Below are 57,671 nucleotides of genomic sequence, written 5' to 3'. Positions count from 1 at the left end.
ACAAAGCGTCACTGGCTTGTTATAAAGCATTGAAATGCAGCGTTTATGCAAGGGTGGATATGATGGTAAAGGACGGAATTCCATATGTAATGGAGGTTAATACATTACCAGGGATGACACAAGCAAGTTTACTACCAAAAAGTGCAGATGCAGCTGGTATTCATTATAGTAAACTATTAGATATGATTATTGAAACTTCATTAAGAGTAAGGGAAGAAGAAGGGTTTTAAGTAGCAGTATCATGAATACTTTTGACAGTAACATGAAGTGTGTTATGATGAATACAATACGAAAATTAAATATTTATCCACTAGGGGGGCCTATTATAGGCTGAGATCAAATGGGAATTTGAGACTCTTAGTACCTGATCTGGTTAATGCCAGCGTAGGGAAGTGGAAAAGACATTGCTATTTCATGTATAAATATTGTCAATTTCACTTTCTTTACGTCTGTAAAGAAAGTTTTTTTATTTTAAAGCGTTAATAGCTGTGGATAAATACTTATATTAAATTAATTATTGGAGGAATTTAAATGACTTTTTCACAATCTTTGCGTAAAGAAGTAGATTCAATTTGGGAAGCAAGTTTTCATCATCCTTTTGTAAAAAAACTTGGTGAAGGAACGTTAGATTTAGCTAGTTTTCGCTATTACGTGCTTCAAGATTCCTATTATTTAAGTCACTTTGCTAGAGTACAAACTTTAGGAGCTGCAAAAGCACTGGAATTAGAAACGACAGCTCGTATGGCACATCATGCTCAAAATACATATGAGGCGGAATTATCTTTACATGAAAATTTCGCGAAGAAACTAGGGATCACACAAGAAGAAAAAGATAATTTTATCCCCGCTCCAACTTCATACGCATATACTTCACATATGTATCGTGCTGCGTATGAAGGACATTTAGGCGATATCATTGCAGCAATTTTACCTTGCTATTGGTTGTATTATGAAATTGGTGAGCGTTTAAAAGAGTGTCAGCCAGAAGAGCCAATTTATAACGAATGGATTTCTGCTTATGGATCTGATTGGTTCCGTACGCTAGTTGAAGAGCAAATTACAAGATTAGATACTATCGCTGAAAACGTAACAGAGTCTGACCGTAAGCGAATGAAACAGCATTTCATTATTAGCAGTCAATATGAATATTCATTTTGGGAAATGGCTTATACTTTAGAAAAGTGGCCAGTGAATACAGAAGTAGAAGATGTAATGGGTTAATGGGTAGGGGTATTGCTATACACAGGTATGGATAATACCTGTGTATATGATTTCACAAAAGAAGTATCGCAAAAAGACGCATTAATCTAAGTGCGTCTTTTTTCAATTTATAAAAATGAGCCCATGGGAAAAATAACCTAAAAATAGGTGTATGAACAAGGTGCATCATCTAGTGATAGGTCATATTTTGTAGGGGTACGTATTGAACTTAGTTTATAGCGCTATTTCTACTTAGATGTAACGAACAGAAATATAGGAAAGCATTGAAAAGATTGAAGTTTATAAATGGAGGTTATGAAAATGAATCAGTTTCAACAAGAACTACAAACGTTAAGTCTTAATGATTACCGGTCTGGAGATATTGTGTATTGGGACCCGCAAAACCAATATCCATATTATTATATTGAAGATGCTGCTCGTCGCTGTGGCGGTTGTGGTCGTTGTGGCGGTTGTGGTGGAGGTCGTTGTGGAGGATTTCGTTGTGGTGGATTCCGTTGTATTGGTTGCTTCGGTTGTTTTAGTTGTGGCGGTTGTGGCGGCTGTGGTAGTTGTGGTAGTTGTTCTAATTGTTTTAGTGGTTTTAATGGTACTACTGATACAACTGGTACTATTGTAACATATGAATATTGATAAGAGAAAAAAGGAATCCATTAGTGAAGCATTATATAATTTTTATTAAAGAATTTAATAAAAACACATGTAGCATTCAAGTGAAAGAATGATATTTAGATTTTTAGTTGTAAATCAAGATAAGATATATAAAGCAATGACTAGACTTAAAACCTAATCATTGCTTTTTTATATTTTTACCATCAAATAAGGAATCTGTTGCTTATAGTTAGTGGGTAGCGAAAGAAATTATTACAACTATGTAAGGTTAATGTAATGTTAATCGATAGTAAATGAAGATACTTGAGTGTATTTTAAATAAGATTTAAAAGTACTGTTTATTGTTAAAATATTGGGGTAAGTAAAATTCTATTTAGGAAGTGTATTAAAATGATTGAAATAAAATCTATTATCCATTCGTACAAACTAAAGAGAAAAATAGCAAGTGATTTATACGGAAACAGAGATGAATTGACACTGTTATTAAATGAATTTAATAAAATGAAACACACAGTAACATGTGAAAAAAAGAAAAATAATATATTATCTCGTTTACAATTAATTTATCAAAATATGAAATTAGATAAACGGTATCCTCTTCCAATTACTTTTAATAGTAAATTATTGGATCGATTAGAAAAAGAATCTCTTCATTCTATTGAGGAAGGTATAGCATGTCTACAAGTAATGTTAGATATGAATTATGAGAAAATAAAACAATATGGATTAAGTACAAGTAGGTCATTTGTTCCATTATCGCAGTCTTCCATTTGTCTTGCTGATTGTATTTGCATAACTGGATTTGTATTTGGATTACTAGGTGCAATTACATTAGGGGGATTAGTTTTATCTGTATGTTCAATTACATAAAGGTTGTTATTTGCAAGAAGGGCACTGATTTAAGGTGTTCTTTTTTAGTTTTATTGTAAAAGTTAAATACATTACATCATTCTTATCGAAACAAAGGAGTTCAGTCCCTAACGGTGCGCGTCAAGGGGCTGAAATTTGAGAATCCTTCTTTAATAGATAAATATGATTATCAATCTCTCGCATTATAACACTAGGTTAATTAAATTTGAAACTTTTTATCTATCTTCAACGCTATTCTATTTCATTTGAATTAAAGTAGCAGCAGGTATACCAATTCCTTCTAAATGATGATTTTTAGATACAAGCCAATTGTTTTCATCCAATAGGATTGGATTTACATCGTCTGAAGGTGGATTGTTTTATAATTTAGATTTTTGTTATTCCCCACATACTGAATTCATAATGATATTCCGTTCTTTCGATACATACGCCGTATTCTAAATCATCACCAACTAATATAAAATCAGCATACCCAGTTAGAAATCTTGATATGGTTGATAATTCTTCTAAATTATCAAATACTTCAGCAATGTTTAGCTTAACTGCTTCAAATTTACCACCCTTAGAGAAAAAGAGTCTCCCTTGATTAACTGGAAATTGAATAGTTTTAGCTGTTTCTTTTAACAGCGCTATTGATAGTCTTCTGTTTTCTTCATAATCAGTGCTACCAAAATTTTTTATGTTTGAATTTTGTTCTAGCGTATTAAATAATTCTTTACAAAATAAATCATTAGATTCTGCATCCATAAATGAGTCCATAGAAATCGTAACAATATTAGTAAGTTCGTCTATCAGTTCTTTTCTACTAGCGTTTCTTTTTGCTTTCATTTTTAGAATTTCGATTCGGCTTTTATTCATATTACTCAAAATTTTTCACACCTTTAGTTTCTTAATGTTTTCCTTTTTTCCAGTGGTCTTCCTTTTTCATCATCTGCAGTATGGAAATGGGAACCCCTTACCATTTTATCTTCTCTATACTCAATTATATATACTTTTTCATTCTTAATATTAGAGTCCACCTATGTTCACTAGTTCCATCAAAGATTTGTGTAGATTTGTGGTATGAAGTGGAGTTTGGGATTCCAACGTTTCGTCTAGCTTTACGATAGCCATTACTAGTTAATAATTTTTCCTGTCTCTCAAGATGAGCTTTATAATTTTCAGTAGCTCTAGCTGTGCAGTGAAAAATAAAGCCATTCTATGGATGGATTTTCTAATGTATACTTACTAATTTGATGAATGTTTAAAAAAGTGTCAGCCAGAAGAGCCAATTTAAAATGATTGGCTTTCTATTGACGGATCTGATTGATTCCGTACATTAGTTGAAGAGCAAATTACATGGTTAGATATTATCGCTGAAAAAGTGACAGAGTCTGACCGAAAACGAATGAAACAGCATTTTATTATTAGTAGTCAATATGAATATTCATTTTGGGAGATGGTTTATGCCTTAGAAAAATGGCCAGTGGATACAGAAGTAAAAGATGTAATAGGTTAAAGAAAAGAGGTATTGCTATACTTATGTATGGTCAATACCTCTTTTTATACTCTTTTGTAAAATTATTGTAAATCATAAATACAATACGTAATATATATTGTATAATTCTAATGTAATAAATTCGTGATTTAAAAGGGGGCTATGTATGATAATTTCTTTTAACTTTTATAAGAGTCATTTCATTAATACGTTAATCGAATAAGTAGTATTTGTTGTTCTTTTAAATAAATAGATTATGTGATAATACTTTAGTTTTTTGTGATTAAGAAAAACGAAGAAAGGAAGTAATCATTTTATGGAAAAATTAAAGTTGTTAACATTTAAAAATATAGTAGAACCTCTTTTAAACGAAAGCGTATCATTTATATATTTTCCTATTGAATGGCTCGATATTGTAGAGATACATTATAAGACATTTTTATTAACGAGTAAGTTGAAACGATTGAATGAAAGATTATATGATATGTTTTCTGATATATTGTTTATTCAGCATAATCCATATGTATTAAATGAAAATACACCATGGATTGTATCCAAAGAACCTATTAGAAAAGAACAACTTGATTATATTTTCCAAAGTTGGTATGAGGTTATACATGATTGGAAACCTAATAAATTAATAGAATCGCCAAAATATGAATGGCATTACGATTTAATTTCTAATGTAACAGTACTACATGATAATGAAATATATTCTAAGTGGTTGCCCGCTTTAATTTCACATATTTTTTGTGAACAATCTGTACGATTAGAGAATATCAACGAAGAAGATATAGATTTTTCTCCTCTTAGATCACAAAATATTTGTGAGGCAATGTCAGAGCCTATTAAAGATGAAAAAACACAAGATTATTTCGCCTACGTATATCGGTTCGAATGTATAACGCGCGGTGGCGAGAATATTCCATTATTAAATGTTTCAATAGGAATTCGGAGGTTTTATCAAGAATATAATCATCCAGATATTCCTTTGCTATTAAGACGTAAACGGAGCATGATATTGGTTTCTACTCCAGAATTTGCATCGAATAATAAAAAATCACGGTTTGTAAAACTAAAAGTACAACAAGCTACAAACGGCATAAAATGGATTAAGATTTTTAGAAATTTAAAAGATGATTTTCATATAGGTGGAGAAGTTGAATTAGAGCACATTCTTCAATATCCGAAAGATTATATGTTAGGAGCAAATCTTAGGGTGTTGCTTCCATACAATGAGAGAATATATAAAGTTCAAGGTACTAAAATAAAACCTGGTATAAAAGTAAAGGAAAGAGAGTATTTATTTAAAGGGTTTCAGCAAAAATTCTCTTATTTCACATTACTACCAGAATGTAAAAAGCTAGCAACAAATAATGAAAATGAATTATTCCCTTTAATTGCTCCAAAAGGATTAGAGACTATAACGTTAGAAATATGGTCTGAAAAAATTTCAATGGAAGTAGAACAAGCGTTATTTGAAAGTGAAATTGTGTTAGCTCAAATTGGTGAGTCTTCATATGTATTAAATGCAGATTCTCCAGTATTATTAAAAATAGTAAGATATAATATCGAAAAAGTATTGCAAAACCCATATAAAATGCAATATTGCCAGAAATATAAAACAAATTTAGTAGAGGATGTTATGAAAGCGGTCTATGCTACTGCAGGTGAGCGTAATGATGCGACATTGGCGTTAATCGCAATGAAAAATTGTGATGGGCGCGAAAAAATTGATCCAAAGCAAATCGTTAGAGAAGGGTTCGCACGAACAAACCGTATTTCGGCATTTATTAATTTATTTATAGGTCAAAGTGTATCTCGTAAAACAATTATTAATTGTATTTTTAGTTTATTAGAACAAAAAGGATTTTTGAAACGTAGTTGGAATAAGATAAATTTACCTTGTACATATGTTAATTTATCAATTGAACGAATCTCAAAATTTGATTTCTTACCTATTATTTCACAAATAAAAGGTAAAGAAATTTCATATAAATTATATGGGAATACAGAATGGCAAACGATTGATCGTTTATTATTAAATATAAATAAACATAATAGTTTTTTACCACAGCCTTCAAAAAGAAATGATATGGGGGTTCAATTTAAACAATTTGTCTCTGAAACACTAACGGGAATTTTACAAAACGCAAAAGAGCAAAATGAACAAGTGTATTTCATTATAGATGCGCATTTAAGAAAATATTGGATAAAAGAGTTGCAAAATAAAAAAATTGATATAGATATTTTACCAGAGATTGTCCCTGATGTGCTAAAGGTACCAAACTTAAACATTATAAGAATAAATACATCTTTTGATGTACCAAAATACGGTGCGATAGAATGTGATGATGTACTGGATGGCACAAGTTTATACACAGATCAAAAAGGAATGTATTATAGCACTGGTGAATATTCGATTAATGGTAGTGAAACATTGCAACGATACATACTCGAAATTTTACCGCTAGGTGTAAAAGCGGTTGAAAGGAACTATATTGCCAAAATGGTACATTATATGTGCTGTAATTCAAGTATGCTTTTGGAAAAGAATATACACATGCCATATTCTATGCATATGGCGAAAATAATAAAGAGCTATATGACGGATATAGATGCAAGAGAGTTTAAAGAGTTTGATGATGAATTGGATGTAGATATTATAAAAATAGAAAAGAAAGATTCAATTATTCTACTTTAAATAATAATAGACAAATCCTGCTCATTATATCGATCAGGATTTGTCATTTTTTCATGTAAATAAGTATATCTTTTGTCATGTATCTTCTCTTTTACGTATTTACTTTATTTACATACAGGATTAAGATGTTTTTTAGAAATAAAAACTTCATCATTTGGAAAAGCAATATGAATTGATTCGAAAGAAATTTGAAAGGAATGAGGAATTGTGAAGAAATTAGATGTGTTATTGATGCTATTGAGCGGCCTCTTTCCAGTTGCAGGAATAATAAAGCAAATCCCACTTGAACAATCTTTATATATTGGAGGCCTATTATTTTTTACTAGTTTCGGTAGCTATTTTGCGAAAAAAATATATTCACGTATATGTAGTTGGATAGCGTATGCGCCATTTATAACACTACTGTTAGTCATTTGGCATCAAGATATTTCAACAAGTTCAATAATAGGGAATGCGAAAATCGCCGCTTGTATCGCTTTAATTCCATGTTTATTCCGTTTTCGTACATATGGACTTACTTTCGGTTTATTGTCATTATGGACCGCTTTACTTTGGGATATTAAAGAAGTACAGTCATTAGTCATACTTGAACGTATGTCGAGTTTAATGACAAGTCATTACTTATATCTTCTACTGTTAGTTGGAGGACTTATATTAGGTGGATTACTTGCGATGTTATTACACCGTAAAGAAAAGGATGTTAATAAAGAAAATATAAATCTATTTCAACAAAAAAAGAAGCGCAAAAAATTATCATTTAAGATTCCACTTCCAAGATTACCGAAATTTAAGATGAAATTATTTAAGTTTCGTGGAAAAGTATCAAAACGAAAAACACCAGAAAAAATACGTGAGCATAATTACGAAGAACCAGCTTCAGCTGCAACTTATGAAATGACAGAGCAAATACATCAATTTAAAGAAGGTACTGCTCAAGGACAAACAAGGATGGAACGTCGTAGAAATAGGAATAATGCATAATAAATTTCAGTAAACCCTTTAATGATTTATCATTGAATTGATAAATCATTAAAGGGTTTTTTATGTAATTACATATAGATTGCTAATGAGGAATTCATAGCATACTCTAAAGTTGAGGACTTAAATAAAATAATAGGAGGGTAAAATGCTGATTATTACATATATTTCTGTCTGTATATTATTCTTAGTTAGTTTTTTACATGTTTACTGGGCTTTCGGAGGTAAGTGGGCGACAAATAGTGTCATTCCAACAAAATCAGGAGAAAAGGCGTTTACACCAGGTGTAGGAATGACATTGTTCATTGCGTTGTTATTAAGTATGGCAGCAATGATTTTATTACAACAAGCAGATGTTGTTTATTTTGCAGTTCCTAATGTATTTGTTCAATGGGGTTCCTGGATTTGTATGATTGTTTTTTTTATAAGAGTAATTGGTGAATTTCATTATTTTGGTATCTTTAAGCGAAAAAAAGATACGCATTTTGCTAGAATGGACACTGTTTTATATATACCGCTTTGTGCATTTCTATCTTTATCATTCTTATTGGCAATTATAATGTAAGTATATAAAGAAATGGATATCAAATAAAAGGTTTCTGTGCAATCAAAAACCGTTTGTTTTGTGTGATTACATTTTATTACAAAAATATAACCAACAATATTTTAATACTTAATTACGAAGTAAAGAGAACGGTTAATAAAATAAATTGAAGTTATTTTTATTAATAATTGCGCTTTCTATAGAGATGTATATCAGTCGATGGGAAGATGTGGTATATGGCAGTTTAAAAACAAATTAAGCAATGGATGTCTTGACAGGAATATATCATAGTATGGGAGGGAAATAATTATGAAAGAAGAAAAAATACAAGGTAATATAAAGTGGATTGCGTACAATAATTTAAGATTTAGAATAGAGAAGGTTAATGATGAATCATCCGTAATTTGGGTTTCTGATAATTTTGTGAATTTATATTTTACCTTAGTAATGAATGACTTTTTAAGTAAATGTGAGGATGAGTTGAATATAAATATCGAAATTGATTTTACTTGGAATAATCATAGAGGTTTGATTATAAAGAATCATGATATAAATCTAATTTTAGGAGAAATAATTAATTTTATTAGCGAATGGGAGTTAGAAGGAAATCCAAATGCTGATAATTTTTCTACGGAAGAGTGGTATTTAGCATAAGCTTACAGGGTATGCTAGCTTTCCATCATTCTTAGGAATTTAAAAAATATGGAGGGTAATTTAAATTTAATGTATGTTTAGGGTATATTGAATGCGAATTGAACCTAAAGAGTTAGACAAATATTTTAAGCAACTAGTGAGGAATGAATTCTGTATTGTAAAGAATTCATTCCTTTTAAGTCTATTTTAATTTACTTGTAATTATAGTTGTTAATATTTGAAGAGGCAATCACCCTAAGTCATAAAGAGACGAAAGCCTATAATCAAAGTAAGATTTCAAAGCTTGAGGAAGAAATTGGTTGAGTTAAAGGGGCTAAGGATGGTACTCAGGGTACGGAAAAATATAAAACTGATACAATGAAACACATTTATCATGAGGAAATTAATAAACGTGGGAAAGCAGTTGGGTATCATCATGAGAATGTGATGGGTGGAAAGATTATTCCAGGGACTGAGAGTGTACCTGATAAAAATGGGGTTTATAGGGCCAAAATTGAAATTGATGGGGTATTAAAAGGTCCAAAATCCACATTCTTTCCAAGGGAGTGGACACCTCAACAAGTAATAGATGCAGTGAATGAGGCTTTTCATAACAAAGTAAATAAAAAAACAATAGATTTCTTGGAAAAACAAGTGATGGAATGACAATAGAGATGATTTTGAGGAATGATAAGGTAATCTCAGCTTATCCAGTATATTGAGTTGGAGGAAGTGTTCTTAATGATTAAGTATAATTATGAATTTAAATATATAGAAGAATTCAATGTGGTTGTTATGGATTTTGATGAAGAAAAATCGTTGAAATTTGCCAATATGATAAATGATCCTTTAGGCTCTGATATACCTTGGAGGTTAAGAGATTTTAAAAATGATATTAACAATTTTATTGATTTGTTGAGGGGAAACATATCCGAATATAGACATGGAGGAAATGCTTCTAGCATAATATCCTTTAGAGATTTTACCATAATTGAGGATCCATTTTATGATGAAGAAGATGAATTTGAGCCGATATGTAAATTAGAAACAGTTGAATTTGTTAAAATCATATTAGTGTGGGCTTATGAAACACATAAGTATAAGAGCGAAAGAGGAGAAATTGCTCAAGAAGATGCAAAAATGGCTATGAATTGGATTGAACAAAAGATGGAAGAAATTAATAGTATAGAGGATAGTAATCAAATATAAGAAACACAGATTAGTAATAAGTGAAGCATTTAAAATTAATTATAAAAGTGAAAATTATGGGTAGATAAAAGAAGCATCTGTGACTTATGGAATGAAATAGAGGGTTCTGGTGTGAAAATCTATAAAATTTGGACATACTGATACTATTACTCTAAAAAGGATGGAATTGGTATGGAAAAGCAATGTTTATTCAAGTGGAAACAATATCAACTAGATATTATTCTATTAACCGTGAGATGGTAACTACGGTATAACCCTCATTTCCATGGTTGGTGGAAATGAGGGGGGGACGAGGCTTATCCATTTCGTATACAACGATTACGTGTTGAGTTCATCAATATGGTCCTTCATCATATTAAAAAAGAGCCACATATGAAGTGACCCCGGTATTGCACCGGGCTCATTTTTAATTTTGCCTTTATCTGTTTCTTATTATAATAATCTATATATTTTTCTAATTCTATTTTAAAATACTCTACACTTTCAAACTCTTTTAAGTAGAGGAATTCTGACTTCATGATCCCGAAGAAATTCTCCATGACTGCGTTGTCATAACAGTTTCCTTTTCGGGACATACTCTGCACAATACCTCTTGATTCAAATGTCCGGACATATTGTTTCAATTGATTTCTATAGGTAATAATCTCACCATTATACAAGTCTAATACAGGTGATAAATAAAGTTTCTCTCCAAATAATTTAAACTCTGTGATGTCTGTTATCCATTTTTGATTTGGTGCATCTGCATGAAAACTGCGCGCTAAAATATTCGGTGCAGTTTAACTTAATGTGTTCTTTTTTAGTTACTTAGGAGACCTTTTGAGATAAGAAGAACGATACGTTGGTCATGACTATTGTGTTGTGTAACCCAAAAAGGAAAGTACCAAAAAATGCTTATTTTGTATGAGTATAAATATCGGCTATTTAGGAGTCCTAATAGAATGTTTAGAATTAGACGAAAATGACGTGTGAAATGTAAATAAAAAAGGACAAGTAGTCGAATTTACTGTCCTTTAAAGGAGAAAAGTCTTTTGATTAAGAACTACGAATAAACAGAAAAACTGCTTGTACTTAGTTTTACCTTAAATATACATATCTATACAAAAAAGGGATAAGTAAAAAATACTTATCCCAGGAAGGGAAATCCAAAACACCAAAATGGTTTGCATTGGTATGCAGGTTCAAAAGTAGTATATGTAAAATGAAAAATCTCATACAAAAAAGACAAGACAGAGTGTTGTTTTCTAGAGAATCTTTAAAAAAAGAATAAGAGGTGTATATTGGCTGTTTTTCTCAAAATCATTTTAAACGTATTGAGGAAAGTGATAAACCATACCTTAATAAAAAAGGATGTAAGCGCATTCTTATCGAATTATAGATAATTAAGAGAGGCGGTGACACTATGAAGTATGTAAAAGTCAGTATGAATGGTGGAAGTGAGCACAAATTCTCAATGACTTTAGAACGATTTGAAGAACTTATTACTACAGAGAAAGGGTTATTAGAGAATAAATTAGTTTGTATTGAAAATGTAATGATTAATCCCACTAATATATCTTCTGTAGTTGAAAAAATTGGTGTACCGGCTAAGTTTATGGAAGCTTAAAAGTGTGTACATAAAAAACATCCATGGGGATGTTTTTTTATTTATAATTGTACAATGAAAATTTGAGTAGGATTTTTAGTGATACTTCATATGTGCACAATAAAATAAGTACAAGCATATATTAAATAGTAGGACAAGATCTTCGTGTCCGAATCAATACTCAGAAAAAACCTCTAATCACAATAGGGCATCCAATAGCAGGGTGCTCTTATTTTTTATGAAAAATGTAGCTCTACAACGGTTTCGTTTCAATTATAGTTTTCTTTAACCTTTGATTTTAAATTTATCTTTTACGTTAATAAATATTAAGAATAAAATGACAGCAATAATTAAATTAGACAAATAGAAATTTTGGTGAAACAGTAGTTCAAAGGTAACATCAAGTGTATATAATAAAGCCGCAGCAGGTAATATACAAATAAATATAAACCTCCAATTTTTTAAATGATGTTTATAATTAGTAAGTACTTTCTCCATTAATATTGCTCCTGTATTTTTTATTTTCTATATAATTATACATTTAAATAAAAAGATTTACAAAGTATTTTAAATTTATTTAGCAACTATTGTGATTTCGTGTGATTGATAACGGGGAAGCAAAAAATATTTTAGGTCTATAGCTTGAGGAAGAGATAGAGAAAGATTTTATTAAAAACTTAGATAGCTGCATTAATCTGTGTAAGAAATGATTTGACTAAAAAAACTTTTAAAGAGTGATACTAAAATGATACACTATAATCTACGTTATTTTTGAAATGAATAGAGGGATTTGTGTGATAGATAAAATCAAAAATGTGGTAGAGGATATGTACGAAGATGAAGCAAAACATTTACTTCAAAGTATTCTGATTCAATTAAATTTATTAGAAGAAGGTTATAGTGAAGATTCAATTAAAAATTTGATAGATATTCCTAGGCAACTAACGATTAATACATCTTATAAAAGAAATGTAAAAGAAAGTACGCACATACATATAGCTTTTGATGATTCAACTGCTGGGTGTTTAAAATATATGCTAAGTCAAGAAGAACGATTGGAAGAGAGAGTTGTCGCTTTTTCTGAATTCTTTTCAATCGGACCGATAAATAAGTTACATACGAATGAGGGGCAACTAGCAAGACAGAAATGGTTAGTAAACAACTTAACTGCATATGATAGTTATTTTGAAGAGGAGTATTTACCAAGGTTTATAGAAACTTTGGAAGAACTACACACTATTCCTATTGAAACACCTATTACAATTTGGAAAGCTAATAACGCACATGAACATGTAGGCCTATGTTTTGTAATGGCGCAATTAAAAGATAAGAAAAATATTCGCATTATTAATACATCTGAAGCAAGTAAAGAAATATTAAAACAAGAATATGATATTCGTGGAACAGGGGAATTATCACCTGAAAGTTTAGCTCTATTCCAAAAAAGTTTTGCAGAATTTCCGTATGTAACGGAAGAAAAGCGGATGAAGCTTGAACATGAGTGGGATAGATTATCGAATAGCATAGAATGTTTAAGAGTATGGAAAGAAAATGAAGTGCATTCTGTACAAGAAGATTATTTTGATCAATTTATTATTGAATGTGCGAAAAGTGTAGGTGCTGATCGAGAATTCTTAAAATCTCCTAGAGTGATTGGTGAAGCACTTGGTCTTGTAGAGCAGTTAGTTGGCGATACATTTTTAGAATATCGCTTAAAGGAATTAATTAAACAAGAAGTTTTTGAATTTGTAGGTTCACTAGACGAAATGCGCTTTTATAGTGTGAAGTTGAAATAGCAATTAAACAAAAAATCCCTTCTAATTCTCTTAAAGAGTTAGAAGGGATTTTTTGGTGAAATAAAACAGAAGTTTTTCCTTTATGGAAGTTTCATATAAAAACAAAGTTCATATAATATATAGAGTTTACTAATAAATAGGAGGAATAGTTCATTGAACAATCAGTTCTGTTCATGTCAATCAGACGATGCTCCAAAGTTACTACCTCCATCTAACCCTCCCAGTATACCTTCTACATTTGCTACGCCTATACCAACAGCCCAAATGAGATCACGGATGTGTAATTGTCTAGGAAGATGGGGATATTTAAGGGTATATATACCTGGTACCTTTGGAAGAGATTTATGGTTTTTTCCAATAGAAGTTCGAAGATTTGATGTATCAGGATATACTTGGCAAGATGGTCATCGTTTTAAAGTAACTTATCAATATAAACAAATTAGTAATTACATGTGCTTTGCTTAGTGCAAATAGGAGAGATTTATTATGGATCTCTTCTATTTGTAATTCGCAAAATTTTTTATGAATTTAGGCTATACATAAGCTTCCTATAGGGGGCATATCACATATGAATGTTAAAGGTACTGAATGAAAAGAAGGTGATTTGTTAATATGTATAACCAACAAAATTATCCATATGATCAAGGAATGTATTATAATCCACAAAACTACGGGTATGAATCTACAAATGAAGTGAGAGATATGGAACAAGAAGATTATAGACCAGATGATGCGGAAGATGCTCCAACGTCACCACCACCGTCGCAAGCGCCGTCGTTACCGTCTACATTTGCTTCTCCAGCACAAGCAGGGAATATGAAATCATGGATGTGTAACTGTCTAGGAAGATGGGGATATTTACGTTTACATCGTCCTGGTCCTTTCGGAAGGGACTTATGGTTCTTCCCGACTGAAGTGAGGAGAAATGGGGTTTCAGGTTACACTTGGCAAGGTGGTCGCCGTCGTAAAGTAAGTTATCGCTATCAGCAAATTAGTAATTTTATGTGCTTTGCGTAAATAAGAGTGAGAGAGTAGAAGGATTTTACTCTCTCACTTTTTATTTTTCAATATACGAAGTGAGATTTTGAATGAAAATTTACAATTTTCGCGTTTTTATTAGAGTATAATGCATATGTTGGTTGGTTTTCAAAAACAAATGAGAGTGAGGGAATACGATGTCAATGAAAAACAAAGTTGGGCTAAGAATAGAGGATGGAATTAATTTAGCATCAGCTCAGTTTAAAGAAGATGCATATGAAATTTATAAAGAATCTCGAAAAATGCAACCGATCTTATTTGTAAATAAAACTGAATTAGGTGCAGAGTGGCTTATTACAAGATATGAAGATGCTTTGCCACTATTAAAAGATAATCGCTTAAAAAAAGATCCGGCCAATGTATTTTCTCAAGATACATTGAATGTCTTTCTTACTGTTGATAATAGTGATTATTTAACGACGCACATGCTAAATTCAGATCCACCTAACCACAATCGTTTACGATCACTCGTACAAAAAGCTTTTACACCGAAGATAATCACGCAATTGGAAGGAAGAATACAGGATATTGCAGATGATTTGTTAAATGAAGTCGAGCGAAAAAGTTCATTAAATCTTGTTGATGATTACTCGTTTCCTTTACCGATTATTGTAATAAGTGAAATGCTCGGCATTCCAAAAGAAGATCAAGCGAAATTTAGAATTTGGTCTCATGCTGTCATTGCTTACCCAGAAACACCAGAAGAAATAAGAGAAACTGAAAAGCAACTATCTGAGTTTATTACATATCTTCAATATTTAGTTGATAATAAACGAAAAGAGCCAAAAGAAGACTTGGTGAGTGCATTAATACTTGCGGAAAATGAAGGGCATAAACTTAGCGCCCGAGAACTATATTCAATGATTATGTTACTAATTGTGGCGGGACATGAGACAACGGTAAATTTAATAACAAATACGGTATTAGCACTTCTCGAAAATCCGGATCAATTACAGTTATTAAAAGAAGATCCAAAATTAATTGATGCAGCTATTGAAGAAGGATTACGATATTATTCTCCAGTTGAAGTTACAACTTCAAGATGGGCAGATGAACCTTTTCAAATTCACGACCGAACAATTGAAAGAGGAGATATGGTTGTCATTGCATTAGCTTCTGCAAACCGTGATGAAACGGTATTTGAAAATCCGGAAGTATTCGATATTACTCGGGAGAATAATCGTCATATTGCCTTTGGCCATGGTAGCCATTTCTGCTTAGGTGCTCCACTTGCTAAGTTAGAAGCAAAGATTGCCATTACTACTTTATTTAATCGAATGCCTGAACTACAAATAAAAGGGAACCGTGAAGACATTAAATGGGAAGGTAATTATTTAATGCGTTCTTTAGAGGAATTACCATTAACATTCTAGAATATTTATTGTAGACATGCATACATAGAAAATGATTTACATAGAGTATGTATGTGTTATTTAAATTCGAAACGGAAGGGTGAAAACATCCCAATGATCAACTAATTCTATTTGTAAGAGATCTTCGTTAAAAAACGAAATATTCTTCTGAATAGGATTAGTCTGTGCATTTATAGAAAAGGGATGTATTTCGCTCTGCGAATATATAGTCTTTTTATATGATTTGTGCTGCCTCCTGTTCAGAACATGAAATAGGGGGCTTTTTTATGTCGACAAATGTAGTAACGAAACAAAACAATGGGGTATCACAAGTATTAAAAAATCGGTTTGTGCAAGGAATTCTTGCATCAGCACTATTTTTACAAATTGGAATATGGGTTCGGAACTTTGCGGTATTACTATATGTAATGGAAATGACGAAAGGTGATGCTTTTGCTATTTCAATGATTTCGGTTGCTGAGTTTGCTCCAATTTTCATCTTTTCCTTTATAGGTGGAACCTTTGCTGATAGGTGGAAGCCAAAGAAGACAATGATATGGTGTGAAACGTTAAGTTCCATTTCAGTATTCGCTGTATTAATTACACTTATGTTTGGAACATGGAAAATCGTGTTTTTTGTCACGCTTATTTCTGCAATCCTTTCGCAGTTTTCTCAACCATCAGGTATGAAATTGTTTAAACAGCATTTATCAACGGAACAAATCCAATTAGCGATGTCTATATATCAAACAATATTTGCGATTTTTATGGTGTTAGGACCGATTCTTGGAACATTTATCTTTCATAGTTTTGGAATTTATATTTCAATCATCATAACAGGTATCGCTTTTTTACTGGCAGCAGCTGTGTTGTTATTTCTTCCGAAAGATCTTGAGAATAAAAATGAGAAAAAAGAAATCACGTTGTTACAGGAAATGCTAGACGGTATTAAATACGTAAAAAAGAAAAAAGCATTAACTTTGCTAGGGCTTTGTTTTATGGCAGCAGGACTAGGTATCGGTTTAATTCAGCCATTAGGTATATTTATTGTGACTGAGCAGTTAGGGTTATCAAAAGAGAGTTTGCAATGGTTACTAACAGTAAATGGCGCGGGTATGATTGTGGGCGGTGCTTTAGCGATGGTATTTGCGAAAAATGTTGCTCCGCAAAAGATGTTAATTGTAGGGATGCTCGGTCAGGCGATCGGCATTGGTATTATTGGTTATTCGACGAGCTTATGGGTGACACTTACAGCACAACTTTTTAGTGGGTTAGCTCTTCCGTGTATCCAAATAGGTATTAATACGCTCATTATTCAAAACAGCGATACTGATTTTATCGGTCGTGTAAATGGCATTTTAAGTCCACTATTCACCGGTTCAATGGTAGTAACAATGAGTATTGCTGGTTCATTAAAAGAGGTGTTCTCATTAAGTACGATGTATGAGGGCACAGCTTTACTATTTATAATTGGATTATTATTTATTTTACCTATATACAATTTAAAGCCAGTAATAGCGTTAGAAAGTGAAATAAATGGTAAAGGAAGTGCTGTGCAACATGAATCCTAATCCAAATGTAAAATACCCAATTGAAGGAAATCAAAACGTTCATTTTATAAAAAATACAATAACGAAAGCTAATATACTCGTTGGTGACTATTCTTATTATGATGCGAAAGATGGAGAAACATTTGAAGATCGAGTATTACATCATTATGAATTTCTTGGAGATCATCTTACTATTGGAAAGTTTTGTTGTATTGCAAATGGAGTTACCTTTATTATGAACGGAGCGAATCATCGGATGGATGGATTTTCGGCATATCCATTTAATATATTTGGGAATGGGTGGGAGAAGTATACACCTAATTTGTCTGATTTACCTTACAAAGGGGATACAGTTATAGGAAATGACGTATGGGTTGGTATGGATACAACGATTATGCCTGGAATAAAAATAGGGGATGGTGCAATCATTGCAGCTAAATCTGTTGTGACTAGAGACGTCGCACCATATACAATTGTTGGCGGAAACCCTGCAAATAAAATAAAGGAACGATTTACAAATACAATAGTAGAAGAGTTATTGCAAATTCAATGGTGGCATTTTGACATTGAAAAAATAACAGAAAATATAGATGCTATTGTACAAGGAAATATTGAACCATTAAGAAAGCTAAAAAGGTAATAAAAAATGCATGACAAAGAGTATCATACCTCCGAATTTTGTTAATGATAATAGAACAAGGAGGTGTGATACTATGGCACAAGACGTTTTATGTGAAGTAAACAACTGTAAATTTTGGGCTAACGGCAATAAATGTAGTGCAGATGCAATTTATGTAGTAAGTCATAAAGGGAAACATGCATCAACTACGGAAGAAACAGATTGCAAAACTTTCGATCCAGAAGTATAAATTTTTGAAGGGTAGCCAAATCGTGGTTGCCCTTTTATTAATTATATTATTGATAATAAATCTCATTTTCATTCATTGTTTTTAACTTTTCTTGTTAATTTTTATATTTTCTTCATAAGTGATGTAATCCAGAGCAATTCATGTTCAATACGTGATTTACTAAATTCAATGACTTCTGTAATAAAAGATGAGCTAACACGTAAAGATTGAATAGCAGTAAGCTGTTTATGTAGTACGTCTTGGCGTATTGTTAAAATTTCTTTTCTACCTTCGTAATCAAGTTTTTCAAATAGAGCGATACGTACAAGGAACTCAGCGTTATTTGTCGCAATTTTTTCAGGAAACGCTCTTAACATTTCTGAAAAAATTTCTTCACCTGTTTCAGTTATGTCGTACATATTTCGGTTTGGCTTTCCGACTTGTGTATGTACTTTTTTCGTTATAGCCCCCATATTCTCAAAACGTCGAAGAGAAGGATAAAGCATATTATGATTTAATTCAAAATTCTCTCCTAACTGATTTTGGATATTTTTCTTTATTTCATAACCGTGCTTTGGCCCTGACGTTAATTCTGCGAGTAATAAAATATCAACATACATAAAAAATCCCCCTTATATATTTCTCAAGTTCTCCAATAAAAAATCTCCTTTATTATATGTTAAAATAACATATGTTAGATTATACAACTTTGAACTACCGACCTATCACTTTTATTGTAAAAGAAAAGGGAGGAAAGAACTATGGCTTCGCCGGAAAATGTGATTTTAGTTCATGAAATTTCAAAGCTGAAAACAAAAGAAGAATTGTGGAATCCGTATGAGTGGTATCAATTTATGAGGGATAATCGCCCAGTACATTACGATGAAGAGCAAGATGTATGGAATGTTTTTTTATACGATGATGTAAATCGAGTTTTATCGGATTATCGCTTATTTTCAAGTAGAAGGGAGCGAAGACAATTCGCAATCCCTCCTTTAGAAACTAGGATAAATATAAACTCTACTGATCCACCAGAACATCGCAATGTACGTTCTATCGTTTCTAAAGCATTTACTCCAAGAGGTTTAGAACAATGGAAACCCCGAATACAGGCAATCGCAAATGAACTTATAGAACATATCGAAAAATATAGTGAGGTTAATATTGTTGAAGAGTTTGCTGCACCTTTACCTGTTACCGTCATATCTGATTTATTAGGAGTGCCAACAACGGACCGTAAAAAAATTAAAGCATGGTCTGATATTTTATTTATGCCGTATAGTAAAGAAAAGTTTAATGATCTGGATGCGGAAAAGGGTATAGCACTAAATGAATTTAAAGCATATCTTCTACCGATTGTTCAGGGAAAGAGATACCATTTAACCGATGATATTATTTCGGATTTAATACGCGCTGAATATGAAGGCGAGAGACTAACAGATGAAGAAATTGTTACTTTTTCTTTAGGTTTATTAGCGGCAGGCAATGAAACAACTACTAATTTAATTATTAATAGCTTTTATTGCTTTTTAGTGGATTCACCTGGAACATATAAAGAATTAAGAGAAGAACCTAAATTAATTTCAAAGGCAATTGAGGAAGTATTGCGCTATCGCTTTCCCGTTACATTAGCTAGGAGGATTACAGAGGATACAAATATATTTGGGCCTTTTATGAAAAAGGATCAAATGATTGTTGCGTGGGTAAGTGCAGCAAATTTAGATGAGAAAAAGTTTTCGCAAGCCTCTAAATTTAATATACATCGAATAGGAAATGAAAAGCATTTAACATTTGGTAAAGGTGCTCACTTTTGCTTAGGAGCACCACTTGCACGTTTAGAAGCTGAGATTGCATTAAGAACTTTCATAAATGCTTTTGAAAAAATAGAGTTATCTCCATTGTTCAATTTAGAAAAATGTCTATTGGAAAATGAACAAACGTTAAATTACTTACCTATTCTTTTGAATAATAGGTAAATCGATCAGCAAGGTACAAATTTACTGTACCTTGTTTTTTTATCCCGCGTTAACGGACAGTAAAACTCCCACCTCAAAATTCAGTTGGAGCAAAGAAGTTAGGTGGGAGATCAACTGTCCGTAAACGTCCGATTGGTTCAACTAATAATCAGTGGGAGATGAACAAAACCCCCACTGATTAAAGTTTCACTTTATTTCTCAATTGTAAAATTTTAGTTAGTTATTTAGTATGGAGGTGTGTGAAAAAGAATGGAGGAGAACGCTTATGTTAACGTGTAATGGAAGTAAAACGTTTCAAACATTTATTAAAGCTGTAACGGATTTAATCGATAGTAATTTATTAGAAGATCAAATTGTTTGTGCGATTGAAAAATTACTAGAAGAACTTTTAGAAAAGAAAACATGGCTTCCGTTAGAAAAACAGAAGGCGAATTCGGCTCAATACGCACGACATTTGTTATATGAAGACCCTTTTAATCGTTTTGAAGTATTAGCTCTTGTATGGAAAGATGGACAATCTACACCTTTACATGATCATGATGGTACATGGGGAGTAGAAGGCGTTTTTACAGGGAGGATAATGGTGCAAAACTTTATACAAACGAAGCAGTTTGAAAATTCACTTGTTTATTTAACACATACAGGAAATCTTTATTTGGGAGAAGGAGAAACAGATAAAGTCATTCCACCAGCTGATTGTCATATTCTTGAAATAGCTAAAAATGAAAGCGTTGTCACTATTCATATTTACGGAAAATGTTTAGAAAAGTTTAAAATATATGTCCCAACTGAAGACAAGAATGTGTACATGTGTGAGACGAAATATATTAGTTATAGTTCATAGTATAAAATCAAAAACTTTTCTTTAAAAAGAAAAGTTTTTGATTTTATTATTAATTATTTCTTGACCTGAAACGCTTTTCATAAATTATAAATAAGGAGTACTTCACGAGATCAGTATGAAAACGATACCTTTTGTTTATAATGAACTCGTGTATTTATAGAAAGTGGTGAAGAAATAATGAAATTAATCGCAATTGATTTAGATGGAACTCTTCTTTCAGGGAATAAAATGATTAGTAAAGAGAATGCAGAAGCAATTCGAAAATGTCAGGAAGCGGGTCATGTTGTAGCAATTTGTACAGGACGTTCTATCGTCGACATTGAAAGATTGTTGTTAGAAGTTAATTTAGAGTGTCCAATTATTGCGGAAAATGGTGCGCTTATATATAAAGATAAAAAAATGATGAAGAAATATCCAATTCAAAATATGCAAGCACTTGAGATTGTAGAATATCTTGAAGAGAATGGCTTATATTATCAGCTCTATACTGATAAAGGTGTGTATGTACCGGATTATGGAGTAGAGAGTGTACGTAATGAAATCGAGTATGTGAAGAATTCAAAAGAAAATTTTGACTTGAAAGAATTAGAAACGATTGCAGCTTTATACCTTGAGCATACAGCATTTCATAGTGCAGAAAGTTGTAAATCAATTGTAGAAACTGATATACATGTGCATAAGCTTTTACCATTTTCTTATGACATAGAAAAATTAAAAAAGTTAAAAGCAGCGTTTCTGCATAATACTGATTTAGCAATTACATCTTCATATTGGCATAACTTAGAAATTAATCATCGAGATGCTCAAAAAGGAAATGGCTTATATACTTTAGCAGAACATCTGAATATTCCGGTTGAAAATACTGTAGCGATAGGTGATGGGCTAAACGATGTATCCATGATGGAAAAAGCAAACATATCAATTGCAATGGGGAACGCAGTCGAAGAAATAAAAGCAATGTGTAAATACGAAACTTTATCAAATGAAGAACACGGTGTTGCACATGCTTTATATAAATATGTAATGTAATATAAAAAGAAAAAAAGAATCCAAATGGATTCTTTTTTTCTTTTTATTAGGGGTAAGGTATTCTATGAGATTCATAGAAGCCTTATTACTTTTTATTATATAGAATATATTGGAATAAATGTTTATATTTTTCATATTAATTGTGAAAATTTTATGAACTTTATATTTTTTGTGTTTTTATACTACTACAAGCGATATGAATAATGCTATTGTCATAGTTAAATCTATGCATGAGGGCGCGTTTTCGGTTGCTTGTCAAATTAAAATTGGTGTTTGATGGAATACATAGTGATTAAAGTTTCATTTTATACGTAAATTCTTCTCTTTTTAATTGAAAAATAAAATTTGTTCGAATAATTATTCTGCAGCTATATACCTAAAGGCACATTCTTCGTATAATGGAGAAGTATAAATTTTGAATTTGTATTAATTTTACATATTGGGGTGAAAAAGGAATGAATGCGCGGCTAATGGAACTTATTGATGTGAGTACAATAGAAACCATGGCAGAACAGTTTTATAAATTAACCAACATATCACATCAACTTCTTGATGCTGAAAAAGAATGTATATTTTCTTTTGGAATAAATGAGATGAAAATATGTAAACTTCCCAAAATTGAAATCCCCATTTTTTTATACAATCAACATTTAGGATCTTTTGTAGTATGGTCAAACAAAAGTGACATTTTCAATTGTCAAAAATACTTTGAAATGCTTTCAAATCTAATTATAGATGGGGCAACGAAGGTATTTCAAAGTGAAAATACAACGTTGCTTTCTCGAAAAGAGGAGGAACTGCACACGATTTTACAAAACATGCCTGTTATGGTTGATGCGCTTGATTATAATGGAGATTTTGTTTTGTGGAATCGGGAGTGTGAAATTGTAACAGGTTATACAGCTGAAGAAATAATAGAGAATCCAAATGCCCTACAATTATTGTACCCAGATCATAATTATCGTCACCAAATACAAACGAAATTTTTAACTTGTGGAAAAAATTTCAGAGATTGGGAAATGCACTTAACATGTAAAAATGGTGAAATAAAAACAATCATGTGGTCCAATATATCAGAACAGTTTCCTGTAACAGGATATAGCTACTGGGCTGTCGGAGTAGATATTACACATTTAAAAGCGATAGAAGACCAGTTAAAACAACAAACGTCTGAATTGGAATTAATTTTTAAGGCTTTACCAGATTTATGTTTCTTAACAGAAGATGATGGCACAATTATAGATTATAAAGCAGGATCCCCTTCGAAATTTTACGTACCGGCACAAGCTTTTATGGGAAAAAAGTTTTTCGAAGTATTACCATCTCCAGTAGCACAGCAATTTCAGGAAGCAATTCATCAAGTGAAGGAAAAAGGGACGAATGTAATTGTTGAATATCCACTTACAATTAATGGGAGTGTCGATTTCTTTGAAGCTAGATGCTTACCATTATTACATGATAAAATTATGATCATTGTACGCGATATTACAGAACGGAAAAAGACAGAGGAATTGCTAAATAAATCAGATACACTTGCAGCAATTGGTCAATTAGCAGCTGGTGTGGCTCATGAAGTGAGGAACCCATTAACTGTCATTAAAGGGTTTATACAGTTATTTCAAATTAATAAAGAAGATCAAGAAAAATATTTTGATTTAATGCTTTCTGAAATTGAAAGAATAGAAGCGATTCTTCAAGAGTTTTTATCAATTGCTAAAACAGATGAGATAAATACAGAACAAAAAAATATTTATCAAATTTATAATAATGTCGTATCGTTAATGAATACAAAAGCAATTATGACGAATATTCAAGTGGAACTATATGCAGACAACAAAGACATAAGCATTGAATGCTCAGAAAATCAATTGAAACAAGTGTTTATTAATATTTTGCAAAATTCAATCGAAGCTATGCCAGATGGCGGGAAAATTACAATTCATATTAAAGAGATAAACGATGAAGGTGTCATTATTCATGTAATTGATGAAGGAATAGGGATACCTGAAGATAGAATTAAGAGATTAGGTGAGCCTTTTTATAGTACGAAAGAAAAAGGTACCGGTATCGGATTAATGTTAAGTTATAAAATCATTGAAAGTCATCAAGGGAATATAAGTATTATGAGTGAAGTTGGAGTCGGGACAACAGTAACGATTTACTTGCCGAAAGCTCAGAGTGAAAAATCTCTATCAAATTATGATGATAGATTCGAATCAATACGCAATTATTAACTCTTAAATTACTAAATCCCCAATAACCAAAAGTTAAGCTTTCGGTTATTGGGGATTTTTATATTTAATTTAGTAAACTTTACCTTTTCTTAACCTTTGTTTTAATTTCTATTAAGTTTTTATCAGTATATTAATATTTGTGCAAAGTACTGTATAGAAAATGTGCATTACTTTTAATATATAGATTCAATTATTATTAGGAATTCTGTAAGAAGGAGATTATGACAAGGTGAAAAAGCATGAGAAAAAAAGTGGTAGAGCAATACCGACGCGGTTAAATATTTTATTTCTTTGTGTATTTTTATTATTTTCTGCAATGATTATACAGTTAGGTAAAGTGCAAATTTTCGATGGAGAGACTTATAAAAATGAAGTAGAAAAGAGAGAAAATGCAACTGTGAGCCTATCTGTCCCACGTGGAAAAATATTTGATCGAGAAGGGAATCCAGTTGTTGATAATACATCTTTACGCACGATCACGTACACAAAGATGAAAGGCGTAAAATCAGAAGATATATTAAAAACCGCAAGACAACTTGCAGACATAATTGAAATGCCGCAAGAAGATATAGCTAAGTTAACTGAGACAGATAAGAAAGATTTTTGGATGCTATTAAATCCAAAGCTGGCTGAAAATCTAGTATCGAAAAAAGAAATAAATACATTTAGAGAAAAGGATATTAGCGGCAAGAACCTTGATAAAAAAATAGAAGAGTTAAAAAGAAAACGGGTTACAGATAAAAATCTTCAGGAATTAACAGAGAAAGATATAAAAGTGTTAGCTATTAAAAGTAAGATGACTTCTGGTTATCAAATGGCTCCTCAGATTATTAAAAAAGATGTTAGTGAAAAGGAATTTACTATAATTAGTGAAGGTTTAGCGAATCTCCCAGGTGTAGACGTATCGGTGGATTGGGAGAGAGTGTATGTAAATGATGGATTATTCCGATCTGTTCTTGGAAATGTTTCTAATTCCGATGAAGGATTACCAGGGGAGCGATTAGATTACTACTTAGTACGTGATTATAGTCGAAATGATAGAGTTGGAAAAAGTTATATCGAACAGCAATATGAAGATGTACTTCATGGTTCAAAAAAAGAAATAAGAAGTGTTGCAGATAAACAAGGTAATACAATAAGAACCGAAACTGTTTCTGAGGGGAAGAGCGGTAAGAATTTAACTTTAACAATAGATATGGAGCTGCAGAAAAAAGTAGAAGAAAGTATTGAAAAAATATTAAAGGCATATAAAGGGTCAGAATCCATGTTGGACCGTGCTTTCGTTGTGATGATGAATCCGAAAAACGGACAAGTATTATCCATGGCTGGGAAAAGACTTGTAGAAAAAGACGGGAAAACAGAAGTTGAAGACTATGCATTAGGCACAATGACTAGTTCTTATGAGCTTGGATCAACAGTTAAAGGTGCGACAGTTTTAACTGGATTTGAAACGAAAGCTATAACTCCAGGTACATATTTTTATGATGCACCTATGAAGTTTAAAGGAACTAAGGAAAAAAAGTCTTGGAAAGATTTTGGTAATATTGATGATTTAAGAGCGTTACAAGTCTCTTCAAACGTTTATATGTTTAATATAGCATTAAAAATTGCAGGTGTGGATTATGTGAAAAATAGTTCATTAAATATTAAACAGGAGTACTTTGATAAAATGAGGTATTATTTCAGGCAATTTGGATTAGGTGTTCCAACGGGTATCGATTTACCAAACGAAACAGCTGGACAAATTGGTAAAAAAGACAATCAACCTGGTTTCTTATTAGACTACTCAATTGGCCAGTATGACACATATACTCCGCTTCAACTTGTACAATATATATCAACAATCGCAAACGGTGGATATCGAATGAAGCCACAAATTGTTCAAGAGGTAAGAGAGCAAACGTCGCAAAAAGATGAGATTGGTAAAGTGGTGCATGCAGTAGAACCAATCGTTTTAAATAAGATAGATATGAAAGAGGAATATATAAATCAAGTAAAAGAAGGATTTAGAAGGGGATTCCAAGAAGGTGATGGAACAGGAGTAAGGGCGTTCCAAAAAGCATCTTATAAGCCAGCAGGTAAAACAGGTACAGCACAGACAGTATACGGTGGAGAAAGTGATATTGGAAGAAATGAAAAAGGTGAGCGAAGAGAATGTTATAATTTAACGTTAGCAGGATATGCGCCATATGATAATCCTGAAGTAGCATTCTCTGTAGTTGTGCCGTGGGTTATTAATGATAAATCTGGTATTAACTCTGATATTGGAAAAGAAGTTTTAGATGCTTATTTTGAATTGAAAAATAAGAGATTGACTGGAGAAACTATAAAAATAGATAGCTCTCAAGAAGGTTAAAACATATGAAATAGTACAGAAACTAGAGTCGACTTATTTAGAAATAGGTTCAAAATGGGTGATAGAGAGGTAAAATCATTCTATCAATTATTCACATTTTATAAAATAAATCATATATTGATAGCATAGGACAAGCTGAAAAGCTTATTCTAACCTCACAGAACACTCCTTATCACGGTTTGGCATCTACTTATGTAGATGCCTTTTTTAATTTAATCACTAACAATTATTTATCAACCTAAAGTCGCAAGCACATTAGGACTATTAGGTGAAGATTGACGGTAATAATTACAGTATGATTAATAAGAGTATTGAAATGTAAGGAGTGAGAGATAAGTGCTAAATATTTTAGTGGTTAATTTTCCAGCAGAGGGACATGTAAATCCTACATTAAGTTTAGTCAAAGCCTATACTGAACGAGGTGATCACGTACATTATATTACGACAGAACAATTTAAAGGCAGAATTGAAGATTTGGGAGCTACTGTATATACACATCCAGATTTATTAAAGGAGATTTCTATTGATTCTGAAACTCCAGATGGGCTGAATTCTTTCTTTCGTGTACATGTTCAAACTTCTTTATATATATTAGAAATTACGAAACAATTATGTGAAAACATACATTTTGATTTCGTAATTTATGATATATTTGGCGCTGGAGAGTTAGTAAAGGAGTATTTACATATTCCAGGCATAGTTTCTTCTCCTATATTTTTAATTCCTCAAAATTTTTTGGAAACATTACCTTTTCATCCAAATGCAGAAATACCATTCCAACCTGATAAAATTTCTGAACAGTTACTATATCAAATGGAACATGAATTTGGAGTAACGCCTAAAAATAATCTTCAATTTATGCATAACAAGGGAGATATTACTCTTGTGTACACAAGTCGCTATTTTCAACCTAATAGCGATTTATTTGGAAGAAATAACATTTTTATTGGTCCTAGTATTTCAAATCGTAAAACAAATGTAGAGTTTCCACTTGAATTGCTTAAAGGTAAAGAAGTTATATATATTTCAATGGGGACACTGCTTGAAGAGCTTGAACCATTCTTTAATACGTGCATTGATACTTTCTCGGATTTTGATGGAATAGTTGTAATGGCAATTGGTGATAGAAATGATCGTTCTAAAATTAAGAAAGCTCCAGACAATTTTATAATTGCTTCATACGTACCCCAATCAGAAATATTAAGTGAAGCAGATGTTTTTATTACACATGGCGGCATGAACAGCGTACACGATGCTATTTATTTTAATGTCCCATTTGTCATCATTCCACATGATAAAGACCAACCAATGATAGCGCAAAGATTAACTGAACTTGAAGCAGCACATCGGTTATTGAAAGAGAATGTTAATGTGCAAACGTTAAAAGAAGCGGTAACAGATGTTCTTTCAAATAAAAAGTATAAGCAAGGTATACGAAAACTGAATGATAGTTTTTTAGAATGTGGTGGTTCAAAAGAAGCAATTGCAGTGATTACATCTCTTTTAAATAAATAGTTTAGACAATATAAAAGCATAAAGGTTAATCCTCTATGCTTTTATATTATTATCCTGCAAACTGCACAGCAGTATTTGCATGTAAAAAAGCGGTATCAAAAACAGGTACAGTAAGGTCGTTTTGGGAAATGAGCAATGGTATTTCAGTGCAGCCTAGCAATATACCTTCTGCGCCGTTTTGAATTAATGAGTTTGTGATTTGTAAAAGTTTTTCTTTTGATGTTTCTGAAATAATTCCTTTACTTAACTCATTTAAAATAACATGATGAATAAAATTTCTATCCTCTTCAGTCGGGATGATTGTCTCAATGTTATAATTCGCTAGACGTGATTTATAGAAGTCTTGTTCCATCGTTTGTTTCGTACCCAATAGTCCGATACGCTTTATATTTTGCTCTACCATTTCTTTAGCACTTACATCACCAATGTGAAGAAGTGGAATAGATATTGCATTTTCTACTTCTTCAGCAAATAAATGGACCGTATTGGAACACATTAATAAACAATCAGCTCCGGATTTTTCAACCTTTTTTGCAACTGTGACTAATTCGTTTTTCACTTCTTCGTATTGATGATTTTGTAATAAAGTAGTTACTTCACCAAAGTCCATGCTATATAAAACAAGCTTCGCATTTTGATCGTATTGAGAGAGTGTAAGTGTATTAATATGTTTATAGTATAACGATGTAGATTCCCAACTTAGTCCACCAATTAAACCGATTACTTTCATCGTACATTCCTCCCGTTACTATTTTGAATCCATTATTTCATAATTCCGATAAGAATACAATGATTTAAATGTACAGTTAAATGAAAAATAAAAATAATTAGAAAAGTATTGAAATTTATACTTATTAGTGCCATAATACGAATTACAAATTAATACTTATCCAGAGAGGTGGAGGGAACGGCCCTATGAAACCTCAGCAACCCCTATATAAATTTATAGGAAGGTGCTAATTCCGCAGAGGACACGATGTGTTTTTTGGAAGATAAGAGGATTCTTGAACGTGAAGAAAATGACCTCTTATGTAAGGGGTCATTTTTTGTTGTATAGAAAGGGAGTGTCGATGCATAATTCATTTTCAAAATAAATATAGAGTAATAAAAGTTGACTAATACGGGAGGGGAATTGTAATGAACAAATTATCAACAAAGTTAGTAGTAGCAATCGGAATTGGAGCGGCATTATACGGGATATTAGGACTTTGGGGATTTTCTATTGCACCCAATACATTTATTAAACCTGCATTAGCTATTTTAACCGTTTTTGGAGCGTTATTTGGTCCAGTGGCAGGACTTTTAATAGGACTTATTGGTCATACCGTAACAGATACAATCGCTGGATGGGGTATTTGGTGGGGTTGGGTTATTAGTTCAGGCATTATCGGCTTTGCAATGGGACTCATTCAAAAAAGAGTTAGCTTTAGTGTGAAAAACGGTATGTATAATAAGCGGGATATTTCTTATTTAGCCATTACTGGGTTAATTGGTATTGTCATTGCTATTATATTTGCTGGGGCATTCGATGTTATTGTGATGGGAGAACCATTTGACAAAATTGTTATACAAGTATTAGGAGCAACAATTGCTGATGTTATTGTATTTCTAGTTCTTGGATTGCCAATTACAATAGGTCTAGCTAAATCTAATAAGAAACATACACATTTAAAAATTGAAAAGTAGGGATGTTAACATGCAACCAATCATTTCTTTTGAACAATTCAGCTTTCAATATGAACATGCTGCGCAGCCTACTGTAAAAGACATTACATTTCATATATACCCTGGAGAAAAAGTACTAATTGCTGGACGAAGTGGTTCAGGGAAGTCAACGTTAGCTCATTGTATAAATGGGCTAATCCCCTTTTCTTATGAAGGGATTAGTACTGGTAATATTTTAATTGCCGGAAAAGACCCGAGGAAAGAGAGTGTTTTTGAACTGAGTAAACAGGTAGGAACAATTTTGCAAGATCAAGATGCTCAATTTATTGGTCTTACAGTAGAAGAGGACGTAGCTTTTTATTTAGAAAATGAATGTGTAAATCAAGATGATATGAAAAAGATTGTTTCGGACTCATTAAAAAAGGTAAAGATGCATGCTTTTCATAAACAAAGTCCACATGAATTATCAGGAGGGCAAAAACAAACTGTTTCTTTAGCAGGTTTGTTAACAACAAATGCTGATATATTATTGTTCGATGAACCGTTAGCAAATTTAGATTCAGCAAGTAGTTTACATACGATAGAACTTATTAAAGGCATACATAAACAATATAATAAAACAACTGTAATTATTGAACATCGAATAGAAGAAATGTTAAACCTGGATTTAGATAAAATCATTTTAATGAATGAAGGGGAAATTGTTGCGATAGGGACACCAGAAGAGATTTTAGCGTCAAATATATTACCATCTATCGGCTTAAGAGAGCCTATGTACGTAGAAGTATTAAAGAAATTGCAGTTTGATGATAATAATGACGTAATATACTACCCACTTGAAAATCTTCAAAGGGAAAGTGTTCGTAGCGTAATAAATGAGTGGATGGAGAAGCAAGTTTCTTTTAAAGGTACTCCTACAAAAAAAGAATTATTGAAAGTAGAGAATTTGTCATTCTCCTATCCTAATAAACAAAAAGTATTGGACAATGTAAATTTCTCCATATATGAAGGTGAAATTGTAGCACTTTTGGGCCATAATGGAGCCGGTAAATCAACATTAGCTCATAGTCTTATAGGCATAAACAAAACAAAAAATGATAGGATTGTATTTGATGAAGTAAATATCAATTCTTGGTCTATTCGTAAACGTGGTGAGGTTATATGTTATGTGATGCAAAATCCAAATCATATGATTACACAACCTACTGTTATAGAAGAGGTTTCATTTTCATTAAAATTAAAAAAGTTTTCAAAGGAAGAAATTAAGCTTAGAGCGGAAGAAACATTAAAACTTTGTGGTTTGTATCCATTTCGAAATTGGCCAATTCAGGCATTAAGTTATGGACAAAAGAAGAGAGTAACGATTGCATCTGTACTAATAGCAAATCCGAAACTTATCATATTAGATGAACCGACAGCGGGACAAGATTATTATCATTATAAACAGTTTATGTCGTTTATTAGAAAACTAGCTGTACAGGGAATATCTTTTATTTTTATCACACATGATATGAATCTCGCTTTAGAATATGCAGACAGAGCGATTGTTCTAGATGAAGGGGAAATTATTGCGAATAATTCCGCGTCCGTTGTATTAGGGGATACAGAAACGTTACAAAGGGCGAACCTAAGAGAAAGTTCTTTATTGAAACTAGTTAAATTTAGTGAGATTTCATATCCTGAAAGGTTTATGGAACATTATTTTGAGGATATTAGGAGGGAGGAAGATGTATAGTACATATTTTCATCGCATGGATGAAGCAGTGAAATTGTTGTTATTTATTTTTTGTATGACACTTACTTTTTTGTTTTTTGATTTTCGTATATTGTTATTTGTATTTATGATTGGATGTATCGGACTACTTATTGCTAAAATCCCATTTCGTAAAATTTGCCTTGTTTTTACTGTTATATTTACATTTAGTTTATTAAATTCTGTCATGATTTTATTTATTACACCAACTCATGGATCTGAATTAACCGAATCATATACTTCGTTTTTACATATCGGATATGCAACAATTACATATGAAACATTATTTTATGCAGCTACACTTTCATTAAAATATTTTACGTTATTACCATTTACACTTATTTTTATATATACGACTGATCCAAGCAAATTTGTGAGTAGCTTAAGTAAATTTCGAATTCATTATAAGATTACATATGCAATAAATATTGCATTACGTTATATACCTGATATTCAGTCCGAATATAAAGTTATTAAACATGCGCAAGAGGCGAGAGGAGTAGCTTTTGAAAAAGGAGAAGCAAGTTTATGGATTCGTATAAAAAACCGTGTCTTAATTTTCTGGCCTTTAATTATTCATTCACTAGATAGAATCGATACAGTTTCAAATGCAATGGATTTAAGAGGATTTGGAAAGAAGAATACACGAACTTGGTTTTATACAAATAAAGCGAAAAGCGGGGATTTCATTGCTTTATTTGTAGGTGTTTTTATTTTAATTGTTGCAGTGTATTTAAAGTTACATGTATTTCAAAACTTTTGGTATCCATTTTAAAGCACTCTCAAATGAGTGCTTTTACTTATTTTTATGTGGACATGCTCAAAAAAGGGATATTTACATAATGTATAATACGAACCAGTTAAAATGATCAACTACCTATTAGTTTTCAAACCAAAAGGAGGAGAAAATATGAGTTACGGTGGTTCTTGTGGTTTTGGTGGAGGTTTCGCGTTATTAGTTGTGTTATTTATTTTATTAATTATCGTTGGATGCAGCTGCTGGGGCGGAGGGTACTAATTTCTAATTAGTTTCCACAAATGTAAACTTAAAAAACATAGAAGATACTTATGTATCGAAACAAATAAAAAAGGAGCAATTATGCTCCTTTTTTATTTGTTTTCAGATGAGTTCATATTACATTTCGGCAATGTAATTGTCAAAGTTGTACCTTTATTAATAACGCTTCGGATTTTTAAACTACCTTGCATCGTTTCAATAATCTTAACAGCAACCATTGTACCTAATCCTGTACCTTTTGTTTTTGTGCTAAAATAGGGTTCGCCAAATCGATTTATTTGCTCTTGTGACATACCAATTCCGCTATCCTCAATTCGTATTATAACTTTATTATTACTAATAGATGAGGAGATATGTAAAGTACCACCATTAGGCATTGCTTCAATACTATTTTTTATTAGGTTTAAAAAACATTGTTGAAAGTGCTGTTTATTACCAACAATTGATGCCCTAGAGAAATCTTTCGTAATATGTATTGTATTCATATTACATAAAGGTAAGATCATATTAATAACTCGAGTTAACTCTTGTTCTACTGAAATATGATCTGATTTTTCTGAAGCAGGTTTGGCAAACGTTAAATAATCATCAATAATTCCTTGTGCACGATGTAACTCTTCAAGTATATGTTCAATATACTCGTCTCTTGATTCTGGAGTTAAATTAGGTGTTTTTAAAAGTTGAGTAAATCCTTTTACGACAGTTAAGGGATTTCTTACTTCGTGCGATATACTAGCAGCAAGTTGGCTAACAATCTCCATTTTTTCCATTTTAATCATCTTCGATCGCATACATACTGCATCTTTTAAAACTTCATTAAAATAAATGACAAACAACATCAAAATGGTTGGTAATATTATGAAATAAATAATGTACAAATTATTCACTTCAAAATCTGATAAAGTTAATACAATTACAGTTGTGAATATTGCTAGAAAAAATGTTAAAAACATTCCATAAGCTACTTTAATTTTTCTATTATACTTATTAAATTTTACGGATGCGAATGCTGTAACGATAAACATTGTGCCATAAACTAGTATTGTTAACATACTAAATCCATAAAATGAAAATCTTGTAATTAATAAAATAGCAAACAATATGATACCTACAGGGAAGCCACCATAAAGCGTACCTATTATAACTGGTATTTGTCTTAAATCATGAATACAATTTTCATCCATATAAATAGGATAGCGCATACATAAAATAAGAGGGATACTCGTACAAAGTATAATAAGTAGTTTTTTATATTTCTTTAAATAGCGTCCGCTATCATATATAAAATAAAAAATAAATATGCTACTTAAAATGTAAAGAAGATTATTTAATACGTTTTGATTAATATAAACAAAGTTCATAATATTTTCCTCGTTATTTTGAATTTCCATTTTATATGTATTATACATGATTATAGTAGAAACTTTATGTTTTTAATAATATGGGTTATATCTTTTCAGCATTTGCCACGTTTATCCACTCTTCATAAAATACTTTAACTGATTCATATCGTTCAGCTCGGCTTTCATTTACAGCACAATACGCTATTTCATATAAATCCCTACTTGCTTCCCATTTTGTAAAGGAACGATCTTTTCCACCTCCTAAAATTTCGAAAGCCATCGCCCCCATATTAAATACATTTGTTCTTGCATCAATCATAGCGTTTAGCTCAAATTCTTCAGGAGACATAAAACGCGAGGAACCCCATAATCTTCCCATTTTATTCACGTATGGTTTTTTAGAATATAAATCAATATCACAAATCTTCGTCTCATTTGTATGGAAATTATATAAAATACTACCGTCATAAAAATCTATTGCTACATAGTTTTCCTTTTCGACATATGTATGGAAAGAAAACATAGAATTTAAGGATTGAATTCGCTCCAAAACAGATAAATGCTTATATTTATAATAAGGAGAGTTTGGATTTTTATATTTCTCAGGAGGTGGGAAACTCCAATGTGAATGAAGACATTCGCCATCAAACCAATCAAAAATTAAGACATATCCAGATTGAACGGGAAAATGTTCAATTAATTGTATAAGTGACTCATGCTTTAATTCTTCATATAAGGAAACTGAATTTTTTAATCTATCAATTGCATCGCTGGTCTTTCCATTATATGCAATTGTATGTGCCCCTGCATATTTAATAAATTTCTTATGACCATCTTTTTCTACACCAAAAGATAGATTTCCTGAATCTTGCTGGTCAAAAACCGCAAATACGGTTCCTAATTTCATAAGCCAATCAAAATTATGATGTTCTTTTAATTGGAATGTTACTTGATTTAATTGAATTTCAACTGGAATATCTTTCATAATATACCTCACATTTATTATAATTAAGTTATATATTTCAGTATTCGACATATTTTGTAAAAATCCTATGTTAATCACATGAAATTTTATAAATATAATAATAAACACTTATAAGAGGGTGAACAATATGGAACAACAAATTGTTATTAAACCATATCAAAAAGATTGGTATGAAGAGTATGTAATAGAAAAAGAGAAATTTATTTCATTATTTGGAGGAGAATGTATTGCTATTGAACACATAGGGAGCACATCTGTACAAGGATTAGGAGCGAAACCTCTAATTGATATGATGATTGGCGTAACGGATTTACAAATTACTGAAAAGTGGATTGAAGATTTATTAAAGATTGGATATGAGTATGTTCCAAAAGAAACACCTAATCGACGTTTTTTTAGAAAGGGAAAATGGAGAGCTGGTACCCATCATTTGCATGTTTATATTTATAATAGTGACGAATGGAAAAACAATCTTTTATTTCGAGACTTTCTAATAAAACATGAATGGGCACGTAAAGAATATAGAGAATTAAAAGAGAAACTTGCAACTACATATCCTTTTGATCGTGTTTCATATACAAAGGAAAAGGCACCATTTATTCAAAGGATTTTAGAATTGGCCAAAACTCAAAAAAATTAAAATTATAGATTCTTATCTAAAAAATTTTAAAAACTCTTCCTGTTTTATTTATAGGGAGGTTTTTTTCTTTTGTTATAACGATATACATTATTTCTAATTATTGGAGGCAGATTATTTTATTTATTTCGATATTTCTAGTACATTGAAAATATTAAGGGGGAATTAAACAATGAAAGCTATTGTACATCAATATAAAAAAGGTATAAAAGGATTAGAATATAAATTTTCATCTGAAACAAATCCTAATGCCGGTGAAGTAAAAGTAAAATTAAAAGCTGCAGGATTAAATCATAGGGATTTATTTATTATAAACAATAGAAAAGAAATGGAGCTGCCGTTAGTAATAGGGTCAGATGGTGCAGGTATTGTTACAGAAATAGGAGAAGGTGTTTCAGCTGATTTATTACAAGCCGAGGTTATTATTAATCCTAGTATTGGATGGGAGAATATTGCCGAAGTACCAGAGTTACCAGAGGTGTTAGGGGGACCAAAAGATGGAACGTTTGCTGAATATGTAATAGTGCCCGCTGAAAATGTAGTGGGAAAACCGTCATATCTTACTTGGGAAGAGTCTGGCGTTTTGGCTTTATCGGCACTGACTGCATATAGAGCGCTTTTTACAAAGGGTAGATTGAAGTGTGGAGAACATGTTTTAATTCCGGGGATAGGCGGCGGTGTAGCGACATTTGCCATGTTATTTGCAAAAGCAATTGGCGCAAAAGTAAATGTTACGTCAAGGGTAGAAAACAAAAGAAAGTTTGCCGAAACATATGGCGCAGACTTTTCTTTTAATAGTTCTGGAAATTGGGAAGAGAGTTTATGCGGAGGAAAAGTAGATTTAATAATTGATAGTATAGGTCCAGCAACATTCATAAAATACTTTGATGTATTAAACCCAAATGGGAGAATTGTTAATTTTGGTGCAAGTTCAGGAGATAAAATAGAATTGCCTTTAAGAGCGTTATTTTATAACCAAATTGATATTATGGGAACATCTATGGGTAGCCGTGAGGAATTTAATGAAATGATTAGGTTTATAGAGAAATATAAGATTAAACCAATTATAGATAAAGTTTATTCGTTGGAAGAAGCAATTCAAGCGTTGAGCCGTATGGAGCAGGGAGAACAGTTCGGTAATATCGCTCTACGTATGGAATAAAAATATGATTTAATAACCTATGTTTTTATATGTATATGTTATGTAATATATACACTTTTAGTTAGTGGATTATATGATTTTAAAGGTTTTTCCATCATATATATTTTTAATGCATGTAAATAGTTACATAATTGTCAAATGAAAAATAGTAACATGAATAAAGTGAAAATCTAAATGTGTGTAAATGTTGTATACTGTGTAAATCAAGTAAACTTGTATCTTAATTTCAAGTAAAACAAGAAATTGTAAGGAGAGAGTAATGTGAATTACACAGTATTTCAATGGATAAACAATTTAGCAGGTACATCTGTACTCTTAGATAAGGTAATGATTGCTATTACAAATAGTGCTGCATATGTGGCTATTCTATTCATGCTTATCTTATGGTTTCATAACGGAGAGAAAGAGAATGCGATAAGAAAACAATATACAGTGTTGTATACGACACTTTCAGTAATAATTGTATTGCTAGTAAATGTTTTTATTCATTTAGTATACTATCATCCACGTCCTTTTGTATCATATGATGTGAATCAATTAGTACCCCATGCAGAAAACTCATCCTTTGTTAGTGATCATTCTGTACTTGTATTATCGATTGCATTCATGTTTATTCTTAGAGGAGAAAAGTTAAGATATATTGCACTTTTGTGGGCAGTATTAGTTTGTATATCACGTTTGTATGTAGGTGTTCATTTCCCTTTAGATGTAATGGGTGCGGCTGTAATAACGATTTTAACAAGCTGTTTATTATTGCAGAAAAAACGTATATTTGAACCAATAGCAAAACTTGTTTTCAAAATGTATGCATTCGTAGCGAAACGAATTCGTTTTTTAGAGAAATATAACCATGTAGCTTAAATTTCATAACTAGCCTTCTTTTATAGCTTAGGAAAAAATCCCCCTTTGGAAATTCAGAGGAGGATTTTTTGTTGTATACAAGTGAATAGATTACTTGCAATAACAATTTGAGTGTTATGCAGAAAAAATAATAGAATGAATATTCTTGAATTTCACGTACTGTATTTTAAGTATTTAAATAAAGTGACAATAACTATAACTAGTTTCACATTGTTTTAAAGGAATTCATACGAAAACTTCGAAACATATAGTATTGAAAGTAAAAATTACATATTTTAAAGCGCATCTTTGCATGTATCAATTAAAAAGAAAGGAGCGAAATATGCATAAACTTCAAACGAATAAAGGCGCGCGGTATTTTATGGTTGCTTTTATTGTTTTGTTTCTTATTATGCTTTTGCGTTTTTTCTATATTCAAGCAGTAGGGGTCGTCCATAATGTAGATGTAAAGGACCTTGCAACTGAACAACATAATAAAAAGGGTGTTTTGGAAGCAAATCGTGGCACAATATATGATCAAGCTGGAAAAGTATTAGTCCAAGATTCCACAACTTACCGTGTTGTTGTGAATTTAAAAGGAACAAATAAAGTGAAAAATAAAGATGAAACCGCAAGGCAATTAGCTGATGCGCTTGAAATTGATAAAGAGGACGTATTAAAAAATTTTCATGATGGACGTACGCAAGTTGAAATCGGAAAAGTTGGTCGGAATTTATCTAGAGAATTGAAAGAACAAATCAGGAAAATGAAAATTCCGGGTGTTTCTTTTATGCCAGAGAAAGCAAGAGTGTATCCAAATGAAGATTTTGCATCTTATATTCTTGGTTTTGCTAGACCTGACGATAAAGGAAATACAGAAGGGAAATTCGGACTTGAAAAGAGTCTGGATAAATATTTGCGCTCGACAAATGGGAAAATAGAATATGTGGGAGCACGAAAAGGCATCCCCCTTACAAATGATATAGGAAAAATAGAACCCGCTAAAAATGGAAATAACGTGTACCTTACGCTTGATAAACAAATTAATAGTTTTTTAGAAGAAGCGATGAATAAGGCACAAGATCACTATGATCCTTCTATGTTATTAGGTATCATAGCGGATTCAAAGACGGGGAAAGTGTTAGCTATGTCTAGTAAACCTAGTTTTAACCCTAATAAAGGGGATATTGAATACTTTTTAAATGATCCAATTGCCAATGCATATGAACCAGGTTCAACGATGAAAGTATTTACGTTAGCTGCAGCAATTAATGAAGGTGTATATAACGGGAAGGAATATTTCCAATCTGGAAAATATTCAGTTGGTTCATCTGATATAAAAGATCATAACGGTGGATTTGGATGGGGATCTATTACATTTGATGAAGGGTTTGAAAGATCATCCAACGTAGCTTTTTCTATTTTAGAAGATCAGTTATTGAAACCGGATAAATTTAAGCAATATATGAATAAATTTGGATTCAACCAAAAAACCGGAATAGATTTACCTGGCGAAAGTAAAAATACATTATTATTAAATACACAAATTCAACAAGTCACAACTTCTTTCGGACAAGGTTCTACAGTAACTCCCATTCAATTAATCCAAGCAGCTACTGCTATAGCAAATGACGGAAAAATGATGCAACCATATATCGTTGACAAAGTTGTAAATCCGACAAACAAACAAGTTATTATGGAAAATCAACCGAAAGAAATTGGGAATCCGATAAAAAAAGAGACAGCGAACGGGGTAAGGAATTTAATGGAGCGTGTTATTACGTCATCAAAAGGTACTGGTACAATGTATAAAGTGGATGGTTATCCAATAGGAGGTAAGACCGGAACAGCGCAAATTCCGAATCCTGAAAATGGACGATATATGGAAGGGAAAGAAAATTATATTTTTTCATTTTTAGGTATGGCTCCGATTGATGACCCAGAGTTAATTGTATACTTAGCTATTAAACAGCCAAAGTTAAAGGGAGACGAGTATGGAGCTCAGCCGCTTGCTGAAATATTTAAACCAGTTGTGAAAAATAGCCTTGAATATTTAAAGGTGAAACCATATACAGAAAAACAAATGGCAGATGCAACGAAACGATCCCAATTAAAAGTACAAAACTATGTCAATCAATCAATGGATACAGTAGAGAATAGTGTGAAAAAAGAGAAGCTTCAACCGATAATTTTAGGCGAAGGAAAAATAATAAAACAATATCCGCAATCTGGGGAAGTAATGAGTGAAGGGGATCGTATATTTTTATTAGGGAAGAACGCAATAATGCCAAATTTACAAGGTTGGTCAATGCGTGATGTTATGTATTTCTCTAAATTATTAAAATTAGATTTAAAAACTACAGGTACGGGCTATGTAACGAGTCAGAGCATTGAAAAGGGACAAGATATACAAGAAGGCGATGCATTAGAAATAGAGTTAGAACCACCGTTACAACCGTTAGCAGAGGCGAATACAAACTAATTCGGACAAAGTGAAGGGTCTATATACAATAGGCTCTTTTTTTATAGATTTAAGTAATTTCACGCACCGTAATTTTTTAAAAAAATAATAAATAAGATAATCACCAGTGACATGTCGGTAAATATCTGATTATTTTATATTTACAGTTAAATAAACTTGTGATAATATGGGGAAAATCAAATGCAGTGAAGAGAAGAGTAAATAAAATGAATTTTTCACAGAGAGCTCCATTTAGCTGAAAAGGAGTAAAAATTCTTTATTGAACCAAGCCTCTGAGCAGCACATCGGAACCTTTTATTAGGGGATAGTGTGACGGGAGCTCCCGTTATAGAGCTATGGTATAAGCATGAATTAGAATGCAGTACCTGATAAGGTTAATATGGCGACATATTAACAAACTAGGGTGGCACCGCGATGATAAATCTCGTCCCTAAGACTAAAAGTCTTGGGGGTGGGATTTTTTTATTGTTTCACAACAATTTGGAAAGCGGGGGGCCTAAAATGAAAAACTTACTTAAAGATTGGAAATATCCATTTTTACTACTGTCTGGAGTTGGTATTGCGAATTTAGGGGCATGGATTTACTTAATAGCACTAAATGTACTTGTCTATAATATGGGGGGATCAGCCTTAGCTGTTGCTACTTTATATGTAATTAAACCATTAGCCGCTTTATTTACAAACGCTTGGTCAGGAAGTATGATTGATCGTTTAAATAAACGGAAGTTAATGATTCACCTCGATATATATCGTGCGGTATTTATCGCTATTTTACCGTTACTTCCATTACTTTGGGTTGTTTATGTATTCGTATTCTTTATTAGTATGGCAAATGCGATTTATGAGCCTACTGCTATGACATATATGACGAAATTAGTTCCAGTAGAGCAAAGACAACGTTTCAACTCATTACGTAGTTTAATAGGATCTGGTGCATCTTTAATTGGTCCAGCGATAGCGGGAGTATTGTTAATAGCAAGTACACCGGAGTTTGCTATATATATAAATGCTATAGCATTTCTCTTATCAGGAGTAATTACATTGCTGTTACCTAATCTTGATAAAAAATCCGATATTACTACGTCAAATGATAAGTTATCTTTAGCTGTACTAAAAAAAGATTGGAACATCGTTTTAAATTTCAGTAAAAAATCTTTATATATCGTTTTTGTGTATTTCTTATTTCAAGGGATGATGGTTTTAGTTGCCGCAACTGATTCACTTGAATTGTCATTTGCGAAAAAAGTTTTATTGTTAACAGATAGTGAATATGGCTTTTTAGTTAGTATCGCTGGAGCCGGGTTTATTTTAGGAGCTATAACAAATACAATTTTATCCAAAAAAATAGCGCCTTCATTTTTAATTAGAATAGGATCATTATTCATAGCAATCGGTTATTTAATTTATGCTTTTTCAAATGAATTTTTAATAGCTGCTATCGGATTCTTTATTTTATCTTTCTCTATGGCGTATGCAAATACAGGATTTTATACCTTTTATCAAAATAATATACCTGTCCATATGATGGGACGGATTGGGACTATATATGGGCTTGTGATTGCGGGCATCACCATTTTAATTACGATTTTGTTCGGAGTCGCAACTCAATTTATTTCTATACAACTTGTGGTTATTTTAGGCTCACTGGTAATGCTGCTTATAACTATCATATTATGTGTGTTTATTTTATTGCCATCACAGTCTAAAGTGCATTCCTCTGAGTCAATCAATTCAAAATAGTAATCTTGGTTTTGATTTACGGTATTCAATAGGAGGGTTTACCCTCCTATATATGGAAATATAAGAAAGGTGAACAATATTGATAAACGAGGGTGGTTTTTGTAATGAAAACAAAAGATCAAATAGACAGCATTGTAAAAGAAATGCATCAGTATATAGATTTCTCTGGGGTAATTTTAGTAAAAGAAGAAAAAGGCTTAGTCTATGAAGAGGCATTTGGTTACGCAAATCGCAATGAATGTATAAATAATACGCTACAAACAAGGTTCGGAATTGCCTCCGGTTGTAAAATATTCACTGCTATCGGTATCTGTCAACTTGTTGAAAAAGGTGTAATTACTCTTCAAACAAAGTTAAAAGAGTGTTTACGTATAAACTTTCCAAACTTTAATGAAGATATTACAATACATCATCTTTTGACGCATAGTTCGGGTATTCCGGATTATTTTGATGAAAGTATTATGGATAACTTTGAGGATCTTTGGAAAGAAACTCCTATGTATCTATTAAAAAATTTAAAAGACTTCTTACCATTATTCCAAAACAGAAATATGATGTTTGCACCTGGAAGTAAGTTTCATTACAACAATGCAGGTTTTATCATACTTGGATTAATAATCGAAGAACAGACAGGACTTAAATTTACGGAGTATATAGAAAAAAACATATTCAATCCAATTGGTATGAATGATTCTGGCTATTTTTCTTTAGATAGATTACCAAGACACACAGCTCTAGGATATATAAAAGACGAAATTAACCAAAATTGGAGAACAAACGCCTACTCTATACCAATAAAAGGTGGTTCTGATGGTGGTGCTTTTATTACTGCGCCAGACATGCTGAAATTCTGGGAAGCGTTATTTAACTATGAAATCATAAGCCGAGAATATACAAACATACTTTTAACTCCGCACATTCAAGTAAATAAAAATCAGTCTTACGGCTATGGAATATGGATTGAAACAAGAGAAAACAAGATATTCAAATATCATGTAATGGGATATGATCCAGGAGTCAGTTTTCGCTCAGCCGTATATCCAGGTGTAGGAATTACATTAGTTATTCCATCAAATAAAGGAGCAGGACCCGAAAAATTAATGACAGAAATAGAAGGAGCTTTTTAATTATATGGATATAGAAATTAGAGCGTATAGAAAAGAGGATGAAGCTGGTTGGGTACGTTGTCGTGTGTTGTCTTTTTTAGATACAGCATATTACGATAATGTATTTAGAGCGAAAGAAAAATATGAAAATCCTGCTATTGAATTAGTAGCAGTATATGAAAATCAAATTGTGGGTTTAATAGATATCGAATATGAATTAGAAGAACGTGCAGTTTGTTCAAGAGGAACTGGTCTTGGCGGCATGATTTGGCATATTGCAGTTCATCCGGATTTTCGTAGAATGAAGATTGCTAATCAACTATTAAATGCGGCAGAAAAGTTAGCGAAAGAACTTAACCTAAATCGATTGGAAGCGTGGACTAGGGACAATCTATGGGTTCACGAATGGTATGAAAAGAACGGATTTGTAAACGTAGATTCATATTTACATGTATATTCCGATCATACAGACGAGATAAAAGGTGTAATGAAAAGTAACGTTGATCAGTTATATCCAGTTCAAACATTTGCTCATTATACAGGTGAAAATAAAGAAGAGATAAGAAAACAATTTAAACGAGTTCACGATTGTTTTTGTTTTGAAAAGTATTTTAACTAGAAAACATTTATTTTATAAATAAATGTTTTCTAGAATGAAATATAATTCTATACAAGTGAATTTAAGAACATTATATTTATATATGCATATTTATAAAATATTACTATGATAGGATGTGTTAACAGTTTGTATATGATCAATGGTAGTGTGTTTATCATAATAGGAGTTATCTGTTATTTGATTGTACGAAGTATTTTTATTAGAATGAAAAGTAAAAAAGGTGTGAATTGGTGGAAAGAACTAATTAGTTTTCTATTCGTAATATATATTGGTATGGTTGTTGCAATAACTTTATTCCCTATTCCAATCGGTTTTCCAACTAGTTTTGGGCATATAAGACTTTCAATCAATAGTATCCCCTTTGTTTCAATTATTAAAGATATTGATAAAATAGGAATTGCTTATGATGGTGATGTTCTATTTATGATTGGCCTCATCGTAAGAAATGTAGGTGGAAATATTTTATTATTAATGCCTTTAGGATTTTTAGCACCAATTATATGGGATAAATTCAAAAAAATTAAAAACACTATTTTATTAGGTTTAGCTATATCAATTAGTATTGAGTTATTACAACTAACAGAGTCTTTATTTAGTGGATGGGGACGTATTACTGATATTGATGATGTGATTTTTAACGTTATAGGTTCTATTGTAGGATATTTTATTTATAAAATCACTTTAATGCTAGCTAGTAAATTTAATATTCAAGTATTAAATAAGACTCATTCTAAAGGTGTAGAATCTATTGATAATTGACAGTTCATACGGGTTAATAGATATGTTTGTTTTGAATAAAGATGCTAACAGATGTACGAGTCAAAAGTACGTCTGTTTATTTTTATTAATAATGCTTACGACTATTACATTATGTACCGTAATAAATAGACGATAGTATAATTGAAAAATATATAATGAATTAACAAAAAAATTGTAAATACATTCATCCTTTGTTTATCAATGCTGTGAACGGTAATACTAAATAACATTGAACTTTTACAACAAGGGATGATAATATGATATTCATTTATACAGATTTTGGTGGAACACATTCAACTTCACTCGCTGCAGCTTATCATTTAAATAAATTACCAACTGATCGTAAGTTAACGAAAAAAGAAATTTTGAATGTAGATTACTTTAATAAATTAAAAACAGAAGATATGGGCAAAATCATTTTTCATGGAATAGATGAAAATGGTAATCCGGTTTATACAATTGGATGTGGCGCATCAAAAGTCGTTGTACCTGCGATGAAACATTTAGGAGAGATTTTGCAAAAACATTATCAAAGTCATGAAAAGATTATTTTTTCTAATACATCACCAACAGTACCTTTACCAATGACTTTCGGTGGTCTGTTTTCTAGAAGATTTCACATCGACTTCATCGGCGTACCGTTACTCGTATGGGGAGCGAAACTTTGCTGTGATAACGTACAAAGACTTGTTAGTTATACGAAGGAAGCTGGCCGATTGACGAATGATTATGTTGTAATTTTAGATAATGAAACCTTTAAATAATGTATAAAAAGAAGAAAATCGGGCAAATACTTCGGTTTTCTTCTTTTTTTCGTGAAAATGACAAAAAATATTCACATTTAATATCCATCTACTATAGCCAAAACAATAAAGTCCTGTTACTATTACAGGGATATTCTCTTTTCGTAACATAAATATATAGAAAAGTCAGAAAAGAGGAATTGAATTAAGGGAGGAACAACATGAAGCGTGTTGCTTGGATTACTGATAGTACAACTGCGAGTTTTACAACAGAAGGAGATAACTTTGTTATCCCAATTGAAGTTATTATTGATGGTGTGTCGTACAAAGATTGTGAAGATGGTGTGCGTGAGCGCGTCTATAATGCGTTAAACGAAGGTAAAACTGTCACTACATCACAACCTAACATAGGGGAAATGGTAGAGTTATTTTCGAAATGCAAAGAAGAATATGAAGAGGGATTTGCAGTTGCTATTAGCGGAAAAGTAAGTGGAACTTATCAAAACATGAAGTTAGCTGCAGACATGGCAGGTTTCCCATTAACGGTATTGGATAGTGAAACAACAAGTTATCCAATGGATGAACTAATTAGAAAAGCGAAATCGTTATACAATGATGGTATGACGTTACAAGATATACACAAAACATTAGTAGATGAAAAAAGAAGACCTTTCCACGTATTCCCGAAAAGTTTAAAAGGCCTTTACGCAAGTGGACGTGTAAAGGGAGTTCAATTTTTACTTGGAAGTTTATTAAGTGTCAACTTAATATTAGAAGTAAAAGGTGGAGAGCTTTTACTTGAAAAGAAAGTTCGCAAAATCCAAAAATGTCGAGAATACATTAAAAATGAACTCGAAAAAGAATTACCAAAAGTACTTCATATGTTCCATGCTAACGATAAAGATGGAGCTGAAGAATGGATTTCAGATATTAGACAAGCATTCCCTGAAATGGATTTCAAATTATACCCATTACCAATTTCATTTGCAGTACATGCAGGTGAAGGTACAATAGCAATTAGTTATTAATAAAAAACCCGTGAATGATTCGCGGGTTTTTTATTAAATTAAATTGAAAATGGAGGGATATTATGTCGCCATCAAGCAAAAAGGCTCATTTTATCGTTTTGAGGAGCAACCAATCTCTCAACTTGATTTGAAATTAAAAATATAAACCTTTGCCTACTGGCTGAACAGTTTCTAGAACAGTATCGACCATTTCTTCATTGATTAGGGTTCTTATAATCCAGGCTGAGAGATCTTGAGCAGCAAAACAGCCTGCAGCAGTCGAGATATTTCCTTCGTTTACGAAACTTTGTTCAATAACGTCTACATCAAATTCTTTAAGCTGTTCTACTACGGACGGATATGTAGTGGCTTTCTTACCTGTTAGTAATTTTTTAGCTCCTAGTAGTAATGAACCAGAACACATAGATCCTATTAATTGTCTTTGAGGATCTACATGAATGCTATTAAGATACTCTTGATTTTTATATAAATTTTGTACACCCTTACCACTTGCAAATATTACAGCGTCAGCAGACGGAATATCAGATATGCTTCCTGTCATGGGAATACGTAAGCCAGACATGGATATATGAGTTTTTCCCGTTCCTAATAGTTGAACGTTCCAATCAGAAATACCGCCAACTAAACGTACACGATTTAATAAATCCCATGGTAGAAAAACATCTATATCAGTAAAGTTATCAAAACAGACTATTGCAATTTTCATTTTCTAATCCACCCCTTACTGTTGTTACCAGTGCCAATTAACTTTTCTAATAAAACAATTACTTTAACATTTGATTCTAATTCCATAAGTATGGCCCGTTATTTACAAGATGAACTTCTCCTGTTTATGTTCTATATTAAGTTATAAATCCCTGTATATTCCATGCATTTGAAAGAGGTGTTAGCAATTTTTTAACTCACCCAAACATATAAATCAATTAAATCTTCTGCTTAGTTTCTACCGATTCGTTCTACAAAACCAACATTTTTAGCAATAACTTCGTAAGGTATTTGGAAATGAGAATCTTTAACTTTCTCGAGCAAGTTGGTGTAATTCATCACATACAGAAATAGAAATAAAAGTGTCATCAGAATAGTAGTCCTGCTCCACTGGTTAAATAAAGGAGAGGTGATGATATCCGTTTACATGTATTATACACTTACAAAATATGTGGCATTGAAATATCCTATACATACCTTAAATTCTGTTGTATAGAGAGATAAAAGGATTTTTAAAGATAAAAATAGAAATCTATATAAAAATATATGCAAATGGTAGGGATGTTATGAAAATTGGAAAGTTTGGAGAAGTAAATAACATAAGTATTGATACAATTAGACATTATATGGATCTCGGCCTCATTATTCCTGAAAAAAAGGGCGGTCACAATTTTTTTGACGAGTATTGTCAAACAGATTTAGAGCTTATATTACATTACAAAGAGCTAGGTTTTAGCTTGAATGAAATTAAAGAACTATTTTTTTATAAAAATTTAGCGAAATCTATGAATTACGAAAATGATACTTTTTACCAATCTTTATTTAAATTGAAATATGACAAGATAGAACAGGAAATAGAGCTTTTGGGGAAGAGGCGGGATAAATTAAAGGAAGTGTTACAAGATTTATTATTAACAAATGAAACTTCAAATTCAATTATTGGGATAGATTTAAGCGTACTTCATTTACTTACATGTTCTAATTGTAGCAAAAAACTAATTCTTCAAGATGGAATTATTACTAACAATCAAATTACTGAGGGGAAGCTAATTTGTAATTGTGGTGAAGAATATATTATTACTTCAGGAATTATAACTGCGGGTAAATCATTTAAAGCAAATGAGCAAACGTCACTTGAAGATACTATTTCGGATTATATTCATGAAACTGATAATGCGTATTTGGAAAATATGCATAGAGAAGGACAATGGGCGAAAAAGAAACTAATACATTTAAATTTAAATAATAAATTAATACTGGATATAGGATCGGGACTTGGGTTCTTTTTGAGAAACATTTATGAAGAACTACCCGAAGATTGCCTATACATTGCAGTGGATCGAGATTTAAATAAACTTTTATTTTTAAAAGATGTATTAGCGAGAAAAAATCCGAAAAGAAACATTCTCTTTATCTGTGCTGATTTTTTAAATATCCCTATTCAGAATCGGTCTGTTGATATTGTAATTGATCATTCTGGTACGACCAATTATAGTTTTGAGCATGAGGATTTTTTACTTCACGAACTAAATCCACTTTTTAAAACGGATTGTTATTTAGTAAGTTTATTTATTTTATTTAAAAATTTCAGCTCAAATATCCAAATTACAAATAACTTTCGAGAAAATTTTACACTTTCAAAAGTAACGAAAGAAATCCAAAATCTACACTTTCAATCCATCGATGAAAGCACTTCAAATTATTTGAAACGAGGAGGAAAGTACGAGGATTTCTTTGTTCAAGGAGAAGAAATTTATACATATTCATTTTTCGGAAAAAGATGGGGTTAACCCCATCTTTTATTTATTTTCCCTTAATACTTTTCAAATAGTACATATTGCTATTGGGTTGACCCAAGAACTTACAATGTACGTAATACAAAGTTAGGCAGGGGGAAAAGTGATGGGAAGTTTACGATTACATATAGAAAATAAAAAAAGAAACCAAGAACTAAGAAATATTTGTTTATACTCAATTGCAAAAACAGTATCAATATTCGGTAGCTCTATGTATAGTTTCGCACTAGGATTATATGTTTTACACATAACTGGATCTGCGTTAAATTTCGCAATTACGCTCATATTAGGAACGATTCCAATGATTGTTATGAATCCATTTGCGGGTGTAATTGCTGATAAAGTTGATAAAAAGAAACTCGTCGTTTGTATGGATCTACTAAGTGGATGCTTATTAATAGCTGTTTATATATTAAGCAGCTATTATGGATTAAACTTATTCATCATTTATACTACAATCTTTCTTATGACAGTGTTTACAACCTTTTTTGGAATAGGATTAGAAGCTGCAAAACCAAATATCGTCTCTAAAGAGAGGCTTATGAGTATTAATTCTATAAGTAAAATTATCGATTCTGTATCTTTAATACTAGGCCCTATGCTAGGGGGGATTGTTTTTGCAGTCTTTGATATTAAAACATTTATCATTATAAACGGTATTTCATTTATTCTTTCGGGTATATCCATATTATTTATTAACTTTAAATTGTTCGAGCAAAACATAAACGAGGAATGTTCTATGGGAGAAATTAATTTTATTAAAGATATAAAAGAGGGATACTCTTACTTAATTGAGAGGAAAAGCTTAAAGAATACGTTTAATATATTAATTTCCCTTAATTTTTTCTTAGGTTTTGCTGTAACTGTTCCATTACCATACATTATTAATACAGTTCTCAATCTGAGTTCTAAACAATTTGGTATCATTCAAGGGACTTTTCCAATAGGTATGATAGTGGGTGCAATATTAGTAAAAAAGATAACTGATCGTTTTTCTTATTCCTATCTATTGAAAAAAATAAGTTTTATGTTGGCGATTTTTATGATAGTTTCAGGTATCCCTGTTTTATTCAAAAGTATTGAAGTAAATAATATTGTATTTGTTACTATGTATTGCGCTATTATGTTCTTTGTAGGGCTAACGATAGCATTAATCGATATCCCTTTAATTTATTTTATGCAAAAAGAGATTCCAGATGAATATAGGGGTAGAGTGCTTAGTATTGGATTAAGTATAGGTAAAATGATGCAGCCGATAGCACTGGTATTATCAGGTCTATTATTAAATCATATTCCAGCCTACACGATTCCAATTGGAGGGGGCATCGTATTTCTTATTTTGAATAAAGTTTATTCAAATAAGTTGAATTTAGAAATTCATTCAAAAGAGTATAGTGTTGAACGTAATTAAATAATATCGAAAAAGCGCTGGATCATCATCTTGCGCTTTTCTATCGTAATTCCGTTGTTATTCCACTCATACACTTATCAATATTATCTTCTTCAATACCAATAAATAATCCTCATACTTTTAAATCGAGATTGTAGAAATATTGTTAGTTGTAGCATGTCTCTTCACTGAACACTTAGACAAAAAGGATCTTAAACGTTGAAAAATACATTAGGGAGAGTATTGAAAAAGCATACGGTGGGGGGGATTATCTACAACTATAATACATGTTATCATATGTTCATATTATTAAAAACCTAAATTTTCCATTAGAGAACAGGAAAGGAACTATTATTTACTTTATGCTAGTCAAATACAACACCTTTAAATAAGTTATAAATAAGAAAAGATGCAACTCTAATTTATATAACATCTTAAGGTGCAATAAACAATATTCATAGAGTGAATAAATTAGGAAGACTAAAGAAAGAGTTGGAAGAAACGTAGATATAGTTTAAACAAAGGGGTAAATATTAATGAAACGTAAAATATTAACAGTAGTCTTACCAATTACATTAGCATTAGGAGTAGGTTGCAGTAAGGATGTCTCCGAAACAAAGAAAACTGATAGTATAAAAGTAGCAGAAGAAAAGCAAGATGATGGTAGATTAAAAAACGCACATGATTACAAAGAAAAGGTTAATGATGTAGCAAAAGAGTGGGTAAACCAGTATCAAGTTATATCAGATGTAATAGCAAAAGACCCTTCATTTGCTACTACAGAAAATGAGTTTAAAACAGAAATAGGTAATTTTAAGGTTGTAACACAGAAAATGAAAGAGATAAAACCACCTAAGAAATATGATGATTTACAAAAAGAGTTGTCTGATGCAATGTTAATGTACGAAGACTCTTTAAAAGAAATGGTAGAAGGTTTAGATAAAGGTAACCCCGAAACAGTCACACAGTCTTCTAAACATATGGATGATGCTTTAAAGAAGATAAAGAAAACAATACAGACAATAAAAGAACTAAAAGATAAATAGTAGTAATTAGGATATAGATTTCTATGAGCTACAAAATTCTAACTATATCTACAAGGGATTCTTTTGCATAGTGATCAAGATTTCCGGGATATTCCAAGCTAATATAATGATTCCCTACAAAAAATAAGACAGTACACAATATTGATTTAAAGTAAAACTCAAATTATAAAAAGCGCAGGATCCATATCCTGCGCTTTTTATCGTAATTCAGCTGTTTTTCTAATAACAATCTTATCAATATCATCTTCTTCATCACCAATAAATAAACCGCGTTCTTTTAAATACGCCTCAAAATATAAATCTGCCTCTGCACGTTCATCATATGGTTTTACAGATAGAATGAAACCTAATTTATTTTGTTCCTCTAAATGAGAAGTGGAGATGTAGGCCGGTACATTGTGGCGTAAAAAGAGTTCTTTAACCGGAATAATCATATCTTTCATTAATTTCGTTAACATACCCATTTCAAACTCGAAATTAAAGCGATCTATGCTACATAAATCAGCAAATACTACACCAATAAAACCTGTATTAAATACTTCTTGATATTCTACTTCTTCGTTACCGTAAAAATTCTTTTCGATTAAATAATTTATAAAGTAAGAAACACCGTCACTTTGTTCAAATGGTTTCGTTGAAAGAACAAAGCCGATTTTCTTTTGTTTATGTAAATACACACATGACATGTATGCTGAAATGTTATGTTCTTTAAATAGAGAACTTGTTGCTCCAGAGAGGCCATCAAGTACGTGATGAACAATTTGAAGTTTTTTACGAGCGAAATAATAGGATTTCTTTTGTAACTCTAATGTATCAATAAAGACAGAGCCGATAAAGCCTGTATTTGAAATAATAGGTGTTTGCTTTTTTCTTCCTCTGCGCTTTGCTTGAGCCATTGTAAAAATCATCCCTTCATGTACAATTAAAATAAAAAGAACGTTTGTTCGTATATTTATATTTTACTATTAAAACGCTCTAAAGTAAAGGGTTTTAATAGTAAAAATAACAAAAAAGACACCTGTAAAAGGTGCCTTAAACGCTGTAGGGAAGAGGGTTCATCCCAACTATTTATATTATGATACAGAAACGATCTCTTCTGTATCTTCTACATCTAAATGACAGTCCATAGTACGAACATCTTGATCTTCATGACTTCCGAAATAAATAGTAATTTTCATATGTATCGCTCCTTTATTCTAGGAATACCTAAAATAATTACTAGTAATGTTACTGTTTATTATATACCACTTTTTTCATTCCGACAACGTTATATCATTTTTAATTCTTTTAGGGGAAAAAAGAGTAATGTATAGAGATATTTTTATAGAAATAGATACATTTCTTATGTGTTATATTTAATACTGAAGAATTCGAAAACGAATTTTTATGAAAGGAGCAAAATGAATGAATTATAAACAGTTACTAATAGATAACTTCACATATAAAACCTCATATATTGCGCGGCAGTTACATGGAATGAATGTAAAAGAAACGAAGGACTACATTGCTGTCGAATGTGGTTTACCGGCAGATACATTTAATATCATTACTATACTAAACAATAATTTAACGGAAGGTATTGAGAAACTATATAAAGTGGTAAATAACTATAATCAAAAGAAACTTCCAATGAGTGTTTGGTTTTGGGATGATAGGCATGAGCAGACTATAAAAAGCGAATTAATAAAACTTGGCTTAAAAGAAGCAGAACAAAATATCGCGATGGTAGCAAACTTAAAAACAATACATCCAACAATAAATATGCCAAAAGATTTTAAGATACAAAAAGCCTTTTCACCAGGACAAATTAAAAAGTTTGGGGAAACATTAGCTAGTCTATTTGGTACATCAGAGGAAGGTATACATGTTCAAGCGTTCTACAATCAAACTGCTTCTTTCGATTTATGGAATAGTGAACAAATGAAACTGTACTTAGGATTTTATAAAGAAGAAGTCGTATCGGTTGGTTCATTAGTATGTACAAAAGATAGTATTGGTATTTATGATATAGCAACTAAAGAAGAATTGAGAGGGAAAGGGTTCGGCTCTGCTATGTTTAATTACTTGCTGCAAGAAGCAAAGGAATTGAAAGTTGCTCAATGCGTATTACAAGCTTCACCTGATGGCATTAATATTTATAAAAAGACTGGTTTTCAATCTGTAGGACAAATGACTGTTTTTGAAAATCGACATTTAATGGAATAAATCATCCAAGTCAAATTGCTTTCATGTAGGAGTTAAAACATCATTATGAAGAAGATATATATCGTTACAAACATTTGCACCTTTATAGTAATAGGTACTTTTGTTTTTCATAAAGCAAATGAACTTAAGTACACAAAAGCTATTAATCAATTAAATCATATAAAAAACATTGCACATAGAGGCGCTTCTGCGTATGCGCCGGAACATACAATAGCAGCGTATAAATTAGGGCAACAATTGAGAGGAGATTATATAGAAATTGATCTCCAAATGACAAAAGACGGACATTTAGTAGCTATGCATGATGAAACAGTAAACCGCACTACAAACGGTACGGGGCTAGTTAAGGAACATACATTAGAAGAAATAAAGCAACTTAATGCAGGTTCTTTTTTTAATGAAAAGCATCCAAGTTTAGCAAAGAAAGAATTTGAAAATGCGAACGTTCCAACACTAGAAGAAATTATTAAAACGTTCGGGCATAATGCAAACTATTATATTGAAACAAAATCACCAGATGAATATCCTAGTATGGAAGAAAAGTTATTAGAAATTATAAAGCACTACGGAATAAATGATAAAGTTATTATTCAATCATTTAGTGAAGCAAGTCTGCAAAAGATTCATAGTTTAGATGTTAATATACCTCTAGTACAATTACTACCTTACAAAAAGGTAGCTCAATTAACTGAATTAGAGATGAAAAAGTATAAAACATACTGTATCGGTCTTGGGATGAACTATAAATATATTGATTCAACTTATGTAAAGAGAATAAAGAAACACGGATTAGAAGTTCATCCATTTACTGTAGATAATGAAACAGATATGAAAAAGTTAATTTTATGGGGAGTTGACGGGATGTTTACGAATTACCCAGATCGTTTACATTCATTATTACAACCTTAAACTATAATGGTGTAATTATCACTGAATCAATAATACAAGTACCCACAAGTATACAAAGATAGTTCGTCATCTACATAGAGCCGATATTGAAATGAAATCCGAAAAAGAATCCAATATTTTTATTGGATTCTTTTTATTTCGCTCTAAGTGACGAACTTAAAGCAATATGAATTTGAATTTGTTAATAAAATATTACATTGAGTATGATTTTTTGTAATTACCATCAGAAAGTAACGAAATTGTAATGAATTTTAACTACGATTTTTATATTTTTTTGATACACTGGCTACGAGAGGAATACCGATTAATGTAGGTAAAAACCAAAACCATATAGGCGGTAATAAATTAATTATGGGAATATGAATACCGACGTTTACTAAAAGTGCGGTAACGGCACCAATATAAGAACCTAACATACCTCTAATATGGTGATGGAGCCAATTTTTCCAACGTTTTTTTCGTGCGAGGTATCCATATATCGCAAATGAATAAGAGAAAATTGCTACATAAAATAAATATGCGATTTTATCCCAGTTTATAATGGATAATATAATTGCAGTAACGGTGATAACAACATAGGATGCATGATATATTTCACCCCATTCCGTATGTTTTCCTTTCTTCTTTTGAGCAACCATCGCTACAATACCGGTGATTAAACATATCGTTCCAAATAATATGTGGATGGTTAAAAGAATGTGAAAAATGCTCATAATAATTCCTCCTTTTTTATTTTTATAGTATTGCAGTATAGGAGGAAAGTTGAAACATATTGTTTGTTCGTCTTAATATATTGAAGTATTGGTACTCCTAGTACAAGTTTCAACGGATAAATTTTTCTTGAATTTAATGATACACGTATTACGTGAAATGAAGGAGAGACTTCCATGTTTACATCAATTACATATTTACAATCTGGGAATGAGAAGCAACAAAAAGTGTATGATGTTTTGAATAAACTTAACATTATGGAGGATTTAACTTTGTATAGTCCGGTTCTTTGCGGGACAATTCCTATTAGAATTGATACTCTTCAATCTGACTTAGATATAGTAATGGAAGTACATAACTTTGATGTTTTTGAACAGGAAATGAGATCTTTATACGGTTCTTATAAAGGATTCAAAATAAAAAAGAAAAAAATTAAAACTACAGAATCGATAAAGGTAAATTTTGAGTTTGAAGGTTTTGAATTTGAATTATTTGCTCAGCCTAAGCCAGTACGTAACCAAAATGCATATAGACATATGATAGTAGAGCACATGTTATTAATGCAGCATCCCCATATAAGGGAAGAAATTCTTCACTTAAAAGAGAACGGTTTAAAAACAGAACATGCTTTTGCTCAAGTATTAAATATTGACGGAGATCCTTATGACGAACTTATTTTATTGGGACAGGAAATGAGATTGTGGTAAATACGATACACAAAAACTCCTCTATAAATAAAAGAGGAGTTTTTGTTATGTCATTAACTTACGGATTAATTCACTCAACAATTTCACCCCATAATTAATTTGCTCCGTAGAAGCATATCCATATGATAAACGAATGTACCGATCTGATTCTTCTTCATATATACGTCCTGGATTTAAAAGAATTCCTTTTGATAGCGCCTCTGAAAATAATTTCTTCATCGGAATGCTAGGTACAATCTTTAGCCATATAAATAATCCACCACTAGGAATATCCCACGATGCAATATCTGCGCAGTACTTATTTAAAGCTCGTATCATGATTTGTCTTCGTTCTTTTAGTTTGATTCTTACGTTTGCAACATGTTCTTCATAAAAACCTTTATTTATCCATTCAGCAGCAACTCTTTGAGATAAAGAGCTCGATCCATAGTCTGTTTGCATTTTTATATCTGACAATCTATCAATAACTGGTTCGGGTCCAATGATCCATCCAATTCTAAGTCCTGGGCTAAGTGTTTTAGAAAGACTACCAACATATAATACATGTCCGTGTTTATCTATCGACTTTAAAGGAGCTGGAGGTGGTTCATCAATCCATAACTCTCGGTAAATATCATCTTCAATTATAGGTAACTGTTCCTTTTCACATATTTTTATTATTTCTTTTCTTCGCTCTTTAGACATTAATATCCCTGTTGGGTTTTGAAAACTAGGGATAGAATATAAAATGTTTTTCTTTTGACTATATTTAATACGTTTTAATAATTCGTTAGGTAAAATACCGTGATGATCCATACATATACCAGAGAGATTTATATTTGCTGATTGAAATACATGAAGTGAATATAAGTAAGAAGGTTGTTCAAGTAAAACGGTTGATTCTCTATGCAAAAGACCAATTGATATTAATTGGAGTGCTTGTAATGCACCAGAGACGATTAATATAGAACTGGCTGATGTATGTATTCCGAATGATTTTACGTATTTACTAATTGCTTCACGTAACGGCAAAAAACCTTTTTGTTCTTCGTATCCAAAATAATCTATTTCGTCACTTACGCTTTTCATAATGGACTGCATAGTTTTTAGCGGGAAAAGTTGAGGCGCAAGTACACCTTTACTAAGATGGATAAGTTTTTTATTTGCTTCTGCTTCATTGATTTCTCGTACCATTAACTTGCTAGGTTTGTGAATACCAGCTTTTACATATTCACTCCAATCAGGCGGGGGATTCGTCGCTAATAATGACCATGTATTATTTGTTACAATTGTTCCTGCTCCAATTTTCCCTTGAATCAATCCGTCTGCCATAAGTTCATCTAGCGCAGTTATTACAGTACTTCGATTTACATGAAATAATTTGGCTAACTGCCGTTGACTAGGAATCTTACTTCCAATAGGCCATTCTCCATTTTCAATTTTTTCTTTCATATAGTCTACTATCTGCCGATACTTAGGCAGTTTTTTATTAGTTGTCATAAAAAAACTCCCTCGTTCACTTTATAAATGCCAAGTGGTTGGTTTTTACGATAAATAACTGGTTGAAGACATTGTAACAACTATTAAATATGATGAAAAGAAATAATTGGTAATTATAAAGTGGTTGGTTTGAAGGGGGAGAAAAAAACATGAATTATAAAAAATGCGACTTTCGGATTATTTGTGCTCATGCTTTTACGATTTTAATATGGGGGACTGCCTTTCCAGCAATTCGTATGGGGCTCGAATCTTATACACCTGAGCACCTTACTTTACTACGTTTATTAATCGCTTCATTTATTCTTCTGTTGTTTTCCTTTATATACAAGTTACGACTGCCAGATTTAAAGGATATCCCAGCAATTTTTATATTTGGTGCTTTAGGATTTACTTTTTATCACATTGCATTAAACTACGGCGAAAAAACAGTAAATGCTGGATCTGCAAGTTTAATTGTTTCAGTCACACCTATAGT

54 protein-coding genes, 4 pseudogenes, 2 riboswitches and 1 other annotated feature (2 of these 61 cut by a window edge) are annotated in these 57,671 nt (G+C 31.6%); of the genes and pseudogenes, 47 read left to right on the top strand and 11 right to left on the bottom strand.

The window, feature by feature from the left end:
* The 4 genes from ddlB to JDS82_RS21515 form a co-directional block, all read left to right on the top strand.
* Nucleotides 1-230: the final stretch of a D-alanine--D-alanine ligase gene (ddlB, locus tag JDS82_RS21530; protein ID WP_199713915.1), read on the top strand. The gene continues 685 nt to the left of window position 1, outside the view; the window shows 230 of its 915 coding nt (coding positions 686-915); its start codon lies off the left edge, out of view; the stop codon is at nucleotides 228-230.
* 72 nt (nucleotides 231-302) lie between these two features.
* A riboswitch (TPP riboswitch) is annotated at nucleotides 303-408 on the top strand.
* A 123-nt stretch (nucleotides 409-531) separates the two neighbouring features.
* Entirely contained in the window at nucleotides 532-1,221 is a 690-nt protein-coding gene (gene tenA, locus JDS82_RS21525; RefSeq protein ID WP_199713914.1) for a thiaminase II, read from the top strand.
* Between the two features lie 300 nt (nucleotides 1,222-1,521).
* Nucleotides 1,522-1,851: a heterocycloanthracin/sonorensin family bacteriocin gene (locus JDS82_RS21520; RefSeq protein WP_199713913.1), complete on the top strand. Its 330-nt coding sequence runs from the start codon at nucleotides 1,522-1,524 to the stop codon at nucleotides 1,849-1,851.
* A 369-nt stretch (nucleotides 1,852-2,220) separates the two neighbouring features.
* On the top strand, nucleotides 2,221-2,700 hold the full coding sequence (locus JDS82_RS21515) for a homoserine dehydrogenase (protein WP_176373008.1): 480 nt from the start codon (nucleotides 2,221-2,223) through the stop codon (nucleotides 2,698-2,700).
* Nucleotides 2,701-3,066: 366 nt separating this feature from the next.
* Here the strand turns inward: JDS82_RS21515 and JDS82_RS21510 are convergent, their stop codons facing one another.
* The gene (locus JDS82_RS21510) at nucleotides 3,067-3,567 is read right to left on the bottom strand and encodes a YxiF family protein (protein ID WP_199713912.1); all 501 of its coding nucleotides are present in this window, start codon (nucleotides 3,565-3,567) and stop codon (nucleotides 3,067-3,069) included.
* A gap of 370 nt (nucleotides 3,568-3,937) precedes the next feature.
* On the opposite strand from JDS82_RS21510, the pseudogene JDS82_RS21500 reads away from it, so the two are divergent.
* The 8 genes and pseudogenes from JDS82_RS21500 to JDS82_RS21465 all read left to right on the top strand — a co-directional run.
* Nucleotides 3,938-4,198 (top strand): annotated as a pseudogene (locus JDS82_RS21500) (thiaminase II/PqqC family protein); the annotation flags it as partial.
* 295 nt (nucleotides 4,199-4,493) lie between these two features.
* Nucleotides 4,494-6,881 carry an RNaseH domain-containing protein gene (locus JDS82_RS21495; protein WP_199713911.1) on the top strand — a complete coding sequence of 796 codons (2,388 nt, stop codon included), beginning with the start codon at nucleotides 4,494-4,496 and terminating at the stop codon, nucleotides 6,879-6,881.
* Nucleotides 6,882-7,088: 207 nt separating this feature from the next.
* Complete coding sequence (locus tag JDS82_RS21490) at nucleotides 7,089-7,862, top strand: DUF3959 family protein (protein WP_199713910.1); 774 nt, start codon at nucleotides 7,089-7,091, stop codon at nucleotides 7,860-7,862.
* Between the two features lie 145 nt (nucleotides 7,863-8,007).
* Nucleotides 8,008-8,424 (top strand): DUF3995 domain-containing protein, encoded by a 417-nt coding sequence (locus tag JDS82_RS21485; protein WP_199713909.1) that lies wholly within the window; start codon nucleotides 8,008-8,010, stop codon nucleotides 8,422-8,424.
* 288 nt (nucleotides 8,425-8,712) lie between these two features.
* On the top strand, nucleotides 8,713-9,057 hold the full coding sequence (locus JDS82_RS21480; protein WP_064057205.1) for a hypothetical protein: 345 nt from the start codon (nucleotides 8,713-8,715) through the stop codon (nucleotides 9,055-9,057).
* A gap of 357 nt (nucleotides 9,058-9,414) precedes the next feature.
* Nucleotides 9,415-9,702 (top strand): EndoU domain-containing protein, encoded by a 288-nt coding sequence (locus JDS82_RS21475; RefSeq protein ID WP_240317787.1) that lies wholly within the window; start codon nucleotides 9,415-9,417, stop codon nucleotides 9,700-9,702.
* A gap of 75 nt (nucleotides 9,703-9,777) precedes the next feature.
* Nucleotides 9,778-10,245 carry a hypothetical protein gene (locus tag JDS82_RS21470; RefSeq protein ID WP_064057204.1) on the top strand — a complete coding sequence of 156 codons (468 nt, stop codon included), beginning with the start codon at nucleotides 9,778-9,780 and terminating at the stop codon, nucleotides 10,243-10,245.
* A 171-nt stretch (nucleotides 10,246-10,416) separates the two neighbouring features.
* Nucleotides 10,417-10,571 (top strand): annotated as a pseudogene (locus tag JDS82_RS21465) (IS6 family transposase); the annotation flags it as partial.
* A gap of 24 nt (nucleotides 10,572-10,595) precedes the next feature.
* Here JDS82_RS21465 and JDS82_RS21460 read toward each other — a convergent pair.
* Nucleotides 10,596-11,021, bottom strand: a pseudogene (locus JDS82_RS21460) (IS3 family transposase); the annotation flags it as partial.
* A gap of 626 nt (nucleotides 11,022-11,647) precedes the next feature.
* On the opposite strand from JDS82_RS21460, the gene JDS82_RS21455 reads away from it, so the two are divergent.
* Nucleotides 11,648-11,851 (top strand): hypothetical protein, encoded by a 204-nt coding sequence (locus JDS82_RS21455; RefSeq protein ID WP_016087715.1) that lies wholly within the window; start codon nucleotides 11,648-11,650, stop codon nucleotides 11,849-11,851.
* Nucleotides 11,852-12,115: 264 nt separating this feature from the next.
* Here JDS82_RS21455 and JDS82_RS21450 read toward each other — a convergent pair whose 3' ends face one another.
* A complete protein-coding gene (locus JDS82_RS21450; RefSeq protein WP_064057203.1) occupies nucleotides 12,116-12,328 on the bottom strand; it encodes a hypothetical protein in 213 nt (70 codons plus the stop codon).
* A 296-nt stretch (nucleotides 12,329-12,624) separates the two neighbouring features.
* Here JDS82_RS21450 and JDS82_RS21445 point away from each other — a divergent pair, with 296 nt between their 5' ends.
* From JDS82_RS21445 to JDS82_RS21420, 7 genes and pseudogenes are all read left to right on the top strand, one after another.
* Complete coding sequence (locus JDS82_RS21445) at nucleotides 12,625-13,626, top strand: DUF1835 domain-containing protein (RefSeq protein WP_199713908.1); 1,002 nt, start codon at nucleotides 12,625-12,627, stop codon at nucleotides 13,624-13,626.
* A 180-nt stretch (nucleotides 13,627-13,806) separates the two neighbouring features.
* Nucleotides 13,807-14,091, top strand: a pseudogene (locus JDS82_RS29830) (hypothetical protein); the annotation flags it as partial.
* 147 nt (nucleotides 14,092-14,238) lie between these two features.
* Nucleotides 14,239-14,643: a hypothetical protein gene (locus JDS82_RS21440; RefSeq protein WP_016087711.1), complete on the top strand. Its 405-nt coding sequence runs from the start codon at nucleotides 14,239-14,241 to the stop codon at nucleotides 14,641-14,643.
* A gap of 158 nt (nucleotides 14,644-14,801) precedes the next feature.
* Nucleotides 14,802-16,037 (top strand): cytochrome P450, encoded by a 1,236-nt coding sequence (cypA, locus tag JDS82_RS21435; protein WP_199713907.1) that lies wholly within the window; start codon nucleotides 14,802-14,804, stop codon nucleotides 16,035-16,037.
* A 266-nt stretch (nucleotides 16,038-16,303) separates the two neighbouring features.
* The gene (locus JDS82_RS21430) at nucleotides 16,304-17,587 is read left to right on the top strand and encodes an MFS transporter (protein ID WP_048566342.1); all 1,284 of its coding nucleotides are present in this window, start codon (nucleotides 16,304-16,306) and stop codon (nucleotides 17,585-17,587) included.
* A complete protein-coding gene (locus JDS82_RS21425; RefSeq protein ID WP_001069228.1) occupies nucleotides 17,577-18,206 on the top strand; it encodes a Vat family streptogramin A O-acetyltransferase in 630 nt (209 codons plus the stop codon). The genes JDS82_RS21430 and JDS82_RS21425 overlap by 11 nt, the downstream gene beginning before the upstream one ends.
* Before the next feature lie 73 nt (nucleotides 18,207-18,279).
* Nucleotides 18,280-18,435 carry a DUF1540 domain-containing protein gene (locus JDS82_RS21420; RefSeq protein WP_000046089.1) on the top strand — a complete coding sequence of 52 codons (156 nt, stop codon included), beginning with the start codon at nucleotides 18,280-18,282 and terminating at the stop codon, nucleotides 18,433-18,435.
* A gap of 101 nt (nucleotides 18,436-18,536) precedes the next feature.
* On the opposite strand, the gene JDS82_RS21415 is transcribed toward JDS82_RS21420, so the two are convergent.
* Entirely contained in the window at nucleotides 18,537-19,034 is a 498-nt protein-coding gene (locus JDS82_RS21415; protein ID WP_199713906.1) for a PadR family transcriptional regulator, read from the bottom strand.
* 141 nt (nucleotides 19,035-19,175) lie between these two features.
* Between JDS82_RS21415 and JDS82_RS21410 the strand changes: the two genes are divergently transcribed.
* From JDS82_RS21410 to JDS82_RS21385, 6 genes are all read left to right on the top strand, one after another.
* Entirely contained in the window at nucleotides 19,176-20,390 is a 1,215-nt protein-coding gene (locus JDS82_RS21410; RefSeq protein WP_199713905.1) for a cytochrome P450, read from the top strand.
* A 265-nt stretch (nucleotides 20,391-20,655) separates the two neighbouring features.
* Complete coding sequence (locus JDS82_RS21405; RefSeq protein ID WP_199713904.1) at nucleotides 20,656-21,234, top strand: cysteine dioxygenase family protein; 579 nt, start codon at nucleotides 20,656-20,658, stop codon at nucleotides 21,232-21,234.
* Between the two features lie 177 nt (nucleotides 21,235-21,411).
* Nucleotides 21,412-22,263, top strand: coding sequence for a Cof-type HAD-IIB family hydrolase (locus JDS82_RS21400; RefSeq protein ID WP_075307162.1), 852 nt, complete (start codon nucleotides 21,412-21,414; stop codon nucleotides 22,261-22,263).
* A 455-nt stretch (nucleotides 22,264-22,718) separates the two neighbouring features.
* The gene (locus JDS82_RS21395) at nucleotides 22,719-24,497 is read left to right on the top strand and encodes a PAS domain-containing sensor histidine kinase (protein ID WP_000994060.1); all 1,779 of its coding nucleotides are present in this window, start codon (nucleotides 22,719-22,721) and stop codon (nucleotides 24,495-24,497) included.
* A gap of 229 nt (nucleotides 24,498-24,726) precedes the next feature.
* Nucleotides 24,727-26,853, top strand: a complete 2,127-nt coding sequence (locus JDS82_RS21390) for a penicillin-binding transpeptidase domain-containing protein (protein WP_199713903.1) — start codon at nucleotides 24,727-24,729, stop codon at nucleotides 26,851-26,853.
* Between the two features lie 336 nt (nucleotides 26,854-27,189).
* Nucleotides 27,190-28,368: a macrolide family glycosyltransferase gene (locus tag JDS82_RS21385; protein ID WP_199713902.1), complete on the top strand. Its 1,179-nt coding sequence runs from the start codon at nucleotides 27,190-27,192 to the stop codon at nucleotides 28,366-28,368.
* 49 nt (nucleotides 28,369-28,417) lie between these two features.
* Here the strand turns inward: JDS82_RS21385 and JDS82_RS21380 are convergent, their stop codons facing one another.
* Entirely contained in the window at nucleotides 28,418-29,098 is a 681-nt protein-coding gene (locus tag JDS82_RS21380) for an aspartate/glutamate racemase family protein (RefSeq protein ID WP_199713901.1), read from the bottom strand.
* A 153-nt stretch (nucleotides 29,099-29,251) separates the two neighbouring features.
* Nucleotides 29,252-29,367, top strand: a riboswitch (SAM riboswitch).
* 138 nt (nucleotides 29,368-29,505) lie between these two features.
* On the opposite strand from JDS82_RS21380, the gene JDS82_RS21375 reads away from it, so the two are divergent.
* From JDS82_RS21375 to JDS82_RS21360, 4 genes are all read left to right on the top strand, one after another.
* On the top strand, nucleotides 29,506-30,054 hold the full coding sequence (locus JDS82_RS21375) for an ECF-type riboflavin transporter substrate-binding protein (RefSeq protein ID WP_001038205.1): 549 nt from the start codon (nucleotides 29,506-29,508) through the stop codon (nucleotides 30,052-30,054).
* A gap of 10 nt (nucleotides 30,055-30,064) precedes the next feature.
* Nucleotides 30,065-31,768: an ABC transporter ATP-binding protein gene (locus tag JDS82_RS21370; RefSeq protein ID WP_199713900.1), complete on the top strand. Its 1,704-nt coding sequence runs from the start codon at nucleotides 30,065-30,067 to the stop codon at nucleotides 31,766-31,768.
* Nucleotides 31,761-32,561, top strand: coding sequence for an energy-coupling factor transporter transmembrane component T family protein (locus JDS82_RS21365; protein WP_199713899.1), 801 nt, complete (start codon nucleotides 31,761-31,763; stop codon nucleotides 32,559-32,561). Before JDS82_RS21370 ends, JDS82_RS21365 begins: the two co-directional genes overlap by 8 nt.
* A 135-nt stretch (nucleotides 32,562-32,696) precedes the next feature.
* Nucleotides 32,697-32,804 (top strand): YjcZ family sporulation protein, encoded by a 108-nt coding sequence (locus tag JDS82_RS21360; RefSeq protein ID WP_000120182.1) that lies wholly within the window; start codon nucleotides 32,697-32,699, stop codon nucleotides 32,802-32,804.
* 92 nt (nucleotides 32,805-32,896) lie between these two features.
* Here JDS82_RS21360 and JDS82_RS21355 read toward each other — a convergent pair whose 3' ends face one another.
* Both JDS82_RS21355 and JDS82_RS21350 read right to left on the bottom strand, forming a co-directional pair.
* On the bottom strand, nucleotides 32,897-34,165 hold the full coding sequence (locus JDS82_RS21355) for a sensor histidine kinase (RefSeq protein WP_199713898.1): 1,269 nt from the start codon (nucleotides 34,163-34,165) through the stop codon (nucleotides 32,897-32,899).
* 85 nt (nucleotides 34,166-34,250) lie between these two features.
* Entirely contained in the window at nucleotides 34,251-35,132 is an 882-nt protein-coding gene (locus JDS82_RS21350) for a protein kinase (RefSeq protein WP_199713897.1), read from the bottom strand.
* 127 nt (nucleotides 35,133-35,259) lie between these two features.
* Here JDS82_RS21350 and JDS82_RS21345 point away from each other — a divergent pair, with 127 nt between their 5' ends.
* The 10 genes from JDS82_RS21345 (at nucleotide 35,260) to JDS82_RS21300 (ending at nucleotide 46,248) form a co-directional block, all read left to right on the top strand.
* A complete protein-coding gene (locus JDS82_RS21345; RefSeq protein ID WP_075307176.1) occupies nucleotides 35,260-35,772 on the top strand; it encodes a GrpB family protein in 513 nt (170 codons plus the stop codon).
* A 169-nt stretch (nucleotides 35,773-35,941) separates the two neighbouring features.
* Nucleotides 35,942-36,931, top strand: a complete 990-nt coding sequence (locus JDS82_RS21340) for a zinc-binding dehydrogenase (RefSeq protein ID WP_075307177.1) — start codon at nucleotides 35,942-35,944, stop codon at nucleotides 36,929-36,931.
* A 261-nt stretch (nucleotides 36,932-37,192) separates the two neighbouring features.
* The gene (locus tag JDS82_RS21335; RefSeq protein WP_075307178.1) at nucleotides 37,193-37,792 is read left to right on the top strand and encodes an undecaprenyl-diphosphatase; all 600 of its coding nucleotides are present in this window, start codon (nucleotides 37,193-37,195) and stop codon (nucleotides 37,790-37,792) included.
* Between the two features lie 322 nt (nucleotides 37,793-38,114).
* Nucleotides 38,115-40,253: a penicillin-binding protein gene (locus JDS82_RS21330; RefSeq protein ID WP_199713896.1), complete on the top strand. Its 2,139-nt coding sequence runs from the start codon at nucleotides 38,115-38,117 to the stop codon at nucleotides 40,251-40,253.
* Nucleotides 40,254-40,429: 176 nt separating this feature from the next.
* Nucleotides 40,430-40,688: a binding site (T-box leader), on the top strand.
* 66 nt (nucleotides 40,689-40,754) lie between these two features.
* Nucleotides 40,755-41,993 (top strand): MFS transporter, encoded by a 1,239-nt coding sequence (locus JDS82_RS21325; RefSeq protein ID WP_199713895.1) that lies wholly within the window; start codon nucleotides 40,755-40,757, stop codon nucleotides 41,991-41,993.
* 104 nt (nucleotides 41,994-42,097) lie between these two features.
* Entirely contained in the window at nucleotides 42,098-43,120 is a 1,023-nt protein-coding gene (locus JDS82_RS21320; protein WP_061671988.1) for a serine hydrolase domain-containing protein, read from the top strand.
* A gap of 4 nt (nucleotides 43,121-43,124) precedes the next feature.
* On the top strand, nucleotides 43,125-43,718 hold the full coding sequence (locus JDS82_RS21315) for a GNAT family N-acetyltransferase (protein ID WP_199713894.1): 594 nt from the start codon (nucleotides 43,125-43,127) through the stop codon (nucleotides 43,716-43,718).
* A 126-nt stretch (nucleotides 43,719-43,844) separates the two neighbouring features.
* Complete coding sequence (locus tag JDS82_RS21310; RefSeq protein WP_199713893.1) at nucleotides 43,845-44,477, top strand: VanZ family protein; 633 nt, start codon at nucleotides 43,845-43,847, stop codon at nucleotides 44,475-44,477.
* Nucleotides 44,478-44,734: 257 nt separating this feature from the next.
* On the top strand, nucleotides 44,735-45,241 hold the full coding sequence (locus tag JDS82_RS21305) for a DUF3189 family protein (protein WP_048566332.1): 507 nt from the start codon (nucleotides 44,735-44,737) through the stop codon (nucleotides 45,239-45,241).
* A 200-nt stretch (nucleotides 45,242-45,441) separates the two neighbouring features.
* Nucleotides 45,442-46,248 (top strand): DegV family protein, encoded by an 807-nt coding sequence (locus tag JDS82_RS21300; protein WP_075307184.1) that lies wholly within the window; start codon nucleotides 45,442-45,444, stop codon nucleotides 46,246-46,248.
* A gap of 133 nt (nucleotides 46,249-46,381) precedes the next feature.
* Here the strand turns inward: JDS82_RS21300 and JDS82_RS21295 are convergent, their stop codons facing one another.
* Nucleotides 46,382-46,954 (bottom strand): DJ-1/PfpI family protein, encoded by a 573-nt coding sequence (locus JDS82_RS21295; protein ID WP_000684448.1) that lies wholly within the window; start codon nucleotides 46,952-46,954, stop codon nucleotides 46,382-46,384.
* A 565-nt stretch (nucleotides 46,955-47,519) separates the two neighbouring features.
* Here JDS82_RS21295 and JDS82_RS21290 point away from each other — a divergent pair.
* The 3 genes from JDS82_RS21290 to JDS82_RS21280 all read left to right on the top strand — a co-directional run bounded on the left by JDS82_RS21290 (nucleotide 47,520) and on the right by JDS82_RS21280 (nucleotide 51,185).
* Entirely contained in the window at nucleotides 47,520-48,743 is a 1,224-nt protein-coding gene (locus JDS82_RS21290) for a methyltransferase domain-containing protein (protein WP_199713892.1), read from the top strand.
* 112 nt (nucleotides 48,744-48,855) lie between these two features.
* A complete protein-coding gene (locus JDS82_RS21285) occupies nucleotides 48,856-50,160 on the top strand; it encodes an MFS transporter (protein WP_199713891.1) in 1,305 nt (434 codons plus the stop codon).
* A 515-nt stretch (nucleotides 50,161-50,675) separates the two neighbouring features.
* Nucleotides 50,676-51,185: a DUF7018 domain-containing (lipo)protein gene (locus tag JDS82_RS21280; protein ID WP_000823347.1), complete on the top strand. Its 510-nt coding sequence runs from the start codon at nucleotides 50,676-50,678 to the stop codon at nucleotides 51,183-51,185.
* A 197-nt stretch (nucleotides 51,186-51,382) separates the two neighbouring features.
* Here JDS82_RS21280 and JDS82_RS21275 read toward each other — a convergent pair whose 3' ends face one another.
* Nucleotides 51,383-52,081, bottom strand: coding sequence for a hypothetical protein (locus JDS82_RS21275; RefSeq protein WP_000035805.1), 699 nt, complete (start codon nucleotides 52,079-52,081; stop codon nucleotides 51,383-51,385).
* Between the two features lie 508 nt (nucleotides 52,082-52,589).
* Here JDS82_RS21275 and JDS82_RS21270 point away from each other — a divergent pair.
* On the top strand, nucleotides 52,590-53,390 hold the full coding sequence (locus JDS82_RS21270; RefSeq protein WP_001107076.1) for a GNAT family N-acetyltransferase: 801 nt from the start codon (nucleotides 52,590-52,592) through the stop codon (nucleotides 53,388-53,390).
* Nucleotides 53,391-53,435: 45 nt separating this feature from the next.
* Nucleotides 53,436-54,299, top strand: a complete 864-nt coding sequence (locus JDS82_RS21265; RefSeq protein WP_199713890.1) for a glycerophosphodiester phosphodiesterase — start codon at nucleotides 53,436-53,438, stop codon at nucleotides 54,297-54,299.
* A gap of 251 nt (nucleotides 54,300-54,550) precedes the next feature.
* On the opposite strand, the gene JDS82_RS21260 is transcribed toward JDS82_RS21265, so the two are convergent.
* The gene (locus tag JDS82_RS21260) at nucleotides 54,551-55,012 is read right to left on the bottom strand and encodes a DUF2306 domain-containing protein (RefSeq protein ID WP_098058269.1); all 462 of its coding nucleotides are present in this window, start codon (nucleotides 55,010-55,012) and stop codon (nucleotides 54,551-54,553) included.
* A gap of 174 nt (nucleotides 55,013-55,186) precedes the next feature.
* Here JDS82_RS21260 and JDS82_RS21255 point away from each other — a divergent pair, with 174 nt between their 5' ends.
* A complete protein-coding gene (locus JDS82_RS21255; RefSeq protein ID WP_088091540.1) occupies nucleotides 55,187-55,717 on the top strand; it encodes a DUF4269 domain-containing protein in 531 nt (176 codons plus the stop codon).
* Between the two features lie 45 nt (nucleotides 55,718-55,762).
* Here the strand turns inward: JDS82_RS21255 and norG are convergent, their stop codons facing one another.
* Nucleotides 55,763-57,196: an efflux pump transcription regulator NorG gene (gene norG, locus JDS82_RS21250; RefSeq protein ID WP_199713889.1), complete on the bottom strand. Its 1,434-nt coding sequence runs from the start codon at nucleotides 57,194-57,196 to the stop codon at nucleotides 55,763-55,765.
* 149 nt (nucleotides 57,197-57,345) lie between these two features.
* Here norG and JDS82_RS21245 point away from each other — a divergent pair, with 149 nt between their 5' ends.
* A protein-coding gene (locus JDS82_RS21245; RefSeq protein ID WP_199713888.1) for a DMT family transporter crosses the window boundary here: on the top strand, nucleotides 57,346-57,671 show its beginning. It continues 586 nt past the right edge of the window; the window shows 326 of its 912 coding nt (coding positions 1-326); the start codon lies at nucleotides 57,346-57,348; the stop codon falls past the right edge of the window.

This window comes from Bacillus cereus group sp. N14 (assembly GCF_016483555.1).
GTDB lineage: Bacteria > Bacillota > Bacilli > Bacillales > Bacillaceae_G > Bacillus_A > Bacillus_A wiedmannii.
Note: the sequence above shows the minus strand (reverse complement) of the source record. Positions and strands in the feature narration are given on the sequence as shown.

Coding starts and splice junctions, on each gene's coding strand:
- tenA (WP_199713914.1), top strand. CDS start 532: ATGACTTTTTCACAATCTTTGCGTAAAGAAGTAGATTCAATTTGGGAA.
- JDS82_RS21520 (WP_199713913.1), top strand. CDS start 1,522: ATGAATCAGTTTCAACAAGAACTACAAACGTTAAGTCTTAATGATTAC.
- JDS82_RS21515 (WP_176373008.1), top strand. CDS start 2,221: ATGATTGAAATAAAATCTATTATCCATTCGTACAAACTAAAGAGAAAA.
- JDS82_RS21495 (WP_199713911.1), top strand. CDS start 4,494: ATGGAAAAATTAAAGTTGTTAACATTTAAAAATATAGTAGAACCTCTT.
- JDS82_RS21485 (WP_199713909.1), top strand. CDS start 8,008: ATGCTGATTATTACATATATTTCTGTCTGTATATTATTCTTAGTTAGT.
- JDS82_RS21480 (WP_064057205.1), top strand. CDS start 8,713: ATGAAAGAAGAAAAAATACAAGGTAATATAAAGTGGATTGCGTACAAT.
- JDS82_RS21475 (WP_240317787.1), top strand. CDS start 9,415: ATGAAACACATTTATCATGAGGAAATTAATAAACGTGGGAAAGCAGTT.
- JDS82_RS21470 (WP_064057204.1), top strand. CDS start 9,778: ATGATTAAGTATAATTATGAATTTAAATATATAGAAGAATTCAATGTG.
- JDS82_RS21455 (WP_016087715.1), top strand. CDS start 11,648: ATGAAGTATGTAAAAGTCAGTATGAATGGTGGAAGTGAGCACAAATTC.
- JDS82_RS21450 (WP_064057203.1), bottom strand. CDS start 12,328: ATGGAGAAAGTACTTACTAATTATAAACATCATTTAAAAAATTGGAGG.
- JDS82_RS21440 (WP_016087711.1), top strand. CDS start 14,239: ATGTATAACCAACAAAATTATCCATATGATCAAGGAATGTATTATAAT.
- cypA (WP_199713907.1), top strand. CDS start 14,802: ATGTCAATGAAAAACAAAGTTGGGCTAAGAATAGAGGATGGAATTAAT.
- JDS82_RS21430 (WP_048566342.1), top strand. CDS start 16,304: ATGTCGACAAATGTAGTAACGAAACAAAACAATGGGGTATCACAAGTA.
- JDS82_RS21425 (WP_001069228.1), top strand. CDS start 17,577: ATGAATCCTAATCCAAATGTAAAATACCCAATTGAAGGAAATCAAAAC.
- JDS82_RS21420 (WP_000046089.1), top strand. CDS start 18,280: ATGGCACAAGACGTTTTATGTGAAGTAAACAACTGTAAATTTTGGGCT.
- JDS82_RS21415 (WP_199713906.1), bottom strand. CDS start 19,034: ATGTATGTTGATATTTTATTACTCGCAGAATTAACGTCAGGGCCAAAG.
- JDS82_RS21410 (WP_199713905.1), top strand. CDS start 19,176: ATGGCTTCGCCGGAAAATGTGATTTTAGTTCATGAAATTTCAAAGCTG.
- JDS82_RS21405 (WP_199713904.1), top strand. CDS start 20,656: ATGTTAACGTGTAATGGAAGTAAAACGTTTCAAACATTTATTAAAGCT.
- JDS82_RS21400 (WP_075307162.1), top strand. CDS start 21,412: ATGAAATTAATCGCAATTGATTTAGATGGAACTCTTCTTTCAGGGAAT.
- JDS82_RS21395 (WP_000994060.1), top strand. CDS start 22,719: ATGAATGCGCGGCTAATGGAACTTATTGATGTGAGTACAATAGAAACC.
- JDS82_RS21380 (WP_199713901.1), bottom strand. CDS start 29,098: ATGAAAGTAATCGGTTTAATTGGTGGACTAAGTTGGGAATCTACATCG.
- JDS82_RS21375 (WP_001038205.1), top strand. CDS start 29,506: ATGAACAAATTATCAACAAAGTTAGTAGTAGCAATCGGAATTGGAGCG.
- JDS82_RS21370 (WP_199713900.1), top strand. CDS start 30,065: ATGCAACCAATCATTTCTTTTGAACAATTCAGCTTTCAATATGAACAT.
- JDS82_RS21365 (WP_199713899.1), top strand. CDS start 31,761: ATGTATAGTACATATTTTCATCGCATGGATGAAGCAGTGAAATTGTTG.
- JDS82_RS21360 (WP_000120182.1), top strand. CDS start 32,697: ATGAGTTACGGTGGTTCTTGTGGTTTTGGTGGAGGTTTCGCGTTATTA.
- JDS82_RS21355 (WP_199713898.1), bottom strand. CDS start 34,165: ATGAACTTTGTTTATATTAATCAAAACGTATTAAATAATCTTCTTTAC.
- JDS82_RS21350 (WP_199713897.1), bottom strand. CDS start 35,132: ATGAAAGATATTCCAGTTGAAATTCAATTAAATCAAGTAACATTCCAA.
- JDS82_RS21345 (WP_075307176.1), top strand. CDS start 35,260: ATGGAACAACAAATTGTTATTAAACCATATCAAAAAGATTGGTATGAA.
- JDS82_RS21340 (WP_075307177.1), top strand. CDS start 35,942: ATGAAAGCTATTGTACATCAATATAAAAAAGGTATAAAAGGATTAGAA.
- JDS82_RS21330 (WP_199713896.1), top strand. CDS start 38,115: ATGCATAAACTTCAAACGAATAAAGGCGCGCGGTATTTTATGGTTGCT.
- JDS82_RS21325 (WP_199713895.1), top strand. CDS start 40,755: ATGAAAAACTTACTTAAAGATTGGAAATATCCATTTTTACTACTGTCT.
- JDS82_RS21320 (WP_061671988.1), top strand. CDS start 42,098: ATGAAAACAAAAGATCAAATAGACAGCATTGTAAAAGAAATGCATCAG.
- JDS82_RS21315 (WP_199713894.1), top strand. CDS start 43,125: ATGGATATAGAAATTAGAGCGTATAGAAAAGAGGATGAAGCTGGTTGG.
- JDS82_RS21305 (WP_048566332.1), top strand. CDS start 44,735: ATGATATTCATTTATACAGATTTTGGTGGAACACATTCAACTTCACTC.
- JDS82_RS21300 (WP_075307184.1), top strand. CDS start 45,442: ATGAAGCGTGTTGCTTGGATTACTGATAGTACAACTGCGAGTTTTACA.
- JDS82_RS21295 (WP_000684448.1), bottom strand. CDS start 46,954: ATGAAAATTGCAATAGTCTGTTTTGATAACTTTACTGATATAGATGTT.
- JDS82_RS21290 (WP_199713892.1), top strand. CDS start 47,520: ATGAAAATTGGAAAGTTTGGAGAAGTAAATAACATAAGTATTGATACA.
- JDS82_RS21285 (WP_199713891.1), top strand. CDS start 48,856: ATGGGAAGTTTACGATTACATATAGAAAATAAAAAAAGAAACCAAGAA.
- JDS82_RS21280 (WP_000823347.1), top strand. CDS start 50,676: ATGAAACGTAAAATATTAACAGTAGTCTTACCAATTACATTAGCATTA.
- JDS82_RS21275 (WP_000035805.1), bottom strand. CDS start 52,081: ATGGCTCAAGCAAAGCGCAGAGGAAGAAAAAAGCAAACACCTATTATT.
- JDS82_RS21270 (WP_001107076.1), top strand. CDS start 52,590: ATGAATTATAAACAGTTACTAATAGATAACTTCACATATAAAACCTCA.
- JDS82_RS21265 (WP_199713890.1), top strand. CDS start 53,436: ATGAAGAAGATATATATCGTTACAAACATTTGCACCTTTATAGTAATA.
- JDS82_RS21260 (WP_098058269.1), bottom strand. CDS start 55,012: ATGAGCATTTTTCACATTCTTTTAACCATCCACATATTATTTGGAACG.
- JDS82_RS21255 (WP_088091540.1), top strand. CDS start 55,187: ATGTTTACATCAATTACATATTTACAATCTGGGAATGAGAAGCAACAA.
- norG (WP_199713889.1), bottom strand. CDS start 57,196: ATGACAACTAATAAAAAACTGCCTAAGTATCGGCAGATAGTAGACTAT.